This is a genomic window from Corynebacterium halotolerans, assembly GCF_050107895.1.
Lineage (GTDB): Bacteria > Actinomycetota > Actinomycetes > Mycobacteriales > Mycobacteriaceae > Corynebacterium > Corynebacterium halotolerans_B.
Map to the genome: position 1 here is coordinate 57,672 of NZ_JBNILW010000001.1, position 57,671 is coordinate 115,342.

Consider the following 57,671-nt stretch of genomic DNA (forward strand, 5'->3'; position numbering starts at 1 on the left):
CACCGAAGATGTCGCCGCCGAAGATGTCGCTGCCGCAGAGGAGGCCGCCGAGGCCGCCCAGGTCACCGCAGAAGGTGCCGAAGCCGCCCGGGAGCAGACTCCGGTGCCGGACACCCCGGCCGAACCCGCTCCGGAGCCGATGGAGGAGATCGCCCCGGCGGCCGGCCGACTCGGTCGGCTGCGGGGCCGGCTGTCGCGTTCGCAGAACGTCATCGGCCAGGGCGTGCTCGGTATCCTGACCGCTGGTGACCTGGACGAGGACGCCTGGGAGGAGATCGAGGACACGCTGATCATGGCGGACCTCGGCACCACGGTGACGATGAAGGTTGTCGACAGCCTCCGGGACAAGATCGCCGAGCGCGGGGTGACCAGTGAGGACGACGCCCGCGCGATGCTGCGCGAGACCCTGGTCGAGGCCGCCCGCCCCGAACTGGACCGTTCCATCAAGGCGATGCCCTATGAGGGCAAGCCGGCCGTGGTCCTCGTCGTCGGCGTCAACGGCACCGGCAAGACCACCACCACCGGCAAGCTCGCCCGCGTGCTGGTGTCCATGGGGCACAAAGTGCTCCTGGGAGCCGCCGACACCTTCCGTGCCGCCGCCGCGGATCAGCTCGAGACCTGGGGCAACCGCGTGGGGGCGACCACCGTGCGTGGCGCGGAGGGGGCGGATCCGGCCTCCGTCGCCTTCGACGCCGTGGCCCGCGGCGTGGAGGAGCAGGCAGATGTGGTGCTCATCGACACCGCCGGGCGGCTGCACACCTCGACTCCGCTGATGGACCAGCTGGGCAAGGTCAAGCGCGTGGTGGAGAAGAAGACCGACGTCGATGAGGTGCTGCTCGTCCTTGACGCCACCGTCGGCCAGAACGGGCTGCTGCAGGCCCGGACCTTCCGCGAGGTCGTCGACATCACCGGTGTCGTCCTGACCAAGTTGGACGGCACCGCCAAGGGCGGCATCGTCTTCCAGGTCCAGGAGGAACTCGGCGTGCCGGTCAAGCTCGTCGGTCTCGGCGAGGGCGCGGATCACCTCGCTCCCTTCGAGGTCGAGGGTTTCGTGGACGCGTTGCTCGGCTAGTCGCCCATTTCGTCTCCCTCTGCCCCGGCCACCGGATCCTGTTCCGGTGGCCGGGGTTTTCCCGTGCCTGAACCCGGAACAAAAAAGATAACTGTAGGTCTATCGAAAAGTGAACCTGTCGTTCTATAGTTATTTTATCGCGGTCGAGCTCCCGGGCCGCGGCACCCAAGTCAACCCCTCACAGGAAGGGCAAGGACCATGACGGAGCAACAAGTGATGATGGCGTCGGGCAACGCCGCCTGGATGCTGATCTCGGCGGCGCTGGTGCTGCTGATGACCCCGGCGCTGGCGTTCTTCTACGGCGGGATGTCCCGGCAGAAGAGCGTGCTGAACATGATGATGATGTCCTTCGGGGCCCTGGGGGTGGTCAGCACCGTCTACATTCTGTGGGGCTGGTCCATGTCCTACGGCACCCGGTCCCTCGGCGGTGTTCTCGCTGACCCATTCGAGTTCTTCGGCCTCCGGGGCGCGGTGGTGGACGAAGCCGGAAACTATCTCGCCGGTTCCGGCGGCTACGCCAACACCATCGACATCGCGTTCCAGCTGACCTTCGCGGTGATCTCCACCGCTCTGATCTCCGGGGCACTGGCTGAACGAGTCCGGTTCGCCACCTGGTTGACGTTCAGCGGACTCTGGGTCACCCTCTGCTACTTTCCGTTGGCCCACATGGTCTGGGGAGGCGGACTCCTGGGCCACGGTGAACGCGGCTTCGCCGCCTGGCTCTTCGGCACCACCGGTGGGGAGGCGAGCATCGCACCGATCGACTTCGCCGGCGGTACGGTCGTCCACATTTCCGCGGGCACCGCGGCACTCGTGCTCGCGCTGGTGGTCGGGCGTCGTCGCAGCTTCCCGGCCTCCCCGCACCGGCCGCACAGTCTGCCGTTGGTCATGCTGGGGGCGGCACTGCTGTGGTTCGGCTGGTTCGGGTTCAACGGGGGATCCGCCTTCGCCGCCGATGGTCTCGCGGGCCTGGCGTGGCTCAACACCACCGCAGCCACCGCCGCGGCGATGCTGGGATGGCTGGGCGTCGAGAAGCTCCGCGACGGCCGACCCACCTCCCTCGGCGCCGCCTCCGGTGTCGTCGCGGGCCTGGTGAGCATCACGCCGGCCGCGGGTGATCTCACCCCGGTGACCTCGCTGCTGCTCGGTGCCGTCGGCGGCGCGCTGGGTTGCCTGGGAGTGGGGCTGAAGTACCGTTTCCGCTTCGATGACTCCCTGGATGTGGTGGGCGTGCACCTGGTCGCTGGCCTGTGGGGCACCCTCGGTGTCGGACTGTTGGCCACCGACCGCGGCTGGTTCGTCGGCGGGGGAGCGGACGGGTTCCGGCTCCTGGTCGTCCAGACCGTCATCGCCGCCGTGGCCGTGGCCTTCGCCGCCGTCGTCACCGTCGTGATCGCGCTTGCCCTCAAGGTCACGCTGGGGTGGCGGGTCACCGGAGAGGCCGAGTTCACCGGCATCGACGTCGACCAGCACCGCGAATCCGCCTACGACTCCCGCGGGCTGCAGCTGGCGGCCGGTGAGCCGGCCCGGATCCGGGTGGACGGGTCGGGGGAGGCGGACACACCTGCCCCGCGCGTGACCGCGGCGCCGGTAGACTCGGAGGGTGCCATTCGCGCGGCGGGCCCGGAAGCGGACCCCGCGACTGCCGGGCGGCCGGCCCGGGCGGGGCAGGTCCTGGGGGATGCTCCATCCGGGACGGCACAGGAAACGACGAAGCAGGAGATCTGACATGAAGCTTGTGACAGCAGTGGTCAAACCCTTCACCCTCGCGGACATCCGGGAAGCCCTGGACCGGCTCGGTGTGCACGGCATGACCGTCACCGAGACGCAGGGGTTCGGCCAGCAGCACGGCCACACCGAGGTCTACCGCGGGGCCGAGTACGCCACCGAGTTCGTGCCGAAGGTCAAGGTTGAGATCGTGACCCAGGACGGGATGCTCGATGACGTCCTCGCCGCTGTCGTCGGTGCGGCGCACACGGGCAAGATCGGTGACGGCAAGGTCTGGGTCACCCACGTCGAGCAGGTGATCCGTGTGCGCACGGGCGAACGCGACGATGACGCGGTCTGATCCAGCCACCTCCCCGGGCCCGCTTGACCCGGCGCTGCTCCGGCAGCGCGCGGTCGAACGGGCCCGGGCGCTGTTGGACACCCTACCGATCCCGGTCGGCACGGCGCTGGTGGCCACCGGCTCCCTGGCCCGGTCGGAGATGACGCCCTATTCGGACCTGGACCTGATCCTGCTGCACCCGGCCGGCCGGGAGTTGTCCGTACCGGAGGCCGAGGCGCTCTGGTACCCGATCTGGGACGCCAAGTACCGGCTCAACTACGCGGTGCGAACCCCGACCGAATGTGGCGACATGATCAGTGCCGACTCGACCGCGGCACTGGCACTGCTTGAGTTGACGCACCTGGGCGGGGACCCTGAGTTGAGCGCCCGCACCCGGCAGCTGGTGCTGCGTCGCTGGCGCACCGAGATCAGCCGCCATTTCGACGCCCTGGTGGAAACCGCCATCGCCCGGTGGCGCCGCTCCGGATCCGTGGTGGCGATGACCCACCCGGACCTCAAGCACGGCCGTGGCGGACTCCGCGACATCGCCCTGCTCAACGCCCTGGCACTGGCCAACCTCGCCGACGTCCCCGAACTCGGCGCGCAGCACCGCCTGCTGCTGGACGCCCGCACCCTGCTGCACCTGCACAGCCGCCGTGCCCGCGACGTCCTGGACCCGGAGTTCGCCGCAGACGTCGCCGCGGACCTCGGTTTCCGCGACCGTTACGCCCTCTCCGCTGAGCTGGCTGAGGGCGCCCGTGCCATTGACGACGCCGTGAACCGCGCGCTGAACACCGCCCGCGCGGTGGTCACCCGCCGGGCCGTCGGCCGGCGGGGCGGTGCCGGCCCAGGGGCGCGGCGTCCCCTGGACGTCGACGTGGTCGACGCCGGCGGACGCATCACCCTCAGCCGGCACCCCGACCTCACCGACGCCGGCCTGCTGCTGCGGGTGTCCTCCGCCGCGGCCCGCACGGGGCTGCCGGTGGCCGCATCCGCGTGGCAACAGCTGGGGGAGCTGCCGGACCTGCCCGGCACCTGGATGAAGGTGATGGTCGATGACTTCATCGCCACCCTGTCCTCACCCGATCATTCCCGCCGGGTGATCAACGAGATGGACGAACATGGCCTGTGGACCCGGCTGCTGCCCTGGTGGGCGCATATCCGCGGCCGTCTGCCCCGCGAGCGGAGCCACATCCACACCATCGACCAGCATCTGCTGAGCACCGTCGCCAACTGCGCCTCAGCCTCGGTGACTGTCGCCCGCCCCGATCTGCTGCTCGTCGCTGCCCTCTTCCACGACCTGGGCAAGGGCTACGGCCGCCCCCATGAACAGGTGGGGGCCAGGTTCGTGACGCACATGGCGGCCGTGATGGGGCTCAGCCACCGCGACCGGTCCTGCCTACGCTCTCTGGTCGCCGAACACACCACCATCGCCCGCCTGGTGGCCAGCCGCGATCCCTATTCGGATGAGGCGCTGGGCGAGCTCCTTGAGGCCGTCAACCACGATCTGCTGACCCTGAACCTGCTCGCGGTCCTGACCGAGGCGGACGCCAAAGCCACCGGTCCGGGGATCTGGAACCGACGACTGGCGGCTGGCCTGGAGATCCTGGTGCGCCGCGCCCGGCACAAACTCACCGACCTGCGGCCCCGGCACCCGATGGTGTTCTCCGCCACCGAGATCGGCATGCACGCCGTCCCCGATGACCCCGGCGCCGGAATGGTCAACTGGCGGGGGGAGTACCTGCGGAGCAGCGTCCGGGTACTGGCGGTGATCGCCGCGAAGTCCTGGAACATCGAGGAGGTGCGCCTGGACCACCGGCCGGACGGCACCTGGCACGGCATCTTCCATGTCCGTTCCCTGGTGACCATGCACCTGGATCCGGCCGGATTCGTCCAGACCTACAAGTCCGGCGTCCACTCCACTCTGCCGCAGCTCTCTCCCGCGCCCACCGCAGTGGTGTGGCGCGGTAGCGTCCTCGAGGTGCGCACCGCCGACCGCCTGGGTGTCATCGGGACGCTGATCGGTGTGTTGCCTGAGGTCAATTGGTTGACGAGCCGGAAGCTGGGTGCGACGATGCTGGTGCAGTGTGAGTTGGCGGCCCCCGTTGAACGCGCCCAAGTTGAACGCGACGTGACCCGGATGCTGGCCACCGGCTAACATGGGGGAGTTAAACCAGCAACGCACACAATGGATCCCAAGGGAGTGCACACGTGTTTGAGTCTTTGTCCGATCGGTTGGCCGGCGCGCTCAAGGGGCTGCGCGGCAAGGGCAAACTGACTGAGGCGGACATCAACGCCACCGCCCGGGAGATCCGACTCGCCCTCCTCGAGGCCGACGTCTCACTGGCCGTGGTCCGCGGCTTCATCAAACGCATCAAGGAACGTGCCACCGGAGCCGAAGTCTCCGAGGCGCTCAACCCGGCGCAACAGGTCATCAAGATCGTCAACGAGGAGCTCACGGGCATTCTCGGCGGCGAGACCCGGCGGCTGAACCTGGCGAAGAATCCGCCCACCGTGATCATGCTCGCCGGCCTTCAGGGCGCCGGTAAGACCACCTTGGCCGGTAAGCTCGCCCTCCACCTTTCCGGCCAGGGACACACCCCGATGCTCGTGGCCTGTGACCTGCAGCGCCCAGGTGCGGTCCAGCAGCTGGAGATCGTCGGCGAACGCGCCGGGGTCAAGACCTTCGCCCCGGACCCGGGCACCTCACTGGGTTCCTCCGACCATGAGATGGGTACCTCTCACGGTGACCCGGTGGCGGTGGCGCAGGCCGGCATCGAGGAGGCCAAGCGCTCCCAGCACGACATCGTGATCGTGGATACCGCGGGTCGCCTGGGCATCGATGAGACGTTGATGCAACAGGCCCGCGACATCCGCGACGCGGTCAACCCCGATGAGGTCCTGTTCGTCATCGACGCGATGATCGGTCAGGATGCGGTGACCACCGCGGAGGCCTTCCGCGACGGCGTGGACTTCACCGGCGTCGTGCTCACCAAGCTCGACGGCGATGCCCGTGGCGGTGCAGCGCTGTCGATCCGTGAGGTGACCGGCAAGCCGATCATGTTCGCCTCCACCGGTGAAAAGCTCAAGGACTTCGATGTCTTCCATCCGGAACGGATGTCCAGCCGGATCCTCGGCATGGGCGATGTGCTTTCCCTGATCGAGCAGGCGGAAACCGTCCTCGACCAGCAGAAGGCGGAGGAGACCGCCGCAAAGCTGGGAACCGGCGAGCTGACCCTGGAGGACTTCCTGGATCAGATGCTGATGATCCGCCGGATGGGTCCGGTGGGCAACCTGCTGAAGATGCTGCCCGGCGGCAAGCAGATGAACGACATGGCCGACATGGTCGATGAGAAGCAGCTCGACCGGATCCAGGCCATCATCCGCGGCATGACGCCGGACGAACGGGACAACCCGAAGATTCTCAACGCCTCCCGCCGCAAGCGCATCGCCGCCGGTTCCGGTGTCCAGGTCGCCGACGTCAATCAGTTGGTGGAACGCTTCTTCGAAGCCAAGAAGATGATGGGCAAGATGGCCGGCCAGTTCGGCATGGGTGGGCCGTCCCGCAGCGCCACGAAGAAGAAGCCCAAGGGCCGCAAGGGCAAGGGCGGCAAGCGCAAGCCGGCCAAGCAGCGTCGTGGTGGAACTCCGCAGATGCCGGGCGGTATGCCGGACATGGCGCAGCTCCAGCAGATGCAGCAGCAGATGCAGCAGGGCGGTGGCATGCCGGGAATGGGCAAGATGCCAGGTCTCGGGGGTGGCGGCATGACGGGGATGCCGAAGCTACCCAAGGGCATGGAGAACATCGACTTAGACAACCTCGATTTCGGGCAGGGCAAGAACAAGTAGCTGCCGCCCCGGTGCAACGGGGCACGCGGAGCACACGGCCGGACCACGCGTCCGGCCGTTTTCCTCTGTTTGCGTCGGGCTTCTGGGGCGCAGGTGTTCAGCGCCGGGTGGTCCCCGGTGTAGGGCGGGCAGCGGTCGTGCGGGCGCGCAGGGGCGGCACACTCCGCTAAGGTGCACGGTCATGGCATCCGGGTTCCGGAATGTGCCGGATCTCCGGGAGGACCGGGACCGCAGGACAGCAGGACGAGGTAGCGGAATGAGAAGACATCAGCGTACGCCGCAGCGGACACCGCGCATCACCGGTACCGACGGTCTGGACCGGCTGGACGACCGCTCCCGCCGCCTGGTGCTGTGGACCTGCTGCATGAGTGTGTTCATCGTGGGGATGGACATGTACGCGGTCAATGTGGCGCTCCCACAGATGAATGACAGCCTCGGAGCGTCGGTCAGCCAACTGCAGTGGGTCGTCAGCGCCTACGCGTTGTCGACGGCCGGACTGTTGATGCTGGCGGGATCAGTCGCCGACCGCATCGGACGGCGCCGGGTGTTCCAGGCCGGGCTCAGCCTTTTCGCCCTGGGCTCCCTTGTCAGTTCCTTCGCCCCCAACGCCGAGGTCCTCATCGCTTCCCGGGTGGTGCAGGGGGTCGGGGGATCCATGTTGAACCCGGTGGCGCTGTCGATCATCACCAACACCTTCCTGGAGCCGAAAGCGCGGGCCCGGGCCCTGGGCACCTGGAGTGCGGCGATTGGCCTGGCCATGGCCATCGGCCCGCCGGTGGGAGGACTGCTGGTCACCCTGATCAGCTGGCGCGCCGTCTTCTGGATCAATATTCCGGTGGCTCTCACCGCGATCATCCTCGCCGCGCGCTTCATCCCGGAATCCAGTGCCGCCTCACCCCGCCGACTGGATCCTCCCGGCCAGGTTCTGATGGTGGTTTTTCTCCTGGGGGTGAACGCCGGACTGATCGAGGGGGCTGCCCTGGGCTGGTCGCACCCCTTCGTGCTCACCTGCTTCCTCGGGGCGGTGGTGGCGGTCCTGCTCTTCCTGTGGTGGGAGAACCGGACCGAGCAACCGTTGCTGTCACCTTCCTTCTTCCGGTCGCGGCCGTTCAGCGCTGCTGTGATCAGCGCGGTCGTCGCATTCTCCGCCACCAGCGGGTTCTTGTTCGTCATCACGCTCTACCTGCAACAGGCACGTGGCTTCGAGCCACTGCAGGCCGGCATGCTGACTGTTCCACTGGCGCTGATGGTGGCATTGTGCGCGTCGGTGTCAGGCCGGATGGTGGGAGCCTTCGGGCCGGCACCCTCACTGATGATCGCCGGTGCTGTGATGGCGGTGGCGGGACTGCTGATGAACGGTATCGGTGCGGACACCCCGCTGTGGTATCTCATGATGGCGTTCGCCGTGTACGGAACCGGATTCGGCATCGTCAACACACCGATCACCAACGCCGCGGTGTCCGGCCTGCCGAAGGACCAGGCGGGCACCGCCGCCGCGGTGACCTCAACCTCACGTCAGGTGGGTAACTCGCTCGGGGCCGCGGTTTTCGGGTCCGTGCTCGTCTCCCGACTGGGGGACGAGGGACTGGCGGGGTTCGCCGATGCCGCACAGCCGGTGTGGTGGGCGCTGAGCAGCGCGGGATTGGTGATTCTCCTCGCCGGCTGGGCGGTCCGGGGCATCAAACTGGGCGGGGACTGAACGCGCCGACTCGGGCCTCAGCGGGGGTTCAGAGCATGTCATCGGGGCTGACCCCGCGGTCATCACGGAGGCGGCCGCCGGCCCCGCTGCGGAGCAGGACATCGACGATCGCCGAATCAGGCAGGTGGAGCGCAGCGGCATGCCACAGCGCGGTCCGGCCGTCATTGTCGCGTGCGTCCACCTCGGCGCCGGCTGCGATCAGCAGCTCGGCGGCGGCGTCGTTGCCGGCGAGCGCGGCATGATGCAGGGCGGTGCGTCCCGCGGCGTCGTGAAGCAGAGGATCCGCACCGGCGGACAGGAGATGGGAGAGCACGAGGAGGTTGTGCTCGTCGGCGGCACGCATGAGCAGGGTTTCCTCGTGCCGGCCCCGCGCATCGACGCCGGGGCCGGCCAGATAGGTATCCAGCGCAGCCAGGTCGCAGGAGAGAAAGAGCGGCTCAATCCGGGATTCGTCAAAGTACCTGATGAGCTCGGATGAGCTGGAAACAGGGGAACGCACGTCCTCAATGTACCGCTCCGGTGAAAATAAAGCACTCCGTTATACCGGGGAAGACGATTTTTATCGCGGCCGGGCACCCGGTATAGTACGGGAGGTTATGGAGTCACCCTTGCCGGGCGGCTGCCTGACACCGAAAATCTTTCCTGCGTTACACCGTGCTCGACCCCGGTCGACCGGTGCGTCACACGCAGGTTAATCCAAGGGTTGAACCGACCCGCCGAGAAGCGGCGGGTGTCTGAACTGCCCAGTGACCAAAAGGAGCCACCATGGCTGTCAAGATCAAGCTGCAGCGTACCGGTAAGGTCCGCACCCCGCACTACCGCATCATCGTCGCCGACGCCCGCACCCGCCGCGACGGCAAGGTCATCGAGAACATCGGCATCTACGAGCCGAAGCAGGAGCCCTCGCTGATCAAGATCGATTCCGAGCGTGCCCAGCACTGGCTGAGCGTGGGCGCCCAGCCGACGGAGCCGGTCCTCGCCCTGCTGAAGGTGACCGGCGACTGGCAGAAGGCCAAGGGTCTCGAGGGTGCCGAGGGTACCCTCAAGACCGCTGAGGAGAAGCCCTCCAAGCTGGACCTGTTCAACCAGGCCCTGTCCGAGGCCAATGACGGCCCGACCCTGGAGGCCGTCACCGAAAAGAAGAAGAAGGCCAAGGAAGAGGCTGACGCCAAGGCCGCCGCCGAGAAGGAGGCCGAGGAAAAGGCCGCTGCTGAGGCTGCCGAGGAGGCTCCGGCGGAGGAGTCCACCGAGGAGTAGTCATCCCGGATCTTTCTCGCACCGTCCCATCCCCGTTTTGAGGGGAGGGGCGGTGTTTTCTTTGCTGTGGCGGCGGATTCCGAGGCTAGTTGCTGGGCCGTTCGCCGGTCAGCATCATCAGCAGAAGCACTGCTTCACCTTCCGTGTCCTCGGGGCAGTCGACCCGGTGGGTCAGTTGCGCCGGCAGATGCAGCACGACACCCGGTGACATCTGGACCGTCTCACCGTTGCAGCCGAAGTCAAGACTGCCCGCCAGACACTGCACCGTGATGGGGTGAGCCGAGCGGTGATCGGGCAAGGACTGTCCAGGGGTGAAGGTGAAGGCGATCAGGTTCGCCCCGTCCCCCTGTAACAGGCGCGTGACAGCCGGACGAGGTTTCCCGGGCTGCGGTGCGGGGGCATCTTCCAGAGCCCGCAGGACAGTCATTGCCGGGTGAGTGGGGCGGGTCATGATTGCTCCTTACATGCCAGAATCATGGCGATGGCGGTCAGGTGCTCCTGATTCTCGGCGAAAACCCTCCGTTTCGCCACCACCTGGCGGCAGGAAGCTCGCGGGCGGTGGTGAACGTGGTGCGGGGTGACGGAACCGGCCCTCCCACCGGTGCTCCTGCAGCGGGGACGCCGGGAGAGACCGAGGCTGCCGGTGAGGTCGGTGTGGCTTAGATGATGTGGCGCGTACTTCGCGTGCAGCGTGCATGGCGGGGTGGCTTCACAGGAGCGGGTGAACACCCCTTGTTGCGGGATGCCATAAACTCAGTGGCCATGGAGTTGATGATCGGACGCGTGGTGAAATCCCACGGCATCAAGGGAGAGGTGGCCGTCGAGGTCACCACCGATGAACCGGAAATCCGCTATGCGGTAGGGGAAGTGCTGACCGGACGCCAGGCGAGTAAAGAGCACCGGCTCACCGTGGCAGCGTCCCGGGCACACCAGGGTCGGTTGCTGGTGAAATTTGAGGAGGTCGCCGATCGGACAGCCGCGGATTCCCTGCGCGGCACGAAGTTCTTCGGGGCACCACTGGTCAGCGAGGCGGAGGACGACGGATTCTACGACCATGAACTCGAGGGATTGAAAGTCATCCACGGGGACCGCGGGATCGGGGTCGTGACCGGAGTGATGCACGGCCCGGGTGGAGACATTCTCGAGGTGGAGTTGTCCGGGGGCAAGGAGACACTGGTGCCGTTCGTGCACGAGATAGTTCCCGAGGTGGATCTGGAGGCGGGGACGTGCACAATCACTCCGCCGGAGGGATTGCTCGACCTGTGATCACCCGGGCGGCGCCACTGACGTGGCGTCGCTGCCTGAGGGGCTGCGTATTCTCCCCGGTTGCGGACCCCGTGCCGCGGGGCCCCCACCGGGAAGTCTTCGGCCCGCCGAAAGGTTTGTCCTCGGGTCGACGTGTGCGGCGGGCCGTGTCCCTGGGAGGCTGTGCTTCTCCAGGCCTGTGCTTCTCAGGAGCCGCGGACGCTGGGTTCCTACTGGGGGCTGTCGAAGACCGCCCGGACTGACAGCAGCTCAGCGTCCCGGGAATCACAGCCGTTGACGCCCTCGAGAGGGAGGTAGGCGGCGGCCGTCTGGTCGGGCGGATAGATGCGCAACCCGTTTGCCGGGACAATCCCGCAGGCTTCGGCGGCAAAGTTCTCGGCACGGGTGACCCGCAGCGAGGCATAGCCGCTCGCATCCGGCGCCAGCAGGACCGGTTCGGCGGCTTCACCCTCGCGGACAGCAGGCTGGCCCAACTGGGTGCCGTTGTCGAATCCGACGAGGCTCACCCCCGGAAACCCGTGCAGGCTGCACTTGGCGTCGGAAACGTTGCGGAAGCCGAGGGTGTAGAGCAGACTGCCTGCGGCCCCCTGCTGCTGCACGACTGAAATCTCCAGGGCCGCGGTGTCACAGGAGGTGGCTGCGGGTGGAGGCTGTCCCGAAGATCCCTCCGAGGGGTTGGCCGGCGAGGGAGTGGCAGCCGGTGGCTGGCTTTTGGCTGGGGGACCGGTCGCACCGGACGGGTCGGACATCGCTGCCTCGCCGTCTCCTGCGCCGACGGTGGTGGTCGCGGTTTCCTGGCTGCCGGTAACCTGCTGATTCCCGGATTCGGCCGGAGTCCCGCTGCAGGCGCTGAGCAGGACGGCCCCACCGAACACCGTGGCCGCGACGACGCTGGGGATTCGTGCGATCTGTCTCATGACTCCACGTTAGCCCCCGCCGTGTCAGCGGGAAAGGGGAACGGGCCCCGCGCTTGGTACCGTTGAGGCTGTGAGCAATCCTGAAGAAACCGATCCTCGCCTGCGCCTGGATGTCATCACCATCTTCCCCGAGTATCTGGATCCCTTGCGCCACGCATTGCTGGGCAAGGCCCTCGAGCGGGGGATCCTCGAAGTGGGGGTGCACGATCTGCGCAACTGGGCGAGCGGTGGTCATCGTGCCGTCGATGACACCCCCTTCGGTGGCGGTCCCGGCATGGTGATGATGCCCGAGATCTGGGGACCCGCCCTGGACGACGTCGCCGCCGGGACCCGTGATGGCACAGTTCTCGATTCCGCGACACCTCACCTGGATGCTCCACGCCACGATGAACTCAACGGTATTTCCGGACACTCTTATGAGGGGGAGTCCGGGGAACTGCCCCTGCTGATCGTGCCGACTCCGGCGGGCGAACCGTTCACCCAGGAAATGGCCCGACAATGGTCGAATGAGTCCCACATCGTCTTTGCCTGCGGCCGCTACGAGGGGATCGACCAGCGGGTGGTCGATGATGCCGCCCAGCGCTACCGGGTGCGGGAGATATCGATCGGCGATTATGTCCTCGTCGGCGGGGAAGTGGCGGTGCTGGTGATGGCGGAGGCCATCGTCCGGCTGATCCCCGGGGTCCTCGGTAACCGCAGCTCCCATGAGGAGGACAGCTTCTCTGACGGCCTCCTGGAAGGCCCCAGCTACACCAAGCCGCGGACCTGGCGTGGACGAGAGGTGCCGGAGGTGCTCTTCTCCGGGGACCACGGCCGCATCGCCCGGTGGCGTCGGGATCAGGCGCTGCTGCGGACACAGGAACGGCGCCCGGAACTGCTTGACACCGTGGAGCTCAGCGACGCCGATGAGCGCGCGCTCTACAGCCGAAACGTTGCCACCGACCTGAATGTCCTCATCAACCCGGCAGACTGGGGCCGGGCGGTGGCGAAGCTTCCCAAGAAACTCCGAAAGGCAGGATTTGACGTCACCGACATTCACGCCGAGATCGTTGACCTGACGTGTGAACCGGACAACATGCTGGTCACCCAGTTCGAGCAGACCGAGGGGCATGTGCCTGTCACCGAGGTGCTCCATCGTGTGCTGGTCAACGGCCGCTCCCACCTGGATCTGCGGGAGCTGACCCAGCTGGTCGTGCGCAACCTCCCTCGTGGCACGTACTGGTACGGCACCACAGACGAAGGACACCGGGAACCCGGTATCGCTGCGGCGTGCGCGTGGCAGGATCCGGGGAGTTGAGCAACCACGGGCGACCCTCGGGCAACCGCCGGCAGCCGACCGGGAGGCTGGCGGAACCCCGAATGAGATGATCAATCCCCGCCCCCGGTTGTGCCGAATGGTGCTGAACCGTCTGCGTCGGCCGGTGGCGGGGACGATGACATCTCCTCGAAGGACAGCGGGGGCCAACGGGGACCGGCGGGTAGGCGGTTGTGGAACTTCGGCCAGCTCCGGTGGTGTCGCAGTTCCGTGTTCTTCCTGATTCCGGGGCGCTGAGGTGCGATCTTCGTCTGCCTGTGCCTTGCCCGGGCGCGCTCAGGTGTTCAACGGGTCAGTCGGCGCGGCCGAAGACCCGGCGGGTGTGGTCGGATCGTGGCCCCTCCGGAACAGTTCTGTCGGTCGGGGTCATTGAGTTCGACCGCCGGATGCGGATCCCCCCGGTTGAGGAGGAGGCGTCTTCCGACCCGCCCGGTCTCCGGGTCCCGTTCCACAGGACCGCGTGCTCCACTCCCGTCCCGTTCATCACGGTTGCCCACGTGATGCCGGTGGCAGAGCATGACCAGCTTCCAGGTGTCCGTGGTTTCGTCATACTGCCGCGGTTGAATGTGGTGGATGTCGCAGTTGCAGAACGGCCGGGTGAAGTCCGGGTTCGTGCAGACCAAGTGGGTGGCCAGCAGAGCCATGTCCTGTTCGGCCGATGTGCAGAGGGTTACTGCTGTCAGGATCGTGGAGGATCGGGAAGTCATGTCTGACGGCACCGATCCGGAGAATACCGGCTGGCGTGAACATGGCATGGGTGTTGGTGGGGAAGGGGTCGTCAGCGGTCAGATCCGCCAGGTTGTGGATGTCCTGGGCGGACATGCTGACCACGACGGCACCGACCCCGTCATTGTCTGCCACGCGTTCGGCGCTGTGGTTGCGCACGATCATCGACAACGCGTCGTGGCGGCGTTGCAGCAAGGTGCCCGTGACTGTGGGGCGTCGACGAGATGGCCCGGTCGCAGTCCCAGCGCCAGGGAGGTCTCGAGCAGGGTGAGAGTATCGGCGGTCAGGTGCCGCAGAGATAGGCTCCGACGCCGGAGCCGGGGTGGCTGGCGGTCAGTTTCGCCTGGCTCAACCGGGTCCAGCGGGCCCGCTCCCGGGCTTTCTTACCGGTCGGTTTCCTCCCTGCGCAGCCGTCCCGTCTTCGCCCGGGCCTTCCTCCGGTTCAGGATCAGGGGCCGGCGCCGGTTCAGGCAGGACGATGCGGCCCCGCGCCGCCTGGCCGGTGGGCCCCTCGGCATCCACTAAACTCACGGAAATGATGTCCGCCACGATCGCTGAAGAACTGGGCGTGCGTACCGAGCAGGTTGCCGCCGCCCTGAAACTGCTGGCCGAGGGAAACACCGTCCCCTTCATCGCCAGATACCGCAAAGAGGCCACCGGCGGCCTGGATGACACACAACTCAGACGGCTCGAGGAGCGTGCCACCTACCTGACGGAGCTCTCGGAGCGGAAGGAGACGATCCTCGCCGCCATTGAGGAGCAGGGCAAGCTCACCGATGAACTCCGCGCCCTCATCGAGGGAACCGACACCAAAGCACGGCTGGAGGATCTCTATCTCCCCTTCAAGAAGCGCCGCAAGACCAAGGCCGACACCGCCCGGGAGGCCGGCCTCGAGCCGCTGTTGGACACCCTGATCGCAGATCCCACCGCTGCCCCGGAGTCACTGGCCGAGGACTACCGGACCGAGGGGTTCGCGGACGTCAAGAAGATTCTTGACGGCGCGCGGGCCATCCTGGTCGACCGGTTCGCCACCGACGCCGATCTGGTCGGTGAGGTCCGTGAGCAGATGTTCGGCACCGGGACGATGACGGCCGCGGTCATCAGCGGCAAGGAACAGGAGGGAGCGAAGTTCAAGGACTACTTCGAGTTCGCGGAACCCTTCACGGACCTGCCGAGCCACCGCATCCTCGCGCTGCTGCGCGGTGAGAATGAAGGGGTGCTCCAGCTCAGCCTCGACCCCGGCGAGGACACCACCTACGAGGGCATGATCGCGCGTCGTTTCGGACTGGAAACCGCAGCGTCCGGCTGGCTCGCGGATGCGGTGCGCTGGGGATGGCGCACCAAGCTCTACATCTCCTCCGGCCTGGACGTGCGTATGCGTCTGAAGGAGCGCGCCGAGGAAGGCGCCCTGGAGATCTTCGCCAGCAACCTCCGGGATGTCCTCCTGGCCGCCCCAGCCGGACAACGGGCCACCATCGGCCTGGACCCGGGGTTTCGCAACGGCGTGAAGGTGGCCGTGGTCGACTCCACCGGCAAGGTGCTGGACACCACGATCGTCTATCCGCACCAGCCGCAGAACCGCTGGTCCGAGGCGGTGCAGGAACTGGCCACGCTGTGTGCGACGCATTCAGTTGATCTCATGGCGGTGGGCAACGGCACCGCCTCCCGGGAGACGGAGAAACTCAGCCAGGAGGTCGCCGACCTGATCACACAGGCCGGCGGTGCCCGCCCGACCCCGGTGACTGTCTCGGAGTCCGGCGCCTCGGTGTATTCGGCCTCGGAGATCGCGGCAACCGAGTTCCCGGACATGGACGTCTCGCTGCGTGGTGCCGTCTCCATCGCCCGCCGACTCCAGGACCCGCTGGCCGAGCTGGTGAAGATCGATCCCAAGGCCATCGGCGTCGGGCAGTACCAGCACGACGTCAATCAGCAGGCGCTGGCACGCACGCTCGATAGCGTCGTCGAAGACGCTGTCAACGCCGTCGGCGTGGACCTGAACACCGCGTCCGCACCACTGCTGGGCAGGGTCGCGGGAGTCTCCACCACGATCGCGGACAACATCGTCACCTACCGGAACGACAACGGCAGTTTCTCCTCCCGTGCCGGATTGAAGAAGGTTCCCCGCCTGGGCCCCAAGGCGTTTGAGCAGTGCGCGGGATTCCTGCGGATCAACGGCGGAAAGGATCCGCTCGACGCCTCCGCCGTGCACCCCGAGGCCTATCCGGTGGTGCGCCGGATCAGCGAGGCCACCGGCGTCACGATCTCCGATCTCATCGGTAATACGCGTGTACTACAGCAGCTGAATCCGCAGGACTTCGCCGACGAGACCTTCGGCGTCCCCACCATCACCGACATCATCGCCGAACTGGACAAGCCCGGCCGGGACCCCCGCCCCGAGTTCAGAACTGCGGCGTTCCGCGAGGGCGTGGAAAAGATCTCCGACCTGACCCCCGGAATGATCCTGGAGGGCACGGTCACCAACGTCGCGGCCTTCGGTGCGTTCGTCGACATCGGTGTCCACCAGGACGGGCTGGTCCACGTCTCTGCCATGGCGAAGAAATTCGTCGCCGATCCACGGGAAGTGGTGCGGTCGGGCCAGGTCGTGAAAGTCAAGGTCATGGAGGTCGACGTCGAGCGGAAACGCATCGGTCTGTCGTTGCGCCTGGATGACGAGCCCGGCGCGGACAATCGTCCGTCCGGCCGGGGAAGGCCCCGTGACGACGCCCCGAAGAACCGCGGTGGGCGCAACCGGGACGGTGGCAGCCTCGACGGGCGGAAGACCGGGAAGCACCGTGACAATCGGAGCCGTAAGGGCGTCCGGCGCGACGCCGCTGGTGGGGGAGAAGGTTCAATGGCAGATGCCCTGAAGCGGGCCGGGCTCGCCGACCGGTGACTGCTCTCCGGACAGCCGGCGAGTGCTGCTCCGGCGGCAGCGCGGCCGGGCCGCCAGATGAGGACGGGGTGAGCGTCGATCTGCGCGATGGTGCCGATATGGTGCGTTCCCTACAGGCCGTTGAGACCACCCGGTAGGTCTATCAGCTCAATGTTGGAGCGCAGGGCCTGATCCCGGTACTGTCCGAGGAAGTCGCGGCTCCGGCTTCCGGAGGCGCAATAGACAACGACGGTTCCGGACCGGTTGGCCAGAACCTCGTCGAACCTTTCCGGGCTGGCCTGGGATAGGGGCAGATGCAGCCCGGGAGTCACCCCGGGCAAGTCCGACACCCACTTCTCGTGCTCCTCCCGTACGTCAAGGGCGGTGGCCTCACCGGTTTTCAATAGCTCCAGTTGTGGCGGGACCGGTGCATCCGGGGCCGGCGCTGAACGCGTCGCCGGAACATAGTCGGCGCGCAACGCGGTCTCCGGCTCGCGACCCGGATCCCGGGAGACGCTGAAGGGACGCAGCCGCGCGCTGAGTGCCTCATAAGAGAGCAGACGCCCGGGAACGGACTCGCCGATCCCTGCCAGATGCTTCACGGCTTCGGTGGTCATCAATCCGGCCACAACCGAGGTGGTCACTCCCAGGACACCGGCGGTCGCACAGTCCGGCACGGAATCCGCCGGCGGTTGATCCGGGAACAGATCCCGCAGTCCGACTCCAGGTTCGGGCGCTCCCGGTCCGGACCACCACAACGCCACCTCACCGCGGTAACGCAGCACTGTCCCCCAGATCAGAGGAGTACCGGTGACCTCGGCCGCGTCGGCAACAAGGTACTTGGTGGCGAAAGTGTCCGAGCCGTCGAGCACCAAATCGGCGCCCTTCACCAACTCCACCGCGTTCTGCGTGGTCATCCGTCGGCGAAGCGCAGTCACGGTGATACCCGGCTGCAGGTGCCGGAGCCGGCCGGCCGCCACCTCCACCTTCGGCCTGCCCTGGTCCTCGACCCCGAACAGGATCTGCCGGTGGATGTTGCTCAGATCCACGGTGTCATCGTCGATGACGGTGATGTGGCCGACTCCGACGGCTGCGAGCTGTTGCATCGCCGGACAGCCGAGACCTCCCGCGCCGATGACGAGCACATGGGCGTCCGCCAGCCGCTGTTGTTGCTCCAGGCCGAAGCCCGGCAGGGCTAGTTGGCGCGCAATCCGCCGCAACTCCGTCTCGGGGAAAGAGGTCCGGTTCGCCATCACAGCACCTGCTCCGCCCAGTTGGCCAGCCCCTCGAAGCTGGACGAGGCCACCCCGTGCTCCCGCTTCGGGATCCGACCGGCGGCACGGGACAACCGGCCTGCTTCAACCCCGAGGCGCATCGCCCGTGCCATCGCCACCGGATCCTGACACCGGTTGATGGCGCTGGCCAAGAGCACCCCGTCGCACCCCAGCTCCATGGCCAGAGTCGCATCCGAGGCGGTGCCCACCCCCGCGTCGAGCAGCACCGGGACCGTGGCGCGGGAGCAGATCAGCTCGATATTGTGTGGGTTGAGAATGCCGAGTCCGGTGCCGATGGGGGAACCGAGCGGCATCACGGCTGCCACGCCGGCATCCTCCAGACGGGTCGCCACGACCGGGTCGTCGGACGTGTAGGCGAGCACCGTGAATCCGGCCCCGACGAGTTGTTCACAGGCCTCGAGGAGTTCGGTTGTGTCGGGCAGCAAGGTGTGTTCGTCTGCGATGACTTCCACCTTCACCCAGTTTGTCTCCAGCGCCTCGCGGGCCAGTCGAGCGGTGATCACGGCATCCCGCGCCGTGCGGCAGCCGGCAGTGTTCGGGAGCAGGTCGATGCCGAGCCTGGTAAGCAGGTCGAAGACTGATTCACCGGAGGCGGGCCGGGCCGCTGCGTGGCGACGCATGGCTACCGTGGTCAGCTGGGTGCCGCTGGCCCTGAGGGACTCCTCCAGCAGCGCCTGGGAGCTGGCGCCCCCGGTACCCATCACCAGGCAGGAGTCGTAGCTGCGGTCAGCGATTGTCAACATGCCGGTCAACCGCCCTGAACCGCGGTGAGTACGTCGACCACGTCGCCCTCCGTGACAAGGCGGTCCCACCCCGACCTGGGCACGACCTCCGCGTTGACGGCCACGGCCACGCCGGCGGTGTCGGGGGTGTCAGTCAGTTCGTGGACAATTTCAGCGATGCTGAGTTTCCCGGAATCACGGGGTTCACCGTTGAGAGTGTACTTCATGGGAGTCTCCTGAGTAGGTGTCGTGTAAGAACTGGTCCAGTGCGCCTCGGTCAGCGGCCCTCAGCCGGTGCATGAGCTGAATGACGTAGGGGATCGCATGCGGACAGGTCGATCTCGTGTAACGTGCCGGCTCCGGTCATGAGGTTACTGACCACCTGACCGGCGAGAGCTGAGAGAAGAATGCCGTGCCGGAAGTACCCGGTGGAGATGACTAGGTTGGAGCCCACGCGTCCGAGATAGGGCAGGTCGTCTGGGGTACCGGGACGGGTGCCCACCGCTGCCTCCAGCAGTTCACATTCCTCCAGCCCCGGTATCAGCCGAATGCCGTCCCGGAGCAGTTCGTGAACCGCGCCCGCATTCGGCCGGGTTCCGGAATCTTCGCGACTGCTCGCCCCGAGGGTGAGCGTGCCATCCATCCTCGGGATCAGATACACGGGGCGATCCTCGACGAACGCGCGGATCACCCGGGTGGCCAGCGGCTGCAGGTGTGCCGGTACGGCCAGGTTCAAGATGTCCCCGTGGACCGGCCGGAGTCGCAACGGGTTATCGCCGGAATACCAGCCGGTCACCTGTGCCGCGCCCAGCCCGTTTGCCAGCACGACCAATGCGCCGATCGTGTCCAGGGTCCGGGTTTCACAGTGCACCGCCAGACAGGGATCCGCTCCCTCCAACCCGGTCACCCTTTCACGGATTAGGGTCACACCGCGCCGGGTCAGCACATCCTGTAGCGCTGCAGCGAACAAGCGGGGTGAGATCTGGTGGTCACCGGGGGCGCTCACCGCGCCGGCGATCCGGGGTGAGAGAGCAGGTTCCAATCTCCGGACTTGACGGGGTGTCAGCTGTTCGACTGTCATGCCGTGGTGGCGCTGGTAGTCGCTGAGGGCGGACAGGTGCCTGGCGTCAGCCCGGTCTGCGGCAACCACTACAGTGCCTTCAGTCCGAAACCCGGTGGGCAGATCCGTCGCTTCCGTGATCCGGCCGACCAGGTCCCGATACAGCTTCGCCGAGCTCATCATCAGCGGGAACAGTGGTTCCTGCCGATACTGCACCTCCGCTACCGGGGCCAACATACCGCCCGCATAGTTGGTGGCACCGGAGGCTGGATTCGGATCGACCAGGGTGACCGGTACCCCTTGCTCCGTCAACTCAAAGCAGGTGACTAGACCAACCAGACCCCCGCCGATAACTATCGCCCGATCCGCTACGCCACCCGCCACCTGCCATGCGGTCATCGGGTGGCCCCGAACTCGTCGAGAATGGACTGGGCCAGCTCCCGAGGATCATCTGCCTGCATGAATCCGCGGGAGATCGCCACCCCAGCCACGCCGGTCGCTGAAAGTTCGCCCACGTCTGCAATGGACACGTCCCCGATCGCGACCACCGGGACCGGAGAGGCGGCTACTAGCGGCGGATAACCCGACACTCCGAGGGGAGAACGCCCGGAATCCTTGGTGGGGGTGGGCCGGAATGGGCCAGCACCGATGTAATCGATCACATCGGCGACGTCTTGGGCTGCACGCACCAACTCCATCGTTCCGGTGGTTAGTCCGATGATCGCCTCAGGACCGAGCAGGGCGCGGACATCCGCGACGGGAAGATCGTCCTGACCGACGTGTACGCCGTGAACCGGAACCCCGCGGCGCCTGAGCACGGCGGCGACATCCGCACGATCGTCGACAAGCACCCGGGTAACGGGATTGGCGGCGGCGACGGCGTGGGCGACCTGCTCGGTCAGTTCCGTCAACGCGCGGGCGCTGATCGGTTTGGAGCGGACCTGGATGACACCGGCACCTCCCGCGGCTGCCGACCGGGCGACCTCGACCGTACGGCGGGGCTCCGCGGCCCCGGTCACGACATAACAACTGAAATCAGGTGGTTCCGGCACGGGCGCGACCTCCAGGGAGTGAGGAACAGGACTGTGCCTGGTAGACGCGCCAGCTGCGGAGAATGTGAGGTCCTGGTCCGCGGCAGAATAAACCGGTGCCATTGAAGAGACTCGCTTCCTCCGCTGGTGCTAACCAGACAGGTTCAAACGGTCCCGCGCGGTGGCAGCGCGATCTCAGCCCGATGCCTCGGGCACCCGTGGGGTTCGTTCGACAGCCTAGGTCACCTGGCCGGAATCGACAACAGTTCGGGGGTGGTTTCCCTGTCTTCTATAGGTCGGGGGAATCGGGTCGTGCACAACCAGGATGTCAGGGTGAGACGAAAAGTTTTGGGAACCGGTGGAACATATGGCATGCTATTCAGGTTGACTGCACACGCATGTCTTAGTTGACCGCGGAGTGTCAGCGGCGAACCATGTAGCGAATACGAACCGGTCGAGCACCCGGCCACGGGAAGCGCCGCCAGGGTCCTCTGTTCAGAACTCATTAAGGATTGTCATGAACATTCTCGATAAGGTCGATGCAGCACAGCTGCGCGACGACCTCCCGGATTTCCGCCCGGGCGACACCCTCGACGTCAATGTCAAGGTCATTGAGGGCACCACCACCCGTACCCAGCTGTTCAAGGGCGTCGTGCTGCGCCGCCAGGGCAGCGGTATCCGCGAGACCTTCACCGTCCGCAAGGTTTCCTTCGGCATCGGTGTGGAGCGTACCTTCCCGGTGCACTCCCCGAACATCGATTCCATCAAGGTCGTGCGCCGCGGTGACGTCCGTCGTGCCAAGCTGTACTACCTGCGTAACCTGCACGGTAAGGCAGCGAAGATCAAGGAGAAGCGCTAGTCCCGGTGCTTCCACTGAGGCACTGAGCAGCTCTGCTCCACCGCCCCGGTCAACGGTTCACACCGTTGACCGGGGCGGTTTCTCCGTCTGTGGTCCAGCGGATTATGAGGTCCTACTCGCTCCGTCACTGAGCTGCTTTGAAAGTAGGGGGGACTTGCCAGCCATCTGTCCAGGGAGTGTTCCCCCGGTCAGAGCGTGTGGTACACCACGGTGCGGGTGCGGAAGCGGTGTCCCGACCTACTGCTACAGTCAACGACGTGACTGATTCATCCCGCGACAAGACCCCAGCCCATCCCGGCTCGACAGCCTCGGAGAAGGCGGGCGACACCGCAGCCGAGGACGTGCGGGACAATCAAGAGGACTCGGCTACGGACAGGGAAGAGAAGAAGCCCACGCCCTGGTACATCGAGGTGCCGGTGGTCATAGTCCTGACTCTGCTGATCATCTTCGTCTTCCAGACCTTCGTCGGCCGCATGTACCTGATCCCCTCGCAATCCATGGAACCTACGCTCCATGGTTGTGAGGGATGTACGGGAGACCGCATCTTCGTGGATAAGCTCAGCTACAATTTCTCGGACCCAGAGCCGGGTGACGTGGTGGTGTTCAAGGGCACGGATTCCTGGAACACCAACTTCGTGTCGCAGCGCTCCCAAAACGACATTCTCCGGGGACTGCAGAATCTCGGTTCCTACGTCGGGCTGGTCGCGCCGGATGAGAATGACCTGGTCAAACGCATCATCGCCACCGGTGGGCAGACCGTGTCCTGTCAGGCCGGTGATCCGGGCGTCATGGTAGACGGTGAGGTGGTTGACGCCTCCTACACCCTGCAGCCCCCGGCTTTCCCGGTCAACGGGAACACCGGTTCCGAGGAATGCGGCGGAGACTATTTCGGTCCCGTCACGGTTCCGGAAGACAATTACTTCATGATGGGCGACAACCGCACCAACTCCCTCGACTCCCGCTACCACCTGGGCGATGAGCATCAGGGCACTATCCCGGAGGAGAATATCCGGGGCAAGGTACAGGCTGTCATTTTCCCGTTCGACCGCATCGGTGGAGTCGCGGACCCGGACATCCAGGATTAGCACGTCCCGGCTCGGGGAGTACGAGATTTTCCCGGTCAGGGTTTCGCGGCCTGATTGGCGCGGATGAAGCTGCCCGAGGAAAGGACCACGACACGGTGAGTAACCGACCAACCGAATCCGAGGCCGAGCAGAAGCCTCGCCCCTGGTACGTCGAGTTGATGATGATCGTCATTGCCGTGGTGCTGATCATCTTCGTGGTCCACACCTTCATTGGCAGGATCTACCTGATCCCCTCCGGATCCATGGAGCCGACCCTGCACGGTTGCGAAGGGTGCACCGGCGACCGTATCGCCACGGAGAAGATCACCTATGCCTTCACCGACCCCGAACCCGGCGACGTGGTGGTGTTCGCGGGAACCGGGTCCTGGAACGCCGACTATGACTCGTCCCGCTCCGGTAACGCGGTGGTGCACGCTCTCCAGGACTTCGGTGCCCTACTCGGCCTCATCCCGCCGGACGAGAACAATCTGGTGAAACGGATCATCGCGACGGGTGGACAGACTGTCTCGTGCCAACCAGGGGACCCGGGCATCATGGTCGACGGGGAGAAAGTGGATGATTCCTACACGTTGCAGCCGCCGCAGAATGAGGTGGCCGGAATCAACGCCTCGGATGAGTGCGGTGGTCCCCACTTCGGTCCGGTCACTGTCCCGGAAGACCATTACTTCATGATGGGGGACAACCGCACTGACTCTGCCGACTCCCGGTACCACCTGGGCGATGAACATCAGGGCACTATCCCGGAAAAGAACATCCGGGGCAAGGCGCAGGCCGTTATCTTCCCCTTTACCCACCTCAGCGGGATCGAGGACCCGGGTATCCAGCTCTGACAATTGACCGCCGTGAAGGATGGAGATCTCTGATGCCGCGTGTGCGTCGTCTCAAACAGCTGCGGACCTATGAGGTCGCGCTCTCGAAACACGGCCTCGGGCCGGTGGCGGGCGTCGACGAGGCCGGCCGGGGAGCATGCTGCGGACCGATCACCATCGCCGCCTGCATCCTGCCGGACCATCCCGTCGCGGAACTGGATAAGCTCACCGACTCCAAGCAGCTGAGTCCCGTCCGGCGGGCACAGTTGCTACCGGTGATCAAAAAGCATGCGCTCGCCTGGTCGGTGGTTTCGGTACCGGCCACCGTCATTGACACCCGGGGTATCCAGGACGCCAACATCTCCGGCATGCGGCGGGCCGTTGCCGCGCTGGACCTGCGTCCCGGCTACGTGCTCACGGATGCGTGGCGGGTGCCCGGGTTGTCCTGTCCCCACCTGCCAGTGACGGGCGGCGACGCCGCCGTCCGGTGCATCGCCGCCGCCAGTGTCCTGGCGAAGCAGACCAGGGATGAGCATATGGTGGAGCTGGGTCTGCGGCACTCGGGATACGGGTTGGCGTCCCACAAAGGCTATGGCACCAGTTCGCATCTGGCTGCGGTGCGCCGCCACGGCGGCAGCCCGGAGCATCGATATAGTTATGCGAATGTGGCGCAGGCACACGAGGAGTGGCTGCGTGGATCGCACCGGGAATCAAGGGAAGGCAGGGCATGAGCGCTGAGGAACTCGACAATTACGAGGCGGAGGTCGAGCTGTCGCTCTACCGGGAGTATCGCGACGTCGTCAGCCAGTTTTCCTATGTGGTGGAGACCGAGCGCCGGTTCTACCTGGCAAACGCGGTGGAATTGATTCCGCACACCAACGGCGGCGATGTCTACTACGAGGTTCGGATGTCGGACGCCTGGGTGTGGGACATGTACCGTTCCGCCCGTTTCGTCCGCTACGTTCGGGTCATCACGTACAAGGACGTCAACATTGAAGAGCTCGACAAACCCGAGCTGATCATGCCGGAGTAGCCGACGAGGTACAATCGGGCAAGCTGACACCGGCTGCTGCTGTGGAGAACCAGGGTTCTCCACAGCAGCAGCCGGTGTCCGCGTTCCGGCATTGCCCTGCGGGTCCCATCAGGTGATGGTGAACGGGAAAGTTCATCAACACAGCTCATGAGGGGGAAACCATGTCGGGAAGAATCAGCGGCCACCAGGACGCCAGACGCGCACTGGGACGCAGTGGAGAGCAGTACGCAGCGGGCTTCTATGAAGGGCGCGGGGCCCTGGTCCTCGGCCGGAACATCAGTTATCCGTTCGGCGAACTGGATCTGGTGCTGCAGGAGCCGGACAGCACGGTCGTCTTCGCGGAGGTGAAGACGCGGGCCACCCTGGCCTTCGGCGGAGCGGAATCCGTCACCCCGGCGAAGCGACGCCGCCTACGAGCTGCCGCCACCGCCTGGCTCGGCGAGCACCGCGAGCTGGGCTGGGTACCGGTGCGTTTTGACGTCGTGCTGCTGGTGGTCGCCGGAGATGAGGCTCCGGGGCAGTTCACCATCGATCACTACGAGGGGATTTTCGATGGCGCTCGGTAAAACGACCACGGCGGCTCTGACCGGCGTCCGTGCCGACATCGTCACCATAGAAGCCAATATCGGTCCGGGGCTTCCCGGGATCCACATTGTCGGACTCGGGGACACGGCCATCAGTGAAGCCCGGGACCGCATCCGCACGGCGGTGGCGAATTCCCACCTGGAGTGGCCCAAAACCAAGGTGGTATTGAGCCTGTCGCCAGCTTCCCTCCCGAAATCAGGATCGCACTTTGACCTGGCGATGGCGATGGCCATCCTGACCGCACGGGAGGGCCGCCCGGAGGTGACCAGCCGCCTGAACAGCACCCTGCTCCTGGGAGAGGTGGGCTTGGACGGTGGCATCCATGCTGTGCCCGGCATCCTGCCGGCGCTGCTGGCCGCGCGCGAGCACGGGTACCGCTGCGTAGTCGTTCCACCGGGCAACGCGGCTGAGGCCGCCATCCTCCCCGGTACCGACATCCTGAGTGCCGGTACTCTCCGGACGGCCTTCGAATGGGCCGCCGGTCGCGGAGAGCTGCCCCGGGTCACCTCCGTCGGGGAGATCACCGAAACCCCGCCGCAGCCGGACATGGCGGACATTGCGGGACAACCGGAAGCCAAATTCGCGGCGGAGGTCGCTGCGACCGGCGGCCACCACATGATGCTGCTCGGACCACCGGGATCGGGCAAGTCGATGATCGCGGGCCGCCTCCCCGGTCTCCTGCCACCGCTGACCGAATCCGAGTGCATCGAAACGACCTCGGTGCACTCCGTTGCCGGCCACGCCTTCCACGGCCCCGTGTGCCGTGCCCCCTTCATCGCTCCGCACCACAGTGTCAGCCGGGCCGCACTATTGGGCGGAGGAGCGGGCAACCCGCGCCCCGGAGCAGTCAGCCTGGCACACCACGGTGTCCTGTTCCTGGATGAAGCCAGTGAGATCCCGGCGCCCGTCCTCGACTCTCTGCGCACTCCACTGGAGGACGGGGTAGTCCAGCTGGTCCGATCCCGGCGGGAAGTGCGTTTTCCCGCCCGTTTCCAGTTGCTCCTGGCGGCAAATCCCTGCCGTTGTGCGGCCGAGGAGGTGCACCGGTGCAGATGCACGCCGCGCCAGCGGGCAACCTACCTCAACAACCTGTCGGGCCCGCTACGGGACCGGCTCGACATCACCGTGCGCACCCATTCCCGCGGCGCGGTCATCAGCACGACCGGCTCGGAGGGCAGCGTCACTATCGCAGAGCGGGTGGCGGCGGGACGGGAGCGGGCCCGGGAGCGCTGGTCCCGGTACGGTCTCGGCCACCTCCATAACGCGGTGGTCGATCCGCACCTGCTGCGGCGGTATTTTCCGGCCGACGATGCAGCAATGGCGCTGCTCGGTGCCCATCTCGGGGACGCGGAGGTCAGCCAGCGCGGCGTGGATCGTGCGCTGAAACTGGCCTGGACCATCTGCGATCTCGAGGATGCCGACCAACCGGACCTCGACCACATGGCTCGCGCCCTGGAGCTGCAGGGGCACGCCGGACTCGTGGGGGCAGTGTGAGCGCGCGGGAATCCTGGGCCTATCTCTCCCGGGTCGTGGAGGGGCCCAGCCGGCATCTCCAGGATCTGTTCCGCGAGGGGCACAGCGCCGACGACATCGCCGCCGCTATCCGCAACCGGAAACCGTGGCTGGGACCACTGCTGGGGGAGACCGCCAGTCGTCACGGATGGGAACGCGCCACCGAAGATCTGGCCCGGATCGAGGAACTCGGCGGCCGGTTGATCACGCCCGAAGACACCGAATGGCCGCGCCGGGAACTGGACCAGGCCTTCGGATTCGCGGCTTCCGGACTCAGTGAGCATATCCGCTCTCACCAGGCGGACGCTGTTCCTCCACATGCTTTATGGGTTCGCGGCGGCAGTCTCGCCCGGGCCATCGCGCAATCAGTCGCAGTCGTGGGAACCCGGGCGGTGAGCCGTTACGGCATGGAGGCCACCAGGATGATCACCGGCGGCCTCAGCTCCCATCAGTGGAGCATCGTGTCTGGCGGGGCCCTGGGGATCGACACAGCGGCTCATGAGGAGGTCCTGCAGAAGCAGGGGACCACGGTCATGGTGGCCGCCTGCGGACTGGACCGGGCCTATCCGGCACGCAATCAGCCCCTCTTCGATCAGATCGCATCCTCCGGCAGCGGGGTGGTGGTCAGCGAGTATCCACCGGGCATTCCGCCCCAGCGGCACCGCTTTCTCACCCGTAACAGGCTGGTCGCGGCGCTGACCCAGGGAACGGTGATCGTCGAGGCTGCATGGCGTTCCGGCGCCCTGAACACGTTGAGCTGGGCCAGTGCGCTGGGGCGCGTGGCGATGGCTGTGCCCGGACCGGTGACATCCGCAAACTCGCTGGGCTGCCACGATCGCATCCGCGACGGCCGGGCCCAGTTGGTCACCAGCAGCGATGACATCCGGGCGTTGCTGGGCGGGATCGGGGAACTGGATCTGGAAAAGCAGTATGAACTCCAGTTCCCGGGGACAGCGCCCCAGGGGCTGAGCCGAAATGAACTGCGTGTCTACGATGCGCTGGAGGAGAACCGCGACCGGGACACCGAGGAGGTGGCGGCGACCGCCGGCCTACCGCTGGCACTGACCGTGCACCTGCTGGTGGATCTGGGGAAGCAGGGGTTGGTACTCCGTAACGGCACCCGATGGCGCCGAAATACCCCGGGGGACCAGGAAGTTTGAGAAAGTTTCGCGGAAAGGGTTGCCTTGCCAGCCATCTCCACCTAAAGTATGTCAGGCAAGCCTAAGTTAAGTCGACGGGATGTCGGGCTGGACGTCCCGCTGGCGGTCGGAGGTTCTCACGATACGTGGTTTTGAGAGGATGCCGCGCATCACGAATCTCCGGCAACTAGGGTTGTGGATTATGGGTGAGTCAAAGAAGAAGGCGACGCGGAGGCAACGGACCGCGTCGCCTTCTTCTGTGCCTGAGCACCAAGAAGTCGCTGGCGGAACCGGGATGGGAGGGCCGGCGCGGCAGGTGGCCGAAGCCGTGGAGGATTTCGCGGAGCAGCAGCTCCTGGTGGCGGGGCGTTCTCCGGCCACTGTGCGCGGGTACCGCTCTGACTTGCTGAATCTTGCTGCGGGAATTTCCACTTTCGCTGATTTCACGCTCAACAACCTCCGGGCCTGGCTGGCGGAGGCGGTGGTGGAGGGGAAATCACGGGCCACACTGGCGCGGCGTACCGCTTCGGCGCGGGCCTTCAGTACCTGGGCAGTGCGCCAGGGGCATCTCGAATCTGATGTGGCTGCCCGTCTGGTCACCCCCAAGGTGAACCGGTCACTGCCGAAGGTGCTGGGAGAGTCCCAAGCTGGCGAGTTGATGGGGAACTCGGCCTCCGCAGATGAACCGGAGTTCCTCCGGGACAGCGCAATGCTGGAACTGCTCTACGCCACCGGCATCCGGGTCGGGGAGTTGTGCGGCCTCGACATCACCGACGTTGATCTGCCGGGACGCACCGCTCGAGTGACGGGCAAGGGGGACCGGCAGCGGGTCGTTCCTTTCGGGCATGCCGCGGGCGATGCCCTCCGACAATGGCTCGACCAGGGCCGTGATGAATTTGCCCGGGAAACCGACGCCCTTTTCGTCGGTGTACGGGGCGGCAGGATCGATCCCCGACAGGTGCGGCGGGTCGTTTCCCGTGCGGCCACCGTGACCGGTGCTGCCGGGTTGACGCCGCACAGCCTGCGCCACACGGCTGCCACCCACCTTCTCGAAGGGGGAGCGGACCTACGGATCGTCCAGGAGATGCTCGGCCACTCCTCACTGCAGACCACGCAGATCTACACCCATGTCAGCGCGCAGCGCCTCCGCGAGGCGTACCGGCAGGCGCATCCACGGGCTTGAGTCGGATGATCGGTGCGGCCAGCAGTCCCAGTGGATTGAGATAGCTCTCGTCCCTGCGCGCACCCCAGTGGAGTCCGGGCCAGCCATCGGTCGCGGGGGCCAACGTGCCGATCACGTCACCGGCGGCCACGGGGCCGCCCTGGCTGACGCGGGGATACACCGGCTGGTACGTGGTCCGGATGCCATCTGCATGGTCGATGGAGATCACCGGGGCGCCCGCGACCGGTCCGGCGAAGGCCACGATCCCGGCACCGGCCGCGCGAACCTCTCCGCCCAGGGAAAGCGCCAGATCAACCCCACGGTGCCCAGGCAGCCAGTTGTGCTCCGGCTTGTCGAAGGCGCGTAGCACCGATACCGCGGAGGGTTCTCCAGTGCTCGGATCCAGGTAGGCGCCCCCGTTGGTGCCCGCCGGGACCGCAACCTGCTCCGCCACTGTTGCCGGAAGAACTGCCGGCTCCGGAGGTTCGGCGGTGCACGTCGCGGTCACGCTGACCACGGTCAGAAGAACTCCCGTCATACCTGAGACGAGCCGGTCCGCCGCAGTCGGACGTCGGGCCACGCGCCTGATGGGAACTGTCTGCCGGGTGAATGGTCGTCGCATGGTCTTGAGCCTTTCCGATCCCGTCCCGGACTGGAAGCGCCACCCCGGAGGCTTGTGGATAGTGGGGCAGGTGAGGCCGGTGGCGAAACCACCTGTGGACAACTCCACTCCGCGTTTGGTCGGCCCGGACAAACACGGTATTATCGGCTGCAGCAGTGTGTTCTCCTTCGTGTGTCTGCGGTATTTTCGGAGCATGTGGTGGGGTGACGCACTGACTACGCGCGACTCAGACCCCGCTTTCGGGGTCCGCCGTTGACAAGGTCCCGGTTCTTTTTGGAGCCGGGTGTCAGGGGCGGCTGGGTCGCCAGGGTGCGGGACAACTCCAAAACCCGCACACGTTCAGAAAACCAAAAGCACAACTACAGAAAGGGAGCATCCCATGGCAGTCGTAACCATGCGCGAGCTTCTCGACGCCGGTGTCCACTTCGGCCACCAGACCCGTCGCTGGAACCCGAAGATGCGTCGTTTCATCTTCACGGACCGCAACGGCATCTACATCATTGATCTGCAGCAGACCCTGACCTACATCGATCAGGCCTTCGAGTTCGTCAAGGAGACCGTTGCCCACGGCGGCACCATCCTTTTCGTCGGCACGAAGAAGCAGGCCCAGGAGGCCGTGCAGACCGAGGCTGAGCGCGTCGGCATGCCCTACGTCAACCACCGTTGGCTCGGCGGCATGCTCACCAACTTCCAGACTGTTTCCAAGCGCCTGCACCGCATGAAGGAACTGCAGGCCATGGATGAGGCTGAGGACGGCTACCAGGGCCGGACCAAGAAGGAAGTTCTCATGCTGACCCGCGAGCGCACCAAGCTCGAGCGTGTCCTCGGCGGTATCGCCGACATGACCAAGGTGCCCTCGGCCCTGTGGATCGTTGACACCAACAAGGAGCACATCGCCGTCAACGAGGCGCACAAGCTCAACATCCCGGTCGTGGCCATCCTGGACACCAACTGTGACCCGGACGTCGTTGATTTCCCGGTCCCGGGCAACGACGATGCCATCCGTTCCACCGCGCTGCTGTCGAAGATCATCGCCACCGCCGTGGACGAGGGCAAGAAGGCACGTGAGGAGCGTCAGCTCGCTGCTGCCAAGGAAGCCGCCGGCGACACCCAGGAGAAGGTCGAAGCCGACGCTGAGCAGGCAGCCGAGGCCACCGGTGCTGAGGCACAGGCCGCCCCCGCTGAGGCGGAAGCCGCACCCGCTGAGTCGGACGAGGCAGCCGAGTAGTTGCCGCCTGAGATGGTTCGCCACACGGTGAACCATCGTTGGCCCTCATTCTTCCCGTACTCGCCAGGTGTTTCCTGCTGGGCCGGGAAGTGGGGGCCTTTCTCATGTCCCGGGGAGTGATTCGGCTAGTCACTGGCTCGCAGCTGGGACACCGGCAGAATGTGAGCAGTGGTCTTTCCACCGCAGACACCGGACTATCCCGTTGCGGTCGCACCAAAACCCGGGGCTGTTTCCAGCATGGATCATCCATGTCGAGTACGCTTTCCAACGAATAATGTTCCTACTAAAGGAGGATCGCCCGAACTATGGCGAACTACACCGCTGCAGACGTCAAGAAGCTCCGCGAGATCACCGGTTCCGGAATGATGGACTGCAAGAAGGCCCTGGAGGAGAACGCCGGTGACTTCGACAAGGCCGTCGAGCACCTCCGCATCAAGGGTGCCAAGGACGTGGGCAAGCGCGCCGAGCGCAACGCCACCGAGGGTCTCGTCGCCGTTTCCGGCAACACCATGGTCGAGGTGAACTCGGAGACCGACTTCGTCGCCAAGAACGCCGAGTTCAAGGAGATCGCCGACAAGATCGCCAAGGCTGCTGCCGCTGCCAAGGCCAACTCCGTGGAGGAACTGGCCGAGGTCGAGGTCGACGGCAAGAAGGCCGCTGACGTTATCCAGGAGCTGTCCGCCAAGATCGGTGAGAAGCTCGAGCTGCGTCGCGCCGCCACCCTCGAGGGCGATGACGTGGCCGTGTACCTGCACCAGCGTTCCGCTGATCTGCCTCCGGCAGTCGGCGTCCTGGTTGCCTACACCGGCTCCGGTGACGGTGCCGCTGAGGCCGCACGCAATGTCGCGATGCAGGTTGCCGCCCTCAAGGCCCAGCACCTGTCGCGCGAGGACGTTCCGGCCGAGGTCGTCGAGAAGGAGCGTTCCATCGCCGAGCAGATCACCCGTGACGAGGGTAAGCCGGAGAAGGCCATCCCGAAGATCGTCGAGGGTCGCCTGAACGGTTTCTACAAGGATGTCGTCCTGCTGGAGCAGACTTCGGTCGCCGACAGCAAGAAGACCGTCAAGCAGGTCGCTGACGAGGCCGGTATCGAGGTCACCAGCTTCGTCCGCTTCGAGGTCGGCCAGCAGTAGAGCCGGTCAGTCCCGCCGCCACCCGGCGGCGGTGACACCGACCGCACCGATCCCCGGTTCCCACCCATGAGTGGAAACCGGGGATTTCTGCGTCCCATGAACCGGGTTGGGGGCGACGCTCCCGCCCCGGGTCGGGGGAACACACGGCAACATCCGCCGGGCCGTCCCCGGTGCGCACAGGTACCGTCCCCCGGGGAGGTCCCCACTCCTTTCCCCGCCGATGCGCTGAGGCGGTAGGGGCGCGTCCGGAAGGCCGGGGAACTGCGGGTTTTCCGGAACTTCCGGGTTCTCCCGCGGCGTTGAGTTGGGGAAGCAGTGGCACGCGGTAGGATTGAGCAGGAAAATCCGGTACCGCGTATTCCGTCCGGGAACCTTTCCAGATGTTTTTCAGTCCTCTTCACCAAAGGAGCCCTCACAGTGACCACCCCCGCTGAAAGCGATCAGACCACCGGCTACAAGAGGGTCATGCTCAAGTTGGGCGGTGAGATGTTCGGCGGCGGTAACGTCGGTATCGATCCGGACGTCGTCGAGAATGTCGCCCGTCAAATCGCCGAGGTCGCCAACAACGGCACCGAGGTCGCGGTCGTCATCGGTGGCGGTAACTTCTTCCGCGGGGCGCAGTTGCAGCAGCGTGGCATGGACCGGGCACGTTCTGATTACATGGGCATGCTCGGGACGGTGATGAACTGCCTGGCGCTCCAGGATTTCCTGCTGCAGCAGGGCGTGGAGTGCCGGGTGCAGACCGCCATCAACATGGCGCAGATCGCCGAACCCTACCTGCCGCTGCGGGCCGCGCGCCACCTGGAGAAGGGGAGGGTGGTCATCTTCGGTGCCGGGATGGGAATGCCGTACTTCTCCACGGACACCACCGCGGCCCAGCGCGCCCTGGAGATCGGCTGCGAGGTGCTTCTCATGGCCAAGGCGGTGGATGGGGTCTATGACGATGACCCGCGGACGAACCCCGATGCGCAGCTGCTCACCCAGATCACTCCGCGGGAGGCGATTGAACAGGGCCTGAAGGTCGCCGACGCCACCGCATTCAGCCTGTGTATGGACAACAACATGCCGATCCTGGTGTTCAACCTGCTCACGGAAGGCAACATCGCCCGGGCCGTGTCGGGGGACACCATCGGTACGCTCGTTCGTTCCTGATAGATTTGGACAGGTAGTACACCTCGTGGCAGTCGGTGGTGACCATTGGCGCCACGCCGACCGCGGCGAGAGCGTGTGCCCGACATCCCGACGCAATTCAAGGAAGCAGACACATGATCGACGAAATTCTGTTCGAGGCCGAGGAGCGCATGACCGCCTCCGTCGAGCACACCCGTGAGGATCTCACAACCATCCGCACCGGTCGGGCCAACCCCGCCATGTTCAATGGTGTCATCGCCGAGTACTACGGTGTGCCCACACCGATCACCCAGATGGCCACCATCTCGGTGCCCGAACCGCGCATGCTGCTCATCAAGCCCTATGAGATGTCCGTGATGGGTGAGATCGAGAACGCCATCCGCAACTCCGATCTCGGCGTGAACCCGACGAACGACGGCCAAGTGCTCCGCGTGACCATCCCGCAGCTCACGGAGGAGCGCCGCCGGGAGATGGTCAAGCTGGCCAAGAGCAAGGGTGAGGACGGCAAGATCGCCATCCGCAACATCCGCCGCAAGGGCATGGAGCAGCTGAAGAAGCTCCAGAAGGACGGCGATTCCGGCGAGGATGAGGTCCAGGCAGCGGAAAAGGAACTGGACAAGGTGACCGCCACCTACGTCGGTCAGGTCGACGAACTTGTCGAGCGCAAGGACAAGGAACTGATGGAGGTCTAACCCTCCGGGTCGCCAGACAGATATCTGGGGGACCGACCCGCCGGCCACGGAGCGTGGATGCGGCGGACAACTCTGGGCGCAGCCTGCCCGAGATTAACCCGCGCTGTGACTATGATGTGTGGGAACGTGCCGGGGGACCGGCTCCGGAAGGGTAGGCTGCGTCTTTTTCGTGCCCTGGTGCCGCTTCCGGGGTCAGCGTCCGCCGGCGTGATCGGCAGGAAAGGTTCCAGGTGAGCGAAGCAACAGAATCCGACGGGGCGAAACGGTTCCTCAAACCGAGGCGCTCCGCCGGCCGGGATCTCAGGGCAGCGACCGCCGTCGGGTTGGTCCTCTTCGCCCTGGTCGTGATCGCGGTCATCATCGGGCCGTGGGGCTGGTACTCCCTGGTGGCCGTGGCCGCCGCCCTCGGGACCTGGGAGGTCTGCAGTCGTCTCCGTGAGGGCGGCTACGTCATCCCCCGGACACTGATGATTTTCATGGGCCAAGCCATGATCTGGTTGTCCTGGCCCTTCGGCACCACCGGCTTGGTGGCGGCCTTCATCACGGCTGTTCTGGCCTTGATGGTCGGACGCCTCTTCCATCACGGCCGGAACACCCCACCGAAGAACTATCTCCGGGACACCGCCGTGGGCGTGTTCGTGTTGACCTGGATTCCGATGTTCGCTTCTTTCGCGGCGATGCTCTCCCTGCTGGAGACCCATGATCTCCCGGGCGGCTACTTCATCATCACCTTCATGCTCTGCGTGATCGCCTCGGATATCGGGGGCTATGTCGCCGGCGTGAGCTTCGGCAAGCACCCGATGGCCCCGGCGGTCAGCCCAAAAAAGACCTGGGAAGGCCTCGCCGGCTCCGCCGTCTTCGGCACGGTCGTCGGCTCGCTGGCCGTTGCCCTGCTGCTGAGCTTCCACTGGTGGGTCGGTGCACTGCTCGGGCTGCTCCTCGTGGTGTGCGCCACCCTGGGGGACCTGGTGGAATCGCAGTTCAAACGGGAACTCAAGATCAAGGACATGTCCACACTGCTACCAGGGCACGGCGGGATGATGGACCGTGTCGACGGTGTCCTGCCCGCCTCCATGGTCACCTGGCTGATTCTGAGTTTCATCGGCGGTTAGGGGGATCGGGGTCCGTCCCATGGCACCCCACCGCCGTCCTACCTGATGGCACCGTGGGTTGCCAGCGATGGGCAGGTGGCCTCACCCGCCCCTCGGGCTCCCACTGGCCGCTGTGGGCTAGCGTAGCTGCTTGCGCAACTTACGGACCTGGCGGCGCAGCTCCATCATCCGCACCATGCCGACCAACGCGATGATGAGGCCGCCCGCGATGGCGGTGATGAGGTATCCGATGCCCGCGGGGAACTGGAAGCTCCAGGCGAAGAGGTTCAGCTCCACCTGCTGCTGGTTCTGCAGGATGAAGACGATCAGCAGGATGAGGATGAGCAGGCCGACGACCATCGCCACCCAGGTGCTGCCCGCCAGGGAACCGGTGGTTGCCCGGCCCCGGCCGGTGCGGGGAGCCGGGGTGGCCGGGGCAGGTGCAGGGGCGGTGCCGGCTGGTTCAGGATCCTCCTCGGGGACCGCGGGAAGCTGTGTCGTCTCCGTGGGGTCGGTGCGGGGATCCGTCGGATCGGGGAAGTGCGGCGTGCCGCTGTCCCGGATGTCCTCGTGGATCGGTTCTCCGGACTCTGGGTGTCGCTTTGTCATGTCCCCAATCTAATGCCCTTCGGTGTCAGGTGCGCCACCAATTCGCGGTTTCCGCTGCTAACAATTCGAGAACAACCGCTGCCACGTGCAATGATGGTCCATACCATGGCTGAACCTGTGAAACTGCAATTCGCCGCTCCCAAGCGCGGCATGCCACCCAAGCATTTCGCCGATCTCGACGTCGACGCCCGCATTGCCGCGGTCACCGAGCTCGGTCTCCCGAAATTCCGCGTCGATCAGATCGCCCGTCACTACTACGGTCGTTTCGAAGCTGACCCCTCCACCATGACTGACCTACCCGCCACGGCCCGCGAGAAGGTCAGGGAGGCTCTCTTCCCCGAGCTGATGACCCCGCTGCGGGTCGTGGAAACCGATGACGGCGGCACCCAGAAGACTCTCTGGAAGCTGCACGATGGCACGTTGCTCGAGTCGGTGCTCATGCGCTATCCCGACCGGGCCACCCTGTGCATCTCGTCCCAGGCCGGCTGCGGCATGAACTGCCCCTTCTGCGCCACCGGGCAGGGCGGGCTGGACCGCAACCTGTCCACTGCAGAGATCGTGGACCAGGTGCGTGCCGCAGCCGCCACGATGGAAGCTGAGGGGTCGCGTCTGACCAACATCGTGTTCATGGGGATGGGGGAGCCGCTGGCCAACTACAAGCGCGTGGTCTCCGCCGTCCGCCAGATCACCCAGCCCGCCCCACAGGGCTTCGGTATCTCCCAACGCAATGTCACGGTCTCCACCGTCGGTCTGGCACCGGCGATCCGCAAGTTGGCCGACGAGGACATGTCCGTCACCCTCGCGGTCTCCCTGCACACCCCGGACGATGAGTTCCGGGACACGCTGGTCCCGGTCAACACCCGCTGGTCCGTTGCCGAAGTGCTGGACGCCGCCCGTTACTACGCGGACACATCCGGCCGTCGCGTCTCGATCGAGTACGCCCTGATCCGCGACAAGAATGACCAGCCGTGGCGCGCCGACCTGCTGGGCAAGAAACTGCACGCCGCCCTCGGGTCGAAGGTGCACGTGAACCTGATCCCGCTGAACCCGACCCCGGGTTCGGAGTGGGATGCCTCGCCGAAGGAGCGCCAGGAGGAATTCGTCCGACGCGTCATCGAGCAGGGTGTGCCGTGCACGGTCCGGGACACCAAGGGTGATGAAATTTCCGCCGCCTGCGGCCAGCTCGCCGCGGATGAGGAACAGCAGGTCTCCTAGCCCCGGCTCGGACAGGGTCGGGTGGTGAACGGGAGGATTCCGGGACGGTACCGTGGAGCGTGCCGGAAGACCACCGATCGTGCAAAGGATCCCGCCGTGACTGTCCCAGAACCACATCTGCCACCACTGCAGCCTGACCCGGGGGTGCCTGCCCTCGCGGTACGGGGCCTGACCAAGGCCTTCGGCTCCCATGTGGCGGTGGACCGTCTCAGCCTGGACATCCCCCGCGGAGCGATCTACGGCGTCGTCGGTCCCAACGGGGCGGGCAAGACCACGATGATCAACATGGCCACCGGTCTGTTGACCCCCACCGAGGGGCAGGCCTGGATCTGTGGTCATGATGTCTGGCAGGACCCCCTGCCCACGAAGAACGCCATGGGATTGCTGGTCGACGTCCCGGTATTCGACCGGCTGTCGGGTCCCGAACTCCTGCAGTACCTGGGCGGGCTCCGCGGGATGAACGCGGCGGATGTGGCGTCGCGCAGTGCGGAGCTGCTCGCCGCCCTGGGACTCGCCGAAGCCGGGGAGCGGCGCATCGTCGACTACTCCGCCGGCATGACCAAGAAGATCCTGCTGGCGGCGGCCCTGCTGCACAATCCGGAGATTCTCATCCTCGACGAACCCCTGGAGGCCGTCGACCCGGTCTCCGGGCGGCTGATCCAGCAGATCCTGCGCAACTACGCGGCTGCCGGTGGCACCGTCGTGCTGAGCTCCCACGTCATGGAGATTGTCGAGGGGCTGTGTGACCATGTGGCGATCATCAATCAGGGCCGTGTCCTCACCGCCGGGCACGTGAACGACGTCCGCCAGGGACAGCCGCTGGCGGACGTCTTCGTGGGCTTCGTCGGTGGGACCGAACTCAGCGAGGGCTCCCTCGGCTGGCTGCGGGGAGGGACACATGACTAGCCCGGCCCAGACGCAGCGGGCATCCGTGCCCGGCAACAGCTCGACCACCCGGCTCCTGCTCAGTCTGCAGTGGCGGCTGTGGAAACGCACCGTCTCCGGGAACCCGGCCATCACGATGATGGCGGTGCTCGCCGGTTTTTACGCCCTGATCGGTCTCGTCACCGGTTCCGTACTGGTCTTTCAGGGGCTGACCTCCGGTCCGTCCACTCTCGTGGCCGCGGTGGTGGGCGCGGGCGTCCTCGGCTACCTCATGCTCGCCCTGTTCATGCCCTCCGGGGAAGGCCAGCTGCGTCCGACCTCCTTCACCTTGCTGCCCGTGACATCACGGGAACTCACCCCGGCGATGGCGATCTCGACGATGATGCAGGCCCGGGGCGTCATCGCCGCGATCTGTACCCTGGTGACGCTCACCGTGGCCACTGTTGCAGCCGCGACCGGTGGGAGGGCCTGGTTGATCCTGGTGGTCGTCCCCATGACGCTTCTGGGACTGGTTACCGCCCTGCTGTTGGGGGAACTCCTGGCCGCTGTCATCGGCAGTGGGGGGAGAGTCTCCCGTGAGCGGACCGGGGTCTTCGGCATGCTGGTGTTTCTGGTCGTCGTGGTCGGTTATTCCCTGGTGACCTCCAGCGGTATCGGGACCGCGGAGATAGAGCTGTTCGGCCGGGTCCTGTCCTGGACCCCGATGGGTGCGACCGGAGGCGTGATCGCCGCTGTGGCGCAGGGCAGCTGGGTGACCGCCGTACTGCAGTTGCTCATCGCCGTTGCCACCATCATTCTGGGAACCTGGTGGTGGCGGAACCGGATCGACCGGGAACTACGCGCCCCACTGGATGCCGGAACCTCTGCCACGGAGGAAAAGGAGACCAGGGGGCAGCGTCGGCTCCTGCTGCCGGGCGTGCCCGATACCCCGGCGGGGGCGGTGTTCTCCCGGGCGTTTCGTTATCTGCGCCGGGACAGCCGGTTGCTGCCGTCCGTCATCATGGTTCCGCTGATGGGTGTGTTCTTCCTGGTACAGGGTCTGCTCGGCCAGTCGGGCATGATCTACTTCGGCGCGGTGTTCATGGCGTTGCTGGCGGGGACGGTGGCGTCCAATGACTTCGGCTATGACGGCCCGGCCGGTTGGCTCCACCTGGTCACGGGCGTCCCGCCGCGGACCCAGTTGTTGGCCCGGCATGCCGCGTCCGCCGCGCCGATGTTCGGAATGCTCCTGCTCTACGTGGTGGTGATGGTCATTCTGGCGCCGGACACCGGGCTGGCGGCGCTGGTGGGCATCGCTGCGGTGGGGATGCTGGGGACCAGCCTCGGTGTCGCTCTGCTGCTGACCACCTTCAACCCGTATCCCACCTCCAAACCGGGCACCAACCCGTGGAGCGACAAGAGCGGTTACAGCGGTGCGGCCTTCATCGCCGCCTTCACCGCGATCTTCCTCGGCTGGATTCCCTCGGCTCCGGGCGGTGCGATGATGCTCATCGGCCACGGTTCCGGAGCCGTGGGCCTGATCGTCTCGGGTGTGGTGCTGGCGTTGCTCCTGCCCGGGGTCTTCTACGCCGTGGCGATCCATCTGTGCGGCCGCCGTGTCAGCCGGGAGCGGGTCGCGATCCAGCACAGAGTCCGGCACTGGGTGAACTGACATCCGGTGTCCACCTGCGGACCTGCCACGGCAAGGGTGGTGGGTGCCTCCCGGGAACTGCCCGCCACGGGCGGGATCCGGCGTGGTGGGCCATGACACTGATGTCGGGCCCAGCCGACGGCCTCGGCCGCAGTCGGCGGAGGACAGCGGCCCTACTTCTCCGGTATGGCGCCCGGGGCCGGTAGGAGCCAGCGCGGGATCACCGTGCCCGCATCCACCGGGGAACGGCGTTCTGTAACTTTCCGTCCCCCCCCCAGACCGGCGTCCAAGCTGCGCTTCGCGGGGGCCGGGTCCCGTTCCACACCTGTCTGCGTGCGCAACAAGACCGCCGTCCACGGAGATTTCCGTGAACGGCGGCTACTGTATCTGGCGGCCTCGCCCCCGAGGCGTCCTAACGGACGTCGGTGGACTTGGACTGGGTGACTCCATCCGGCAGCTGACGCAGGTGCTGCACGCGGCCGGGCTCAATGTTGTGGGCACGGAGCTGAGAATCGGTCAGCTCGGCGTAGGGGCCCTGCAGGGTCTTCTGGAGGTAGGGCCACTCCGGCTCCTGGTGTCCGACCGGCTTGTTCCGGGCGGTCAGGGTGCGGACCTGGTGCAGCTTGGGCTCGAAGAGGTGGATGAGCAGACCGATGGCGATGATACCCGCCAGGGACAGCAGCCAGATCGTCTCGACGTGGCCCTCGTGGTTGCCGAAGTTAAATCCGAGCAGGAACAGCACGGAGACCCAGCCGGCGATCTGAATGGCGGTCTTGCTCAGACCGTGCCAGCCCCAAGCGGCCGACGGCTCATCGAGGGTGGACACGCCGTTGTGGACCTCGGGCGCGATTTCGTGGGAACTAGCCACGTTCATCTCCTTCATACGAGCTTCCCGCGCCGGGGAAACGACCATTCTCAGCCGCTCCACCTAACGCCGAAAGCCAGGCTTTCCGTACAAAACACTTACCTGTATCTTTGCACATTCGCAGTTGTCGTGCGAGAAGGACACCCCCACCATCCGGTGCCTCGGCATATTCGCCGACCAGGCGATGTCGGCGCCACCACCGGGTGCGACAATGGACGGGTGACCAAGCGCATCCTCATTCTAGGCTCCACCGGTTCCATCGGCACACAGGCCCTGGAGGTGATCGCTGATAACCCGGACAAGTTCACGGTCGTCGGCATCGCCGCGGGCGGCTCCGACCCGGAACTGATCCTCCGCCAGGCCCGCAGCCTCCAATTGGCACCCCATCAGGTCGCCGTGGCACGTGCCGACGCCGCCGACGCCGTCTCTGCTGCGCTGGGCGGCACCGTGCGTTCCGGTGCACACGCGGCGGAGCAGCTGGTCCGGGAAACCGCGACGGACACTGTTCTCAACGCTCTCGTGGGCTCCCTGGGACTGGGCGCCACTCTCGCAGCCCTGGCCACCGGTGCCACGCTGGCCCTGGCGAACAAGGAATCCCTGGTGGCCGGCGGGGATCTGGTCATGGCGCAGGCCGCGCCGGGACAGTTGATTCCGGTCGACTCCGAGCACTCCGCCATGGCGCAGTGCCTGCGCGCCGGCACCGCTCGGGAGGTGGACCGGCTGGTGCTCACGGCCTCCGGCGGCCCCTTCCGGGGCTGGCGCCGGGACCAGATGTGGGACGTCACTCCCGAGCAGGCGGCGGCACACCCCACCTGGTCCATGGGACAGATGAACACCCTGAATTCCGCCACCCTGATCAACAAGGGCCTGGAGCTGATCGAAGCGACCCTGTTGTTCGGCATCGGCGCGGAGCGGGTCGACGTCACGGTGCACCCGCAGTCGATCATCCATTCCATGGTCACCTTCACCGACGGCGCCACCATCGCCCAGGCCTCCCCGCCGTCGATGAAGCTGCCGATCGCCCTCGCGCTGGACTGGCCGGCCCGTGTGCCGGAGGCACAGCCCGCACTGGACTTCCGCACCGCGCACGACTGGCGGTTCGAGCCGCTTGACGACGCCGCGTTCCCCGCCGTGCAGCTGGCCCGCGACGTCGCCGGCCGGGGCGGTACCCACCCGGCGGTTTACAACGCCGCCAACGAGGAGGCCGCGGCCGCATTCCTGACGGGCCGGATCCGCTTCCCGGAGATCGTCGATATCGTCGCTGACGTCGTCGGGCAGGGCTCTCAGTTTGCTGGTGTACCCTCAACTGTCGACGATGTTCTGGCCACCGAGACGGAGGCGCGGGCCCGGGCGAACGAGCTCGTGGCGCAACGGGCACACTAGCCCGCCCCCGCGGGGAAGCACGGCGTCGGAACCATAATTTTCAAGCACCAACCGCTAGGAGAGTTGCGTGGCGGCATATCTGCTCGGCGTCCTGCTGTTCGCCGTGGGCATTGCGGTGAGCATCGCCCTTCATGAGCTCGGCCACCTGCTGGCTGCCCGGGCCTTCGGGATGCGGGTCCGCCGGTACTTCATCGGATTCGGGCCGAAGGTCTGGTCCTTCCGCAGAGGGCAGACCGAGTACGGTGTGAACGCCCTGCCCTTCGGCGGGTTCTGTGACATCGCCGGCATGACCGCCCAGGACGAGGTCACGCCGGAAGAAGCTCCGCCCGCCATGGTCAACAAGCCCTGGTGGCAGCGGGTCACCGTGCTCTCCGGCGGAGTCGTCATGAACATCATCATCGGGTTCGTGGTCCTGTATCTGGTGGCGGTGTTCTCCGGCATCCCGAACCCCTACGCGGACCGTACCCCCACGGTCGGGGAGACCGTGTGCGTCGCGGACCAGATCGATGAGGAGACCTCGGCGGACTGCGCCGGTGCCGGACCTGCCGGGGAGGCCGGCGTCGAGGTGGGGGACAGGCTCCTGGCGCTCAACGGCGAAGAATTGGAGACCTTCACCGATCTGCGGGACCGGGTGCTGACCATGCCCGGAGAAACCGTGACGCTGACGGTGGAGCGAGACGGCCGCGAACTGGACATCCCGGTTCCGGTGACCGCCACCGACCGCCTCAGCCCGAACGGTGAGCTGGTGGAAACCGGTGCCGTCGGGCTGGTCAACGCCCCGGTGGAGGATGCGGTGAAACAATTCGGCCCGCTCGAGGCGGTTCCGGCCACCCTGACCTTCACCGGGCAGACGCTGGAGGCGACGGTGGATGCGTTGATCGCACTGCCCGGCAAGATCCCGGGAGTGGTGGCCTCGATCTTCGGTGCGGAGCGGGACGTGGAGTCTCCGATGAGCGTCGTCGGCGCCTCCCGGGTCGGCGGTGAACTGGTGGAACGTTCCCTCTGGGCGATGTTCTTCATGATGCTGGCGAGCCTGAACTTCTTCCTCGCCCTGATCAACATCGTCCCGCTGCCGCCGCTGGACGGCGGGCACATCGCCGTGGTGTTCTACGAGAAGATCCGGGACTTCATCCGCCGACTGCGCGGTCTGCCCGCCGGCGCTCCGGCCGACTACACCCGGCTGATGCCGATCACGTTGGGGGTGGCCGCGCTGATGTTGAGCCTGGGGTCGATCGTGCTGATCGCGGATGTGGTCAACCCGATCAGGCTCTTCGGGTGAGACGGTCCCCACACCCCGGCTGACCTCGGCTGATCCGCGCGCACCGGTTCCGCGGGAATAAGGCGAAGGTGTAACCTGGTTGGTGTTTAGAGCTACCCCTACAATCCCACAATCTTCAGGGCCGGAGCCGGTAGACCATCCGCGGCCCGCAGCTAGGAGCGATAACTGTGTCGATTCCCATCGGTCTCGGACTTCCCGAAGCCCCGCCGCCCACGCTCGCGCCGCGCCGCAGGACACGGCAGCTCATGGTCGGCAGCGTCGGAGTTGGATCGGACCACCCGATCAGCGTCCAGTCGATGACGACCACCAAGACCCACGACATCAACGGCACCCTGCAGCAGATCGCCCAGCTGACGGCGAGCGGCTGCGATATCGTCCGGGTCGCCTGCCCGAAGACGGCCGATGCCGAGGCACTGCCGATCATCGCGAAGAAGTCCCCGATCCCGGTGATCGCGGACATCCACTTCCAGCCCAAGTACATCTTCTCCGCCATCGAGGCCGGCTGCGCCGGCGTGCGCGTCAACCCCGGCAACATCAAGGAGTTCGACGGCCGGGTCAAGGAGGTCGCCAAGGCCGCCGGGGACGCGAATATCCCGATCCGCATCGGTGTGAACGGCGGCTCCCTCGATAAGCGCCTGCTGGAGAAGTACGGCAAGGCGACCCCGGAGGCGCTCGTGGAGTCCGCCATCTGGGAGGCGGGCCTCTTCGAGGAGCACGGCTACGGGGACATCGCGATCTCCGTCAAGCACTCGGACCCGGTCATCATGGTGGAGGCCTACCGTCAGCTGGCCGAGCAGACGGACTATCCGCTGCACCTGGGTGTCACGGAGGCCGGCCCGAAGTTCATGGGCACCATCAAGTCCTCCGTGGCCTTCGGCGCCCTGCTGTCCCAGGGTATCGGTGACACGATCCGTGTCTCCCTGTCCGCTGACCCGGTAGAGGAGATCAAGGTCGGCGACCAGATCCTGCAGTCGATGAACCTGCGGCCGCGCAAGCTGGAGATCGTCTCGTGCCCCTCCTGCGGCCGCGCCCAGGTGGACGTGTACCAGCTGGCGGATGAGGTCACCGAGGCGCTCGACGGCATGGAGTATCCGTTGCGCGTCGCTGTCATGGGATGCGTCGTCAACGGCCCGGGAGAGGCCCGCGACGCTGACCTGGGCGTGGCCTCGGGTAACGGCAAGGGGCAGATCTTCGTCAAGGGCGAGGTCATCAAGACCGTTCCCGAATCCCAGATCGTGCAGACCCTGATCGAGGAGGCGGAGCGCATCGCACAGGAGCAGGGCCTCGAGGAGATCGAAGGAACCAAGGCCGAAGTCAAGGTTACGCGCTAGACACTTTCCCGGAGCCCTCGGCTCCCCACGGCGCGGCCCCGTTCGAAGCGGCGGGGACCGCGCCGTCACCGCTGTTCTCCATTTCGAGGACGCGTCAATGTCTGCTGAATTTTCCCTGTGAAACCTCTGCGGTGTGTGGTCTCGGCACCGTCGCCGAGTGGTGTTAGCCTACCGGCATGAGGAAATCCGTTGCCCTGCTGATGGTGGTGGGGACCGTGGCAGGAAGCCTGGTGGCCTGCACCCCGAAACCTGCGGTGGCGGAGCCGGTCGCGGAAGAGTTTCTGGAGGCCCTGGCGGCCCGCGACATGGATGCGGCGCTGGAACACGTGGACAACCCGGCGGCCGCCCGGACGATTCTGGCCGCCACCTATGACGGCCTTCAGGCCGAGGGCCTGGAGATTTCGCTGAACCGGGTGGACTCCCAGGACAACCTGGCCGAGGTCGGCTACACCATGGCCTGGGATCTCCCGCGGGACCGGATGCTGGAGTACGACTCCACGATGACCCTGACGAGGTCAGAAGGGGAGTGGACCGTGCGCTGGCGCCCCACGCTGGTTCATCCGGAGCTGGGGGCCAACCAGCACCTGGAGCTGCGCTCCGTGCCGGCGGAGCAGGCCAGTGTGATCACCTCCGACGGGGCAGAGGTGCTCGGTTCCGGCGTGGTCCACCGCATCCTCGTGGATACGGGGAAGATGTCGGATCCGAAGATCACCGCCGCCCGGATCGCTGACGCCGTCAACGACGCCAAGCGGGGCGAGGACTCCGGTCCGGCGCTCGATCCGGCGGTCCTGGCCGACCGACTCGCGGAAGCCTCCGGCACCTACTCGGTCACCACCATCCCGCAGCTGCACGGTCCCGCGGTCGCCGATCAGCTGGGCGATCTGGCCGAGGTGTCGCTCAACGAGGAAGCCGCCATGGTGCCCACCGACCCGGATTTCGCCACCGACATCATGTCCCGGGTGGGCACGATCGTCGCGGAAGATCTCGAGGGGACGGACGGGTGGCGCGTGGCCACCGTGACCTCGGAAGGGGCGGCCTATGACGACGTCGCCTATGAACCGGCGCAGCCGGCCCCGGCGATCCGCATCGGTCTGGGCTATGACATCCAGCGCGCGGCGGAGGAGGCGGTGAGTCTGCGCCGGGACATGAAGGCGATGCTCGTGGCCATCCGTCCGTCGACCGGCCAGATACTTGCTGTCGCCCAGACGGATCAGGCCGACGAAGACGGCAACATCGCGACAATGGGGCAGTACCCGCCGGGTTCGGTCTTCAAGGTCATCACGGCCGCCGCCGGCTTCGAGCGGCAGGAACTCACCCCGGAGTCGATCGTGCCCTGCCCCGGCTCCATGGACATCTACGGCCGGATGGTCACCAACTACAACGGCTTCAGTCTCGGAAATGTGCCGCTGGACCGGGCATTCGCCTCCTCGTGCAACACCACCTTCGCGGACATGTCCTACCAGTTGGCGCCCGGGGAACTGCAGGAGGTGGGCAAACAGTTCGGCGTCGGGGTGAACTACGACATCCCGGGCCTGGACACCGTGACCGGTTCCATCCCGGAGGGGGAGACCGCCTTGGACCGTACGGAGGCGGGCTATGGCCAGGGTCTGGACCTGGCCAGCCCCTTCGGCATGGCGCTGATGTCCGCGACGGTCGCCGCAGGGGCCACACCGGTTCCGCGGCTGATCGACGGACACGAGACCCAGGTGAGCGAGGACGCACCGCCCCTCGACGAGGAGACGGTGGCGCAGCTGCGCCAGGTGATGCGTTCGGTGGTCACCTCGGGTACCGCCCGTGGCATGCAGGCCGAGGGCGAGATCTACGCCAAGACCGGGGAAGCGGAGATCAACGGGGGCTCCCACGCCTGGTTCACGGGTTTCCGCGACGACGACATCGCCTTCGCCACCCTGGTGGTTCTCGGCGGTGGTTCGGAGACGGCGGTGTCCGTCACCGACCACTTCTTCCGTGCCCTGGACGAAGCCCGCACAGCCCGGGAACCGGATGCCGAGCTCGACCTCACCGGGGAGACCGTGACCGCCACAGGGCCGCAGTAAACCGGGGCGTCGACAATCCCGGTGGATCTGCCGCGGCGTCCGAAAACCGCAGGACAGTTCACGGCCACCACCGCGTCCACTACCCGGCTGGACAAGCGGACTACCATGAGAACCATGTCTTTAACCCGCGCAATGCTCACCCCCGGAACCCCCACCCCCATCCGGGAGGTTCCCAAGCACATCGAACGTCCCGAGTACGTCTGGAAGGACGAGGTCCAGGAAAACGTCGGAGAAGCCTTCATCCAGCCCCCGGAGGTCATCGAGGCCATGCGGGAGGCCTCGAAGATCGCGGCGAACGCCCTGCAGGCCGCCGGTGCCGCCGTCAAACCCGGTGCCACCACCGATGAGGTGGACCGCGTGGCTCATGAGTACATGCTGGACCACGGCGCATACCCCTCCACCCTGGGCTACCGGGGCTACACCAAGTCCACCTGCGTCTCCCTCAACGAGATCATCTGCCACGGTATCCCGGACTCCACCGTGATCGAGGACGGCGACATCGTCAACATCGACGTCACGGCCTACAAGAACGGGGTGCACGGTGACACCAACGCCACCTTCCTGGCCGGTAACGTCTCCGAGGAACACCGGTTGCTGGTGGAACGGACCCACGAGGCCATGATGCGCGGCATCAAGGTGGCCAAGCCGGGACGCGAGATCAACGTCATCGGTCGGGTCATCGAGTCCTATGCCAAGCGTTTCGGATACAACGTGGTCCGGGACTTCACCGGACACGGCGTGGGCCCGACCTTCCACAACGGCCTGGTGGTCCTGCACTACGATTCCGACGTCTACCGCGACATCCTCGAGCCCGGCATGACGCTGACGATCGAACCCATGATCAACCTCGGTGCACTCGACTACACCATCTGGGATGATGACTGGACCGTCCAGAACACCGACGGCAAGTTCACCGCCCAGTTCGAGCACACGATCGTCATCACCGATGACGGCAACGAGATCCTGACCCTGCCGGATGCCGCCCAGGCCTGATTATTCCGGAGCGGGAGCGAATGCATCCCGCTCCCGGCGGTAAACCGGTGATATTTCTCGTACACTGTGATAGTTCCCGTTCCGGACCCGGAAAGCAGCAGAGTTGGTCATGGCCCCCACAAACCGGGTGCTCACCGCCGAGCACCTCACACGGTTCTTCGGGCGCGGTGACACCCGCACCACCGCGTTCCGGGATCTTGACGTGGCTGTCCCGCGTGGTGAGTGGACCACGGTCCTCGGCCCGGCGGGCTCCGGGAAGACCGCCCTGTTCGAGTGTCTCACCGGTCTGGCGCTTCCTTCGGAGGGCAGCGTATTCATCCACGACGGAAAACACTCCAGGCGCCGGGCGCTGGAGCTGAGCTCATTATCTGATAACGCCCGGACAAGACTCCGACGCAGCCGGATCGGGGCGTTGCCCAGTGAGTGCGACCTGATGCCATCCCTCACCCTGCGCGAGAACCTCCTGTTGGGAACCCGCCTGGCACGTCACCGCGTCGATCGGGCCGCGTTCCGCGAGCAGTGCGCCGACTATGGTCTCGGTGCACACCTGCGGAAATCGCCGGACAGCGTGCCGGCGGACGTCCGTCTCCGGGCCCGGCTGCTCCGCACCCTGCTGACGGAGCCGGATGTCCTGCTTCTCGATGAACCCACAGCGGCCCTGGAGGCGGGACAGACGGCGGATCTGCTCCAGCTGCTGCGCGAACTTGTCACCGCCCACCACACGGTGGTGGTCTGCACCAGCGATGACCGGATGGCTGAGCAGGGCGATCACGTTCTCATGCTGCCCGGCGGTCTCCCGGCCGGAGTGGACCGGCCGCATCCTGGGTCACCCGGTGATTCCCGTGTACCGCGCATGCCGGCTCTGAAGGGGGTGCCACCGGTCACGGCCCCGCCTCGTCCGGCGCAGACCGAACCGGACCCCGTCGCCGCGGAGCTGCTCCCGGTTCCGGCTTCCCGGCTGCAGGTGACCACACCAGGGGAGGAACCCTCCCGGTGCTGAGGCTGAGTCTCGGGCAGCTCCGCCACCGCCCCTGGCACTTTCTCTGGATGGCTCTGGGAATCTTCGTGGCGGTGGCGCTCACGGTGGGCACGGCCGCCATCAGTGCCTCACTGACGCACTCCGCCCACCAGATGCTCGCACGCGGTTATGAGCACACCGACGTCGTCATCGACCTGGCACCCACGAAGCAGGACACCGCTGGGGCGGTGGTGGATGCGGTGCGGCGCACCCCGGGGGTGGCGGACGCGGTCTTCGACCAGACGGGAACGGCGTCGGTGTCGGAATCGGGATCGTTGCACGAGACGGTCACCGTGGCGGCGGTCAGCGACGGACCGCAGCAGTGGCGTTTCCTGCGTGACGGGAGACTGCCGCTATCCCCCGGGGAAGTGGCCACCACTGACGAGGACATCCCCCTGGGATCCACCCTTCTGCTGCGGCCCGGGCAACGGGGCAACCCGGTGCCGGTGACGGTGGTGGGGAAGATGGGTACCTCAGCTGCCGAGGACCTGGAGCGCGCCACGATGTGGCTGGCTGTACCGGCGGCGGTGGCGGAATGGTTCCCCGAGCAGGCCAGCGGAGAAATCAGGGTCAGCGCGGCACCCGGCGCTGAGCCGCAGGAACTGGCCGCCGGTCTGGAGACCGCCCTGGTGCCGGTCGCCGGAGCCAGCGCACGGGTGAGCACGGCGGAGCAGCAACTGACCACTCTCGTGGACGACTACCTGGCAGGACAGTTCAGCTGGTTTCTCGCGCTCGGCGTGTTCATTCTGGCCGTCCTGGCCGGGATGGCCCTGCTCCTGTATACGGCGTGGCTGCTGATACTGCAGGGGCGGCTCACCGAAGTGGCTGCCCTGCGGACGATGGGGGCCACCTCCGCGCAGCAGCGCACGGCGTTGCTGGTCGAAGCCAGTCTGGTCACACTCCCGGCGTGGGCCGTGGGCGCTCCGACGGGCATGCTGCTGGCCCGGATGCTGGCGGGGCAGCTCGGTTCGGAGGTGCCCCTGTCCACGGTCACTCTCGATCCCGTGGCGCACCTGCTCATCGGAGTATCGGTCGTGGCGCTGGCACTGACGGCGGCGCTGGCCGCCTACCGGCGGGTGGAGCGGCGGCTGGTCCGGCAGACGCAGGACTCCGTGACACGTCGGGATGGCCAGCTCCCGGTCCTGATCGGGGGAGTGCTCCTGCTGGGCTTTGGATTAGCGGGGTTACAGGTGGATCCGGCTGATGGCCGGCCAGGCGGGATGGCGACTGCGGCCACCACCGCTCTGCTGGTCTTCGGGCTCCTACTGGGAGTGGCGCTGTTGAGTGCCGGGCTGTTGCCGCTGCTCTGGTGCTGGATCTCCCGCCTGTCCGCGGGGCGCGTCCCCGTCTGGTTGACCCTGGGTCTGGCAGAGGCGGGGCACCGCCGTCGGGGGTACGCGGCCCTGTTGACTCTCCTCGTCGCCGGCACCGGCCTGGCCACCGTACTGCTGAGCGCGGAGCAGCCGTTCCGGGAGGCGTTGACCCCACGCGGCAGCGACGGCACCGCTGCGGAGTCCGTCGATCTGGTGATCACCGGGGCGGGGGAGACGCTTAACCCGGGGTTGTTGGACGACGTCGCGGCGCTGCCGGGAGTCACCGCTGTCGTGGCCCCGCCCGCCCTCACCATCACGGGTCCGGAGGATCACCCGGACACGGCTTTCGCCCTCAGCGACAGTGACGCCGCCGCGGTACTGGGCGAGGGGTACTCCGGGTCCTTCTTCCCGCAGCCCGGCGAAGTGGTGCTGGGCACCGCGTCCCCCCTGCGTTCCGAGCTGATCAACGGTTCCCTCACCACGGTTGATGTTCTCGGCCAGCCCTTCGAGATGACGGTGGTCTTCGGTGCCGGTCCCCGCACCCTGATCGACGCCGCTACCGCCCGCGAGGCCCAGACCACACTGGCCGGCCAGCGCGGAGTCCCGGTGGATCTGGCCCCCGACCTGCCGGCACCGGTGGCCCTGGTGCGGCTGTCCGAGCAGGTACGCCACGACGCCGCGGACCCCACACTCGAGCAGATCCGGGGGCTGCTGCGGAACAATGAGCAGCAGGTCTCCCTCCAGGTGGCCCCACCGGCGAGTCCGGACACCGGGCCGTCGGGCTGGCTGGTCGCGGTGCTCCCGGCTCTGCTGGTGCTGCTGGCCAGCTGGGGCAGTGCGGCCAATCTGCTCGCGGCGGGAGTGCCCGCCTGTTCCCGCAACATCATCAGAGCCCGGCAGCTGGGGCTGACCGGTGGGCAATGCCGCGCGATGGTCGCGATGTCCCTCGGGCTGCTCGCCCTTCCCACCGCCACCGTGGGGGTAGCGGCGGGTGACCGGGTGGCGGCGGCGGTTCTTCCCGCCCTCTCTGCCTCCGGTGCCACGGCAACCGGCACGACGTCGGCGTGGCTGCCCGGGGCCGTCGTGCTGACCAGCACCGCGGTCGTCCTGGGAGTCGGGTGGCTTCTCCTGGCGCCGCGGAACGGTTCCGGTGCTAGTCCGACGGCCGCGCGATCGGCTGCTCGGTGACGATGATGCCGTCCGCGTCGGCGTAGAGGTAGTGGCCCGGGATGAAGTCCACACCGCCCAGGCTCACCACGTCATCCCGCCGGCCCGTGCCTTCCTTGGCGGATTTACGGGGATTGGTGCCCAGTGCCTTGCAGCCGAACTCGAGTGTGGCAAGTACCGCGGTGTCGCGGACCGCACCGTTGATCACGACCCCGGCCCAGCCGCTGCTGACTCCCGCGGCTGCGATCATGTCGCCCATGAGGGCGGTGTGAACTGACCCGGCGCCGTCCACGACGAGGACGCCGCCCGGGTTGGGTTCCCCGAGGATCTGCTTGATCAAGGCGTTGTCCTCGAAACAGGTGACGGTGGTGATCACGCCGTGGAAGTCAACGTGCCCACCGAAGTCACGGAACTGGGTGTCACAGCTGCGGGCGTCCGAACCGATGATGTCCACCAGATCGGCGGTGGGGAGGAAAGTGGTCATGGCGTTACCCTATCCAGTCCCCGCCCGCTTCGCCGGGGATTTTCCGCACCGGTTCGGTAACCAGGCTAGAATTCCAGGCCGAGCAGGGCGTTCTCGGTGACCTCCGGCAGCGCTGGGTGGATCCAGTACTGCTTCGTCGCCACTTCCCGGACATCCAGGTCGAAGGTCATCACCGTGATCATCTGCTGGATCAGGGTGGCGGCCTGCGGACCCATGTAGTGGGCGCCGAGCAGCTTGCCCGTCTTCTTGTCGGCGATCAGCTTGACGATGCCGGTCTGATCCTCCATGGCCCAGCCATAGGCGACGTCGCCGTAGTTCTGGACCTTGACGGTGATGTCGTAACCGGCCTGCTCCGCCTCCTGCTGGGTCAGCCCCACAGTGGCGATCTGCGGATGGGTGAAGATCGCGGAGGGGACATTCTCGCGCGGCATCCGCCGCAGGTCGTCGGGGTGGCTCAGGTTGTGTCTGACCGCCCGGGTCTCGGCGTTGGCCACGTGCTTGAGCTGGTAGGGCGATGAGATGTCACCGAGTGCCCACACCCCTTCTGCGGTGGTGCGGCCGTAGGGGTCGACCGTGATCCGCTGCTCGGCCATCTCGATGCCGGCGGATGCCAGGTTCAGCTGGTCCCCGTTCGGGGTGCGGCCCGTGGCCACCAGCAGGATCTCGGCGTTGACCCGGGCACCGTCGTCGAGGTGCAGGGTGATCCCGTTCTGGTCCTCGCCCGCGGCGGTGACCTGTCGACCCAGGCGGACGTCATAGCGCTGCTGGGCCAGTGCCGTGAAGCGGTCGGCCAGGTCGGCGTCGAGGTGGCGCAGCAGCTTGTGGGAACGGTTGACCACGGTCACCTTGGTACCCAGAGCCTCGAAGACGTGCGCGAACTCCATGGCGATGAAACCGCCGCCCATGATCACGATGGACTTCGGCTGCTCCGGCAGTCGCATGATGTCCTCGTTAGTGTGGTAGCGCACGCCGGAACGGGAGATGACCGCCGGGATATTCGGGCGGGAGCCAGCGGCGATGACAATCTGGTCGCCGGAGATGATCTTCTCCTGTTCGCCCTGGCCGGTGCGCAGCGTGCGCTCGCCGACGAACGTGGCGTGCCGGTCGTAGACGTCGATGTTGGGGGTCTCCGGACCACGCCGGTAGTTCTCGCCGGCCTCGGCGATCTTGTCGATGCGGTTGAGGAACACGCGGTCGACGATGGAGCGCCAGTCCACGCCGTTGACCTGGGCGTCGACGCCGAGCCGGGCGGAGTCGCGCGTGACCAGCGCCGTGTCGGCGGCGTAGACGTACATCTTGGTCGGGATGCAGCCGACGTTCATGCAGGTGCCGCCGAACTTGGCCTCCTCGATGATGGCGATCGACATGTCGTCGTGCTCCGGGCCGGGGATCGAGTTGCCCGATCCCGCGCCGAGAATGATCAGGTCGTAGTGGGCATCGACTTTCGTCTCGCTCATATAGGTCTCCTTGTGCACCCGTACACTCCGCGGGTCTCGTGGCTGTGGCAGGGTCGCACGGACCAATCCCGACAGCCAATAAATAAACTAAAGGTTCAGCGGTAAATGCTATCAAAATTGCCCGGTGGGAGAGACATCCCCGGAGGCCCCGGGAGGAAGATGTCCGTGCAGCCACTCGACCGTGGTCTGCAGCGCCTCCTCCCGGGCGTGCTGCATGGACAGGTACACGTCATGGCGGGCCCCCTCGATCGGGGCCACCGTCACATCGTTTCCCAGCACCGGTGCCCGCCGCTGGATCTGTTCGACGTCGAGTACGGCGTCCGCCGTGTCGGTGGCCGCGGTATAGGGCCGGTTGAGCCAGGATTTCGTGGAACACAGTGTCAAAACGGGCACGCTGACGTCCACCCCGCCATCATGGATCTGCTTCTGCCCCTCCAGCACCGCCCGGACCCAGGCGAGGTATTTCGGGAAGCCCTCCACCGGCTTGTAAGCGGTGTCGAAGTCCCATTCGCGGTGGATGGACTTGCCGTAGGCGCCGAGATTGCCGCCGGGCAGCGGGATCCAGCCGAAGCGTCGGCCGAGGAGGTTGAGGACCGGGCGCGCCAGCCGCACGACCAGGCGGGGGTACATCATGTCCAACCAGGGACTGTTGAGGATGAGGCCGCCCACGCGGGCGTGCCGGACCGGATCAGAGCGGCGCAGGTGATCCAGCCACAGGGGGAGGATCAGTCCACCTGTGGAGTGGCCGTTGGGAATGACCGTCGGGTGTACCGCGGTGATCAGGTCCAGCGCGCTGCTGAGATCAGGGAAGTAGTGCTGCAGGTTCTCGCTGTAGTGCCAGCGCTGCCCGTGCCGTCGGCTACGGCCGCACTTGCGCAGATCCACCGCATAGACGGCCATGCCCGCCTCGTGCAGGTATTCGGCGACATGGGTGGAGAAGAAGTAGTCCGTCATTCCGTGGACGAGCAGGACCGCAGGGCGTTGCCGCCAGTCGGCCTGGTCGGTTCCCGCGGGAAGGTGGCGGACGACCGTGGCGATGGCCCGCCCCTCGCCCTCGGGATCCTGGCCCAGGTCCAGGGTTCGGTGGGTGTAGCCGGGGCCCAGCAGGTCCGGTTCCCAGTCCCCGGTGTCGCCGGAAGTCTGTTCGGCAGGTGTCGCGCTCATGGTCTCAAGCTTAAGCACGCGGGTGTCATGGCGTGGGGGCGGGAGCCGGGCCATCAGGGGCGCGGCGTCGGGCGGCAACCGGGGGTTAAGGTGGGGGTGAGGCTGCTCATACCTGGCGCATTCGTGGGGTCCATGGACGGTCATCCCGCGCCGAGGGCGTAAGCTGAGTTGTCGAAGATACCGTGCGGGTTCGCCGTGGGTGTGTGACCCGCACGGTGACGTGAGTCCCCGAGCAGCTGCATGCGTCGGGCATCAGCCCAGGGAAACTGATCCTAAAGCGAAGAGGTAGATGAACGTGTCAGACACACAGAAGATCACCGACGAGGTCGATGTCGCACTTGTCGGCGGCGGCGTCATGAGCGCCACCCTGGGAGCCATGCTCCGTCAGCTGGAGCCGAGCTGGTCGCAGGTGGTCTTCGAGCGGCTCGACGCCCCCGCCCAGGAGTCGTCCTCCCCGTGGAACAACGCAGGCACCGGGCACTCCGCGCTCTGCGAGCTCAACTACACCCCGGAGAAGAACGGCAAGGTGGACATCACCAAGGCCGTGAACATCAACGAGAAGTTCCAACTGTCGCGCCAGTTCTGGGCCCACCAGATCGACAACGGTGTGCTCGGAGACCCGACCGAGTTCATCAACCCGGTGCCGCACGTCTCCTTCGGCCGTGGCGATGATCAGGTCCGCTACATCAAGAACCGTTATGAGGCGCTCGCGCCGCACCCGCTGTTCCCGAACATGGAGTACTCGGACGACCGCGCGACCTTCGACGAGAAGCTGCCGCTGATGGGCCGGGGACGCGACGCCGACGAAAAGGTCGCGATCTCCTGGACCGAAGCTGGCACGGACATCAACTTCGGAGCCCTGTCCCGGCAGTTCCTCGACGCCGCCCAGCAGCAGGGCACCGAGGTCCGCTACGGCCACGAGGTCAAGAGCATCGACCGTGAGGGCACGAAGTGGAAGCTGACCGTCAAGAACCTGCACACCGGTGACAAGCAGGTCATCCGCGCCAACTTCGTCTTCGTTGGCGCGGGCGGCTACGCCCTGGATCTGCTCCGCAGCGCGGGGATCCCGGAGATCAAGGGCTTCGCCGGCTTTCCGGTCTCCGGCATGTGGCTGCGCTGTACCAATGAGGAGCTGATCGAACAGCACGGCGCCAAGGTCTACGGCAAGGCATCCGTCGGTGCCCCGCCGATGTCGGTGCCCCACCTGGACACCCGCGTCATCGACGGTAAGAAGGGTCTGCTCTTCGGGCCGTACGGCGGCTGGACCCCGAAGTTCCTGAAGGGGGGATCCTATCTCGACCTGTTCAAATCGATCCGCCCGGACAACATCCCGTCCTACCTGGGTGTGGCGGCGCAGGAGTTCGCCCTGACCAAGTATCTGGTCACCGAGGTCATGAAGGACTTCGACGATCGTGTCGAGGCGTTGCGTGAATACGTACCGAACGCCGAGGGCAAGGACTGGGAGACGATCGTCGCCGGTCAGCGCGTCCAGGTGATCAAGCCCGCCGGTTTCCCGAAGTTCGGTTCCCTGGAATTCGGCACCACCCTGATCAACAACTCCGAAGGCTCCATCGCCGGCCTGCTGGGCGCCTCTCCGGGTGCCTCCATTGCACCGGCCGCCATGATCGAGCTGCTGGAGCGCTGCTTCGGCTCCCGCATGATCGAGTGGTCCGACAAGCTCAAGGAGATGTTCCCCTCCTACGGCAAGAAGCTCTCTGATAACCCGGAGCTCTTCACCGAGATGTGGGACTACACCCAGGACAAGCTGCAGCTGAACCGCTAGCCAGCGCCCCTGACGCCCCCGCGCTGTGCAGCTCCCGCCGGTGCCGGGGCGTTTCGCGTCTCTCCCGCCGCGGCAGTTCCAGGTTCTGGTTCCACGCGCGCGATCTCTCGAACCGTCCTCTTCCGCCGGCGCCGCTGCCGGGATAACATCAGGGTCCAAGAGACCCGTCGATCAGGGGAGCGCGCCATGGGCCGACTCATCTACTTCATGATCACTTCGCTCGACGGCTTCGTCGCGGACCGCGAGGGCCGATTCGACTGGGGAGAACCCGACGAGGAGGTGCTCGCCGCGATCAACGAGGAGACAGCGCCGGTGGGGACCTACCTCTACGGCCGTAAGATCTACGAGCTCATGCAGGTCTGGGAAACCGATCCCACCATCGCGGCCGGTTCGCCGGGCTCGGTCGACTTCGCCCGGATCTGGCAGCGTGCGGAGAAGGTCGTGTTCTCGACGACCCTGACTGAGACGGTGACCGACAGGACCCGGCTACTCCGGGAGTTTGACCCGGCGGTGGTGCGGGCGTTGAAGGAGCAGAGTGCCGCGGACCTGACCATCGAAGGACCTACCCTGGCGGCGCAGGCGCTCCGTCATGGCCTGGTGGACGAGATCGGAACGATCGTCTGCCCGCTGACGGTCGGCAGCGGACTATGCTTTCTGCCCGATATGAGGCTGAGCCTCGAGCTCACGGGGCAGCGCAGCTTTGACAGCGGGATGGTGCAGCTGCGTTACAACGTCGCCGGGTCCTAACCTTCGGCGATGTCGCGGCGCCGGAACCCGATGATCCCTATGACGCCCAGGAGGACCGTCAGCCCGCCCAGAACCACCAGGGGCGCAGGGGTTACGGCGGCTTCGGGAACATTCGGAATGTGCCACATCGGCGATAGCCCGCGGGCCCAGCCCGGCAGGTTCAGGATCTCGCCGAGGAAGAGCACCAGGGCGGACCAGCCGACCACCAGCCAGGCCAGCGCGGCCGCCCGGGGCAGGAGACCGAAAAGAGCGGCTGCCGCGGCCCCGTAGAACAACAGGGCCGGAAGATACACCAGGGACCCCAGGACCACCTCGCCGAGCCAGGAGGCGTCTCCCGTGGCAACCGCGACACCGGCCCCGAGGCCGAATCCCAGGAGGACCTGCATGATCACCGCCTCCGCGGCGATGACCAGTGACCAGCCCCCGAGCAGGGAAGGCCGGGCACTGCCCGTCCGGATCACGGCGGCGAGGCGCCCCTCGGATTCCTCGGTGCGCAATCGCAGGACGCCGGAGACGATCAAGGCCACCGGGCCGATCGTCAGCATCGCCAGCTGGACGGAGGCGAAGGAGAGCGTCAGGTAGTCCATGTCGATGGCGACGTATTCGGTGACCGTCGGCATCTCCGAAATCATGTCGTCGACCTCGGAGGCGAGGCTGCCGAAGGCGACGGCGAAGAGGACGAGACCAAAGGTCCACCACGCGAACATCGGCGTTTCCAGTCGTAGCGCCAGACCCGCCGGGGAGAGCAGCCGGGGCGCCGCCGTAGCCGGTCCGGGACGTGGCGGGAACAGCCCGCTGCCCACGTCGCGACGGGCGGAAAGCGAGAAGGCGAGGGCGGTCAGCAGGAGCGCGGCGGCCACCAACAGGAGGAGAGGCCACCAGCGCAGGTCGGTGTACATCCGGGTCTGCTGGGCCCAGGCGATGGGGGAGAACCAGGACAACCAGGATCCCTGGGCGTTGATGACATCGCCGATCCCGCGCACTACGGCGGCCAGAATGAGTGCCGCCAACCCGAGTCCGGTGGCAGCGCGGGATGATTCTGCCAGCTGTGCCGCTACTCCCGCGAGGACGGCGAAGGTAACCGA

The 57,671-nt window shown here is 66.4% G+C and carries 51 protein-coding genes, 1 pseudogene and 1 riboswitch (2 of these 53 cut by a window edge); of the genes and pseudogenes, 36 read left to right on the top strand and 16 right to left on the bottom strand.

All coding sequences use genetic code 11. The features are described from left to right. The 6 genes and pseudogenes from ftsY to ACQCVD_RS00280 all read left to right on the top strand — a co-directional run. Positions 1-1,072, top strand: the end of a protein-coding gene (gene ftsY / locus ACQCVD_RS00255) for a signal recognition particle-docking protein FtsY (protein ID WP_426821683.1). The gene continues 1,103 nt to the left of window position 1, outside the view; 1,072 of the gene's 2,175 nt are visible here — the last part of the coding sequence; its start codon lies off the left edge, out of view; the stop codon is at positions 1,070-1,072. Between the two features lie 198 nt (positions 1,073-1,270). Further along, a pseudogene (locus ACQCVD_RS00260) lies at positions 1,271-2,581 on the top strand (ammonium transporter); the annotation flags it as partial. Between the two features lie 220 nt (positions 2,582-2,801). Continuing rightward, positions 2,802-3,140: a P-II family nitrogen regulator gene (locus ACQCVD_RS00265; RefSeq protein ID WP_426821684.1), complete on the top strand. Its 339-nt coding sequence runs from the start codon at positions 2,802-2,804 to the stop codon at positions 3,138-3,140. Next, positions 3,127-5,277, top strand: a complete 2,151-nt coding sequence (locus ACQCVD_RS00270; protein ID WP_426821685.1) for a [protein-PII] uridylyltransferase — start codon at positions 3,127-3,129, stop codon at positions 5,275-5,277. Before ACQCVD_RS00265 ends, ACQCVD_RS00270 begins: the two co-directional genes overlap by 14 nt. 53 nt (positions 5,278-5,330) lie before the next feature. Next, positions 5,331-6,968, top strand: a complete 1,638-nt coding sequence (ffh, locus tag ACQCVD_RS00275; RefSeq protein WP_426821686.1) for a signal recognition particle protein — start codon at positions 5,331-5,333, stop codon at positions 6,966-6,968. 256 nt (positions 6,969-7,224) lie between these two features. Beyond that, the gene (locus ACQCVD_RS00280; RefSeq protein WP_426821687.1) at positions 7,225-8,667 is read left to right on the top strand and encodes an MFS transporter; all 1,443 of its coding nucleotides are present in this window, start codon (positions 7,225-7,227) and stop codon (positions 8,665-8,667) included. Positions 8,668-8,695: 28 nt separating this feature from the next. Here ACQCVD_RS00280 and ACQCVD_RS00285 read toward each other — a convergent pair whose 3' ends face one another. Continuing rightward, the gene (locus ACQCVD_RS00285; protein WP_426821688.1) at positions 8,696-9,166 is read right to left on the bottom strand and encodes an ankyrin repeat domain-containing protein; all 471 of its coding nucleotides are present in this window, start codon (positions 9,164-9,166) and stop codon (positions 8,696-8,698) included. A 266-nt stretch (positions 9,167-9,432) separates the two neighbouring features. Between ACQCVD_RS00285 and rpsP the strand changes: the two genes are divergently transcribed. Further along, positions 9,433-9,924, top strand: a complete 492-nt coding sequence (gene rpsP / locus ACQCVD_RS00290) for a 30S ribosomal protein S16 (protein ID WP_426821689.1) — start codon at positions 9,433-9,435, stop codon at positions 9,922-9,924. A gap of 85 nt (positions 9,925-10,009) precedes the next feature. Here the strand turns inward: rpsP and ACQCVD_RS00295 are convergent, their stop codons facing one another. Beyond that, the gene (locus ACQCVD_RS00295; protein WP_426821690.1) at positions 10,010-10,375 is read right to left on the bottom strand and encodes a cupin domain-containing protein; all 366 of its coding nucleotides are present in this window, start codon (positions 10,373-10,375) and stop codon (positions 10,010-10,012) included. Between the two features lie 311 nt (positions 10,376-10,686). Between ACQCVD_RS00295 and rimM the strand changes: the two genes are divergently transcribed. Continuing rightward, positions 10,687-11,190 carry a ribosome maturation factor RimM gene (gene rimM / locus ACQCVD_RS00300; protein ID WP_426821691.1) on the top strand — a complete coding sequence of 168 codons (504 nt, stop codon included), beginning with the start codon at positions 10,687-10,689 and terminating at the stop codon, positions 11,188-11,190. Positions 11,191-11,399: 209 nt separating this feature from the next. Here rimM and ACQCVD_RS00305 read toward each other — a convergent pair whose 3' ends face one another. Further along, complete coding sequence (locus ACQCVD_RS00305) at positions 11,400-12,107, bottom strand: DUF4232 domain-containing protein (RefSeq protein WP_426821692.1); 708 nt, start codon at positions 12,105-12,107, stop codon at positions 11,400-11,402. Positions 12,108-12,207: 100 nt separating this feature from the next. Here ACQCVD_RS00305 and trmD point away from each other — a divergent pair, with 100 nt between their 5' ends. Then, positions 12,208-13,404, top strand: coding sequence for a tRNA (guanosine(37)-N1)-methyltransferase TrmD (gene trmD / locus ACQCVD_RS00310; RefSeq protein WP_426822069.1), 1,197 nt, complete (start codon positions 12,208-12,210; stop codon positions 13,402-13,404). 564 nt (positions 13,405-13,968) lie between these two features. On the opposite strand, the gene ACQCVD_RS00315 is transcribed toward trmD, so the two are convergent. Next, entirely contained in the window at positions 13,969-14,343 is a 375-nt protein-coding gene (locus ACQCVD_RS00315; protein WP_426821693.1) for a hypothetical protein, read from the bottom strand. Positions 14,344-14,683: 340 nt separating this feature from the next. Between ACQCVD_RS00315 and ACQCVD_RS00320 the strand changes: the two genes are divergently transcribed. Continuing rightward, positions 14,684-17,041, top strand: coding sequence for a Tex family protein (locus ACQCVD_RS00320; protein WP_426821694.1), 2,358 nt, complete (start codon positions 14,684-14,686; stop codon positions 17,039-17,041). A gap of 110 nt (positions 17,042-17,151) precedes the next feature. Here ACQCVD_RS00320 and ACQCVD_RS00325 read toward each other — a convergent pair whose 3' ends face one another. Genes ACQCVD_RS00325 through ACQCVD_RS00345 form a run of 5 tightly spaced genes read right to left on the bottom strand, consistent with a single transcriptional unit; the run spans position 17,152 to position 21,149 of the window. Next, a complete protein-coding gene (locus ACQCVD_RS00325) occupies positions 17,152-18,273 on the bottom strand; it encodes a ThiF family adenylyltransferase (protein ID WP_426821695.1) in 1,122 nt (373 codons plus the stop codon). Further along, positions 18,273-19,058 (bottom strand): thiazole synthase, encoded by a 786-nt coding sequence (locus ACQCVD_RS00330; protein ID WP_426821696.1) that lies wholly within the window; start codon positions 19,056-19,058, stop codon positions 18,273-18,275. Before ACQCVD_RS00330 ends, ACQCVD_RS00325 begins: the two co-directional genes overlap by 1 nt. A gap of 5 nt (positions 19,059-19,063) precedes the next feature. After that, complete coding sequence (gene thiS / locus ACQCVD_RS00335) at positions 19,064-19,264, bottom strand: sulfur carrier protein ThiS (RefSeq protein ID WP_426821697.1); 201 nt, start codon at positions 19,262-19,264, stop codon at positions 19,064-19,066. Between the two features lie 50 nt (positions 19,265-19,314). Beyond that, entirely contained in the window at positions 19,315-20,496 is a 1,182-nt protein-coding gene (gene thiO / locus ACQCVD_RS00340) for a glycine oxidase ThiO (RefSeq protein ID WP_426821698.1), read from the bottom strand. Then, complete coding sequence (locus ACQCVD_RS00345) at positions 20,493-21,149, bottom strand: thiamine phosphate synthase (protein ID WP_426821699.1); 657 nt, start codon at positions 21,147-21,149, stop codon at positions 20,493-20,495. Before ACQCVD_RS00345 ends, thiO begins: the two co-directional genes overlap by 4 nt. A gap of 97 nt (positions 21,150-21,246) precedes the next feature. After that, a riboswitch (TPP riboswitch) is annotated at positions 21,247-21,358 on the bottom strand. A gap of 287 nt (positions 21,359-21,645) precedes the next feature. Between ACQCVD_RS00345 and rplS the strand changes: the two genes are divergently transcribed. From rplS to ACQCVD_RS00390, 9 genes are all read left to right on the top strand, one after another. After that, positions 21,646-21,987: a 50S ribosomal protein L19 gene (gene rplS, locus ACQCVD_RS00350; protein WP_426821700.1), complete on the top strand. Its 342-nt coding sequence runs from the start codon at positions 21,646-21,648 to the stop codon at positions 21,985-21,987. Positions 21,988-22,328: 341 nt separating this feature from the next. After that, complete coding sequence (lepB, locus tag ACQCVD_RS00355) at positions 22,329-23,072, top strand: signal peptidase I (RefSeq protein ID WP_426822070.1); 744 nt, start codon at positions 22,329-22,331, stop codon at positions 23,070-23,072. 95 nt (positions 23,073-23,167) lie between these two features. Continuing rightward, complete coding sequence (lepB, locus tag ACQCVD_RS00360; protein ID WP_426821701.1) at positions 23,168-23,902, top strand: signal peptidase I; 735 nt, start codon at positions 23,168-23,170, stop codon at positions 23,900-23,902. A 32-nt stretch (positions 23,903-23,934) separates the two neighbouring features. After that, a complete protein-coding gene (locus ACQCVD_RS00365; RefSeq protein WP_426821702.1) occupies positions 23,935-24,612 on the top strand; it encodes a ribonuclease HII in 678 nt (225 codons plus the stop codon). Continuing rightward, positions 24,609-24,914, top strand: a complete 306-nt coding sequence (locus ACQCVD_RS00370; protein WP_426821704.1) for a DUF2469 domain-containing protein — start codon at positions 24,609-24,611, stop codon at positions 24,912-24,914. The genes ACQCVD_RS00365 and ACQCVD_RS00370 overlap by 4 nt, the downstream gene beginning before the upstream one ends. Before the next feature lie 161 nt (positions 24,915-25,075). After that, entirely contained in the window at positions 25,076-25,480 is a 405-nt protein-coding gene (locus tag ACQCVD_RS00375; protein ID WP_426821705.1) for a YraN family protein, read from the top strand. Continuing rightward, a complete protein-coding gene (locus ACQCVD_RS00380; protein WP_426821706.1) occupies positions 25,467-26,993 on the top strand; it encodes a YifB family Mg chelatase-like AAA ATPase in 1,527 nt (508 codons plus the stop codon). The genes ACQCVD_RS00375 and ACQCVD_RS00380 overlap by 14 nt, the downstream gene beginning before the upstream one ends. Beyond that, complete coding sequence (gene dprA / locus ACQCVD_RS00385) at positions 26,990-28,171, top strand: DNA-processing protein DprA (RefSeq protein WP_426821707.1); 1,182 nt, start codon at positions 26,990-26,992, stop codon at positions 28,169-28,171. Before ACQCVD_RS00380 ends, dprA begins: the two co-directional genes overlap by 4 nt. A gap of 181 nt (positions 28,172-28,352) precedes the next feature. Further along, positions 28,353-29,333 carry a tyrosine recombinase XerC gene (locus ACQCVD_RS00390; protein WP_426821708.1) on the top strand — a complete coding sequence of 327 codons (981 nt, stop codon included), beginning with the start codon at positions 28,353-28,355 and terminating at the stop codon, positions 29,331-29,333. On the opposite strand, the gene ACQCVD_RS00395 is transcribed toward ACQCVD_RS00390, so the two are convergent. Beyond that, positions 29,281-29,934, bottom strand: a complete 654-nt coding sequence (locus ACQCVD_RS00395; RefSeq protein WP_426821709.1) for a murein hydrolase activator EnvC family protein — start codon at positions 29,932-29,934, stop codon at positions 29,281-29,283. The genes ACQCVD_RS00390 and ACQCVD_RS00395 overlap by 53 nt on opposite strands. A gap of 379 nt (positions 29,935-30,313) precedes the next feature. Between ACQCVD_RS00395 and rpsB the strand changes: the two genes are divergently transcribed. From rpsB to ACQCVD_RS00420, 5 genes are all read left to right on the top strand, one after another. After that, a complete protein-coding gene (gene rpsB, locus ACQCVD_RS00400; RefSeq protein WP_426821710.1) occupies positions 30,314-31,162 on the top strand; it encodes a 30S ribosomal protein S2 in 849 nt (282 codons plus the stop codon). 305 nt (positions 31,163-31,467) lie between these two features. Continuing rightward, positions 31,468-32,295 carry a translation elongation factor Ts gene (gene tsf / locus ACQCVD_RS00405; RefSeq protein ID WP_426821711.1) on the top strand — a complete coding sequence of 276 codons (828 nt, stop codon included), beginning with the start codon at positions 31,468-31,470 and terminating at the stop codon, positions 32,293-32,295. Positions 32,296-32,760: 465 nt separating this feature from the next. After that, entirely contained in the window at positions 32,761-33,447 is a 687-nt protein-coding gene (gene pyrH / locus ACQCVD_RS00410) for a UMP kinase (protein ID WP_426822071.1), read from the top strand. 113 nt (positions 33,448-33,560) lie between these two features. Continuing rightward, positions 33,561-34,118: a ribosome recycling factor gene (gene frr, locus ACQCVD_RS00415; RefSeq protein WP_426821712.1), complete on the top strand. Its 558-nt coding sequence runs from the start codon at positions 33,561-33,563 to the stop codon at positions 34,116-34,118. Between the two features lie 230 nt (positions 34,119-34,348). Next, the gene (locus tag ACQCVD_RS00420) at positions 34,349-35,230 is read left to right on the top strand and encodes a phosphatidate cytidylyltransferase (RefSeq protein WP_426821713.1); all 882 of its coding nucleotides are present in this window, start codon (positions 34,349-34,351) and stop codon (positions 35,228-35,230) included. A 117-nt stretch (positions 35,231-35,347) separates the two neighbouring features. Here ACQCVD_RS00420 and ACQCVD_RS00425 read toward each other — a convergent pair whose 3' ends face one another. Next, positions 35,348-35,818, bottom strand: coding sequence for a LapA family protein (locus tag ACQCVD_RS00425; RefSeq protein ID WP_426821714.1), 471 nt, complete (start codon positions 35,816-35,818; stop codon positions 35,348-35,350). A gap of 105 nt (positions 35,819-35,923) precedes the next feature. Here ACQCVD_RS00425 and rlmN point away from each other — a divergent pair, with 105 nt between their 5' ends. The 3 genes from rlmN to ACQCVD_RS00440 all read left to right on the top strand — a co-directional run bounded on the left by rlmN (position 35,924) and on the right by ACQCVD_RS00440 (position 39,569). After that, complete coding sequence (rlmN, locus tag ACQCVD_RS00430; RefSeq protein ID WP_426821715.1) at positions 35,924-37,033, top strand: 23S rRNA (adenine(2503)-C(2))-methyltransferase RlmN; 1,110 nt, start codon at positions 35,924-35,926, stop codon at positions 37,031-37,033. A gap of 96 nt (positions 37,034-37,129) precedes the next feature. After that, the gene (locus tag ACQCVD_RS00435) at positions 37,130-37,939 is read left to right on the top strand and encodes an ABC transporter ATP-binding protein (RefSeq protein WP_426821716.1); all 810 of its coding nucleotides are present in this window, start codon (positions 37,130-37,132) and stop codon (positions 37,937-37,939) included. After that, positions 37,932-39,569, top strand: coding sequence for a hypothetical protein (locus ACQCVD_RS00440; RefSeq protein ID WP_426821717.1), 1,638 nt, complete (start codon positions 37,932-37,934; stop codon positions 39,567-39,569). The genes ACQCVD_RS00435 and ACQCVD_RS00440 overlap by 8 nt, the downstream gene beginning before the upstream one ends. A gap of 391 nt (positions 39,570-39,960) precedes the next feature. Here the strand turns inward: ACQCVD_RS00440 and ACQCVD_RS00445 are convergent, their stop codons facing one another. Continuing rightward, positions 39,961-40,422, bottom strand: coding sequence for a DUF2631 domain-containing protein (locus tag ACQCVD_RS00445; protein WP_426822072.1), 462 nt, complete (start codon positions 40,420-40,422; stop codon positions 39,961-39,963). A gap of 210 nt (positions 40,423-40,632) precedes the next feature. On the opposite strand from ACQCVD_RS00445, the gene dxr reads away from it, so the two are divergent. The 7 genes from dxr (at position 40,633) to ACQCVD_RS00480 (ending at position 50,972) form a co-directional block, all read left to right on the top strand. Next, positions 40,633-41,796, top strand: coding sequence for a 1-deoxy-D-xylulose-5-phosphate reductoisomerase (dxr, locus tag ACQCVD_RS00450; protein WP_426821718.1), 1,164 nt, complete (start codon positions 40,633-40,635; stop codon positions 41,794-41,796). A 67-nt stretch (positions 41,797-41,863) separates the two neighbouring features. After that, the gene (locus ACQCVD_RS00455; protein ID WP_426821719.1) at positions 41,864-43,075 is read left to right on the top strand and encodes a M50 family metallopeptidase; all 1,212 of its coding nucleotides are present in this window, start codon (positions 41,864-41,866) and stop codon (positions 43,073-43,075) included. Positions 43,076-43,242: 167 nt separating this feature from the next. Continuing rightward, positions 43,243-44,406 (top strand): flavodoxin-dependent (E)-4-hydroxy-3-methylbut-2-enyl-diphosphate synthase, encoded by a 1,164-nt coding sequence (gene ispG / locus ACQCVD_RS00460; RefSeq protein WP_426821720.1) that lies wholly within the window; start codon positions 43,243-43,245, stop codon positions 44,404-44,406. Positions 44,407-44,582: 176 nt separating this feature from the next. Beyond that, positions 44,583-46,460 carry a penicillin-binding transpeptidase domain-containing protein gene (locus ACQCVD_RS00465; RefSeq protein WP_426821721.1) on the top strand — a complete coding sequence of 626 codons (1,878 nt, stop codon included), beginning with the start codon at positions 44,583-44,585 and terminating at the stop codon, positions 46,458-46,460. A gap of 114 nt (positions 46,461-46,574) precedes the next feature. Then, a complete protein-coding gene (map, locus tag ACQCVD_RS00470) occupies positions 46,575-47,453 on the top strand; it encodes a type I methionyl aminopeptidase (protein ID WP_426821722.1) in 879 nt (292 codons plus the stop codon). Between the two features lie 109 nt (positions 47,454-47,562). Beyond that, the gene (locus ACQCVD_RS00475; protein ID WP_426821723.1) at positions 47,563-48,453 is read left to right on the top strand and encodes an ATP-binding cassette domain-containing protein; all 891 of its coding nucleotides are present in this window, start codon (positions 47,563-47,565) and stop codon (positions 48,451-48,453) included. Positions 48,454-48,500: 47 nt separating this feature from the next. Further along, positions 48,501-50,972 carry an FtsX-like permease family protein gene (locus tag ACQCVD_RS00480; RefSeq protein ID WP_426821724.1) on the top strand — a complete coding sequence of 824 codons (2,472 nt, stop codon included), beginning with the start codon at positions 48,501-48,503 and terminating at the stop codon, positions 50,970-50,972. On the opposite strand, the gene rraA is transcribed toward ACQCVD_RS00480, so the two are convergent. The 3 genes from rraA to ACQCVD_RS00495 all read right to left on the bottom strand — a co-directional run bounded on the left by rraA (position 50,938) and on the right by ACQCVD_RS00495 (position 54,056). Next, entirely contained in the window at positions 50,938-51,435 is a 498-nt protein-coding gene (gene rraA / locus ACQCVD_RS00485; RefSeq protein WP_426821725.1) for a ribonuclease E activity regulator RraA, read from the bottom strand. The two genes, ACQCVD_RS00480 and rraA, sit on opposite strands and share 35 nt — an antisense overlap. 65 nt (positions 51,436-51,500) lie before the next feature. After that, positions 51,501-52,892 (bottom strand): mycothione reductase, encoded by a 1,392-nt coding sequence (gene mtr, locus ACQCVD_RS00490; protein ID WP_426821726.1) that lies wholly within the window; start codon positions 52,890-52,892, stop codon positions 51,501-51,503. A gap of 111 nt (positions 52,893-53,003) precedes the next feature. Then, on the bottom strand, positions 53,004-54,056 hold the full coding sequence (locus ACQCVD_RS00495; RefSeq protein ID WP_426821727.1) for an alpha/beta hydrolase: 1,053 nt from the start codon (positions 54,054-54,056) through the stop codon (positions 53,004-53,006). A gap of 295 nt (positions 54,057-54,351) precedes the next feature. Here ACQCVD_RS00495 and mqo point away from each other — a divergent pair, with 295 nt between their 5' ends. Both mqo and ACQCVD_RS00505 read left to right on the top strand, forming a co-directional pair. Beyond that, the gene (mqo, locus tag ACQCVD_RS00500) at positions 54,352-55,839 is read left to right on the top strand and encodes a malate dehydrogenase (quinone) (protein WP_426821728.1); all 1,488 of its coding nucleotides are present in this window, start codon (positions 54,352-54,354) and stop codon (positions 55,837-55,839) included. A gap of 186 nt (positions 55,840-56,025) precedes the next feature. Beyond that, positions 56,026-56,586, top strand: coding sequence for a dihydrofolate reductase family protein (locus ACQCVD_RS00505; RefSeq protein WP_426821729.1), 561 nt, complete (start codon positions 56,026-56,028; stop codon positions 56,584-56,586). Here the strand turns inward: ACQCVD_RS00505 and ACQCVD_RS00510 are convergent. Continuing rightward, a protein-coding gene (locus tag ACQCVD_RS00510) for an ABC transporter permease (RefSeq protein WP_426821730.1) crosses the window boundary here: on the bottom strand, positions 56,583-57,671 show its 3' portion. The gene runs 546 nt beyond the window's last position; 1,089 of the gene's 1,635 nt are visible here — the last part of the coding sequence; the start codon falls outside the window, past its right edge — the gene reads right to left on this strand; it ends in the stop codon at positions 56,583-56,585. The genes ACQCVD_RS00505 and ACQCVD_RS00510 overlap by 4 nt on opposite strands.

Coding starts and splice junctions, on each gene's coding strand:
- rpsP (WP_426821689.1), top strand. CDS start 9,433: ATGGCTGTCAAGATCAAGCTGCAGCGTACCGGTAAGGTCCGCACCCCG.
- tsf (WP_426821711.1), top strand. CDS start 31,468: ATGGCGAACTACACCGCTGCAGACGTCAAGAAGCTCCGCGAGATCACC.
- mtr (WP_426821726.1), bottom strand. CDS start 52,892: ATGAGCGAGACGAAAGTCGATGCCCACTACGACCTGATCATTCTCGGC.
- ACQCVD_RS00445 (WP_426822072.1), bottom strand. CDS start 40,422: ATGAACGTGGCTAGTTCCCACGAAATCGCGCCCGAGGTCCACAACGGC.
- ACQCVD_RS00365 (WP_426821702.1), top strand. CDS start 23,935: ATGCCGCGTGTGCGTCGTCTCAAACAGCTGCGGACCTATGAGGTCGCG.
- ACQCVD_RS00305 (WP_426821692.1), bottom strand. CDS start 12,107: ATGAGACAGATCGCACGAATCCCCAGCGTCGTCGCGGCCACGGTGTTC.
- ACQCVD_RS00265 (WP_426821684.1), top strand. CDS start 2,802: ATGAAGCTTGTGACAGCAGTGGTCAAACCCTTCACCCTCGCGGACATC.
- rplS (WP_426821700.1), top strand. CDS start 21,646: ATGAACATTCTCGATAAGGTCGATGCAGCACAGCTGCGCGACGACCTC.
- ACQCVD_RS00320 (WP_426821694.1), top strand. CDS start 14,684: ATGATGTCCGCCACGATCGCTGAAGAACTGGGCGTGCGTACCGAGCAG.
- ACQCVD_RS00330 (WP_426821696.1), bottom strand. CDS start 19,058: ATGTTGACAATCGCTGACCGCAGCTACGACTCCTGCCTGGTGATGGGT.
- ACQCVD_RS00465 (WP_426821721.1), top strand. CDS start 44,583: ATGAGGAAATCCGTTGCCCTGCTGATGGTGGTGGGGACCGTGGCAGGA.
- frr (WP_426821712.1), top strand. CDS start 33,561: ATGATCGACGAAATTCTGTTCGAGGCCGAGGAGCGCATGACCGCCTCC.
- ACQCVD_RS00295 (WP_426821690.1), bottom strand. CDS start 10,375: ATGACCCGCCCCACTCACCCGGCAATGACTGTCCTGCGGGCTCTGGAA.
- rlmN (WP_426821715.1), top strand. CDS start 35,924: ATGGCTGAACCTGTGAAACTGCAATTCGCCGCTCCCAAGCGCGGCATG.
- ACQCVD_RS00440 (WP_426821717.1), top strand. CDS start 37,932: ATGACTAGCCCGGCCCAGACGCAGCGGGCATCCGTGCCCGGCAACAGC.
- ACQCVD_RS00280 (WP_426821687.1), top strand. CDS start 7,225: ATGAGAAGACATCAGCGTACGCCGCAGCGGACACCGCGCATCACCGGT.
- ACQCVD_RS00495 (WP_426821727.1), bottom strand. CDS start 54,056: ATGAGCGCGACACCTGCCGAACAGACTTCCGGCGACACCGGGGACTGG.
- map (WP_426821722.1), top strand. CDS start 46,575: ATGTCTTTAACCCGCGCAATGCTCACCCCCGGAACCCCCACCCCCATC.
- ACQCVD_RS00390 (WP_426821708.1), top strand. CDS start 28,353: ATGGGTGAGTCAAAGAAGAAGGCGACGCGGAGGCAACGGACCGCGTCG.
- ACQCVD_RS00395 (WP_426821709.1), bottom strand. CDS start 29,934: ATGCGACGACCATTCACCCGGCAGACAGTTCCCATCAGGCGCGTGGCC.
- rraA (WP_426821725.1), bottom strand. CDS start 51,435: ATGACCACTTTCCTCCCCACCGCCGATCTGGTGGACATCATCGGTTCG.
- ACQCVD_RS00380 (WP_426821706.1), top strand. CDS start 25,467: ATGGCGCTCGGTAAAACGACCACGGCGGCTCTGACCGGCGTCCGTGCC.
- ACQCVD_RS00325 (WP_426821695.1), bottom strand. CDS start 18,273: ATGGCGAACCGGACCTCTTTCCCCGAGACGGAGTTGCGGCGGATTGCG.
- ACQCVD_RS00480 (WP_426821724.1), top strand. CDS start 48,501: ATGGCTCTGGGAATCTTCGTGGCGGTGGCGCTCACGGTGGGCACGGCC.
- ACQCVD_RS00370 (WP_426821704.1), top strand. CDS start 24,609: ATGAGCGCTGAGGAACTCGACAATTACGAGGCGGAGGTCGAGCTGTCG.
- ACQCVD_RS00425 (WP_426821714.1), bottom strand. CDS start 35,818: ATGACAAAGCGACACCCAGAGTCCGGAGAACCGATCCACGAGGACATC.
- thiS (WP_426821697.1), bottom strand. CDS start 19,264: ATGAAGTACACTCTCAACGGTGAACCCCGTGATTCCGGGAAACTCAGC.
- rimM (WP_426821691.1), top strand. CDS start 10,687: ATGGAGTTGATGATCGGACGCGTGGTGAAATCCCACGGCATCAAGGGA.
- ACQCVD_RS00270 (WP_426821685.1), top strand. CDS start 3,127: ATGACGCGGTCTGATCCAGCCACCTCCCCGGGCCCGCTTGACCCGGCG.
- ACQCVD_RS00475 (WP_426821723.1), top strand. CDS start 47,563: ATGGCCCCCACAAACCGGGTGCTCACCGCCGAGCACCTCACACGGTTC.
- thiO (WP_426821698.1), bottom strand. CDS start 20,496: ATGACCGCATGGCAGGTGGCGGGTGGCGTAGCGGATCGGGCGATAGTT.
- ACQCVD_RS00375 (WP_426821705.1), top strand. CDS start 25,076: ATGTCGGGAAGAATCAGCGGCCACCAGGACGCCAGACGCGCACTGGGA.
- ACQCVD_RS00505 (WP_426821729.1), top strand. CDS start 56,026: ATGGGCCGACTCATCTACTTCATGATCACTTCGCTCGACGGCTTCGTC.
- pyrH (WP_426822071.1), top strand. CDS start 32,761: ATGCTCAAGTTGGGCGGTGAGATGTTCGGCGGCGGTAACGTCGGTATC.
- rpsB (WP_426821710.1), top strand. CDS start 30,314: ATGGCAGTCGTAACCATGCGCGAGCTTCTCGACGCCGGTGTCCACTTC.